Annotated in this window: 53 protein-coding genes and 1 rRNA gene (1 of these 54 only partly in view); 32 read left to right on the plus strand and 22 right to left on the minus strand. The window is 51.8% G+C overall.

Annotation, left to right across the window (positions count from 1 at the left end; genetic code table 11):
• Positions 1-2,904, plus strand: a 23S ribosomal RNA gene (locus ACFOLF_RS24840); it begins 26 nt to the left of the window's first position.
• Between the two features lie 300 nt (positions 2,905-3,204).
• On the opposite strand, the gene ACFOLF_RS24845 is transcribed toward ACFOLF_RS24840, so the two are convergent.
• Positions 3,205-3,372 (minus strand): hypothetical protein, encoded by a 168-nt coding sequence (locus ACFOLF_RS24845; RefSeq protein ID WP_210047116.1) that lies wholly within the window; start codon positions 3,370-3,372, stop codon positions 3,205-3,207.
• Positions 3,373-3,408: 36 nt separating this feature from the next.
• A complete protein-coding gene (locus ACFOLF_RS24850) occupies positions 3,409-3,606 on the minus strand; it encodes a DUF6199 family natural product biosynthesis protein (protein WP_210047117.1) in 198 nt (65 codons plus the stop codon).
• Between the two features lie 195 nt (positions 3,607-3,801).
• Here ACFOLF_RS24850 and ACFOLF_RS24855 point away from each other — a divergent pair, with 195 nt between their 5' ends.
• Positions 3,802-4,149 carry a YojF family protein gene (locus ACFOLF_RS24855; protein ID WP_210047118.1) on the plus strand — a complete coding sequence of 116 codons (348 nt, stop codon included), beginning with the start codon at positions 3,802-3,804 and terminating at the stop codon, positions 4,147-4,149.
• A gap of 23 nt (positions 4,150-4,172) precedes the next feature.
• Positions 4,173-4,829, plus strand: coding sequence for a bacillithiol biosynthesis deacetylase BshB2 (gene bshB2, locus ACFOLF_RS24860; RefSeq protein WP_210047119.1), 657 nt, complete (start codon positions 4,173-4,175; stop codon positions 4,827-4,829).
• Positions 4,830-5,028: 199 nt separating this feature from the next.
• Here bshB2 and ACFOLF_RS24865 read toward each other — a convergent pair whose 3' ends face one another.
• A complete protein-coding gene (locus ACFOLF_RS24865) occupies positions 5,029-5,763 on the minus strand; it encodes a hypothetical protein (RefSeq protein WP_210047120.1) in 735 nt (244 codons plus the stop codon).
• 281 nt (positions 5,764-6,044) lie between these two features.
• Here ACFOLF_RS24865 and ACFOLF_RS24870 point away from each other — a divergent pair, with 281 nt between their 5' ends.
• The 8 genes from ACFOLF_RS24870 (at position 6,045) to nrdF (ending at position 16,908) form a co-directional block, all read left to right on the plus strand.
• Entirely contained in the window at positions 6,045-7,856 is a 1,812-nt protein-coding gene (locus ACFOLF_RS24870) for a sensor histidine kinase (RefSeq protein ID WP_379112734.1), read from the plus strand.
• Between the two features lie 30 nt (positions 7,857-7,886).
• Positions 7,887-9,218, plus strand: coding sequence for a response regulator transcription factor (locus ACFOLF_RS24875; RefSeq protein WP_210047134.1), 1,332 nt, complete (start codon positions 7,887-7,889; stop codon positions 9,216-9,218).
• A 99-nt stretch (positions 9,219-9,317) separates the two neighbouring features.
• Complete coding sequence (locus ACFOLF_RS24880) at positions 9,318-10,244, plus strand: carbohydrate ABC transporter permease (RefSeq protein ID WP_210047121.1); 927 nt, start codon at positions 9,318-9,320, stop codon at positions 10,242-10,244.
• 2 nt (positions 10,245-10,246) lie between these two features.
• A complete protein-coding gene (locus ACFOLF_RS24885) occupies positions 10,247-11,119 on the plus strand; it encodes a carbohydrate ABC transporter permease (protein WP_210047122.1) in 873 nt (290 codons plus the stop codon).
• Positions 11,120-11,436: 317 nt separating this feature from the next.
• The gene (locus tag ACFOLF_RS24890; protein ID WP_210047123.1) at positions 11,437-12,918 is read left to right on the plus strand and encodes an ABC transporter substrate-binding protein; all 1,482 of its coding nucleotides are present in this window, start codon (positions 11,437-11,439) and stop codon (positions 12,916-12,918) included.
• Positions 12,919-13,315: 397 nt separating this feature from the next.
• Positions 13,316-13,675, plus strand: a complete 360-nt coding sequence (gene nrdI / locus ACFOLF_RS24895) for a class Ib ribonucleoside-diphosphate reductase assembly flavoprotein NrdI (protein ID WP_210047124.1) — start codon at positions 13,316-13,318, stop codon at positions 13,673-13,675.
• Positions 13,662-15,746 carry a class 1b ribonucleoside-diphosphate reductase subunit alpha gene (gene nrdE, locus ACFOLF_RS24900; protein ID WP_210047125.1) on the plus strand — a complete coding sequence of 695 codons (2,085 nt, stop codon included), beginning with the start codon at positions 13,662-13,664 and terminating at the stop codon, positions 15,744-15,746. Before nrdI ends, nrdE begins: the two co-directional genes overlap by 14 nt.
• Before the next feature lie 160 nt (positions 15,747-15,906).
• On the plus strand, positions 15,907-16,908 hold the full coding sequence (nrdF, locus tag ACFOLF_RS24905) for a class 1b ribonucleoside-diphosphate reductase subunit beta (RefSeq protein ID WP_210047126.1): 1,002 nt from the start codon (positions 15,907-15,909) through the stop codon (positions 16,906-16,908).
• Between the two features lie 276 nt (positions 16,909-17,184).
• Here nrdF and ACFOLF_RS24910 read toward each other — a convergent pair whose 3' ends face one another.
• On the minus strand, positions 17,185-18,066 hold the full coding sequence (locus ACFOLF_RS24910) for a helix-turn-helix domain-containing protein (RefSeq protein WP_210047127.1): 882 nt from the start codon (positions 18,064-18,066) through the stop codon (positions 17,185-17,187).
• Between the two features lie 141 nt (positions 18,067-18,207).
• Here ACFOLF_RS24910 and ACFOLF_RS24915 point away from each other — a divergent pair, with 141 nt between their 5' ends.
• Positions 18,208-19,290, plus strand: coding sequence for a glycoside hydrolase family 172 protein (locus ACFOLF_RS24915; RefSeq protein WP_210047128.1), 1,083 nt, complete (start codon positions 18,208-18,210; stop codon positions 19,288-19,290).
• Positions 19,291-19,349: 59 nt separating this feature from the next.
• On the opposite strand, the gene ACFOLF_RS24920 is transcribed toward ACFOLF_RS24915, so the two are convergent.
• The gene (locus tag ACFOLF_RS24920) at positions 19,350-20,321 is read right to left on the minus strand and encodes an aldo/keto reductase (protein ID WP_210047129.1); all 972 of its coding nucleotides are present in this window, start codon (positions 20,319-20,321) and stop codon (positions 19,350-19,352) included.
• Between the two features lie 350 nt (positions 20,322-20,671).
• On the opposite strand from ACFOLF_RS24920, the gene ACFOLF_RS24925 reads away from it, so the two are divergent.
• The 4 genes from ACFOLF_RS24925 (at position 20,672) to ACFOLF_RS24940 (ending at position 25,552) form a co-directional block, all read left to right on the plus strand.
• Positions 20,672-21,277 carry a sigma-70 family RNA polymerase sigma factor gene (locus tag ACFOLF_RS24925; protein ID WP_210047130.1) on the plus strand — a complete coding sequence of 202 codons (606 nt, stop codon included), beginning with the start codon at positions 20,672-20,674 and terminating at the stop codon, positions 21,275-21,277.
• 225 nt (positions 21,278-21,502) lie between these two features.
• Positions 21,503-22,249 carry a type I methionyl aminopeptidase gene (gene map, locus ACFOLF_RS24930; RefSeq protein WP_210047131.1) on the plus strand — a complete coding sequence of 249 codons (747 nt, stop codon included), beginning with the start codon at positions 21,503-21,505 and terminating at the stop codon, positions 22,247-22,249.
• Positions 22,250-22,353: 104 nt separating this feature from the next.
• Positions 22,354-24,246 (plus strand): sensor histidine kinase, encoded by a 1,893-nt coding sequence (locus ACFOLF_RS24935; RefSeq protein WP_210047132.1) that lies wholly within the window; start codon positions 22,354-22,356, stop codon positions 24,244-24,246.
• Between the two features lies 1 nt (position 24,247).
• A complete protein-coding gene (locus tag ACFOLF_RS24940; RefSeq protein ID WP_379112730.1) occupies positions 24,248-25,552 on the plus strand; it encodes an ABC transporter substrate-binding protein in 1,305 nt (434 codons plus the stop codon).
• 69 nt (positions 25,553-25,621) lie between these two features.
• Here ACFOLF_RS24940 and ACFOLF_RS24945 read toward each other — a convergent pair.
• The 3 genes from ACFOLF_RS24945 to ACFOLF_RS24955 form a co-directional block, all read right to left on the minus strand.
• A protein-coding gene (locus tag ACFOLF_RS24945; protein WP_210047218.1) for an IS3 family transposase occupies positions 25,622-26,742 on the minus strand; the annotation gives its coding sequence in 2 pieces (ribosomal slippage) (positions 25,622-26,493 and positions 26,493-26,742; 1,122 coding nt in all).
• 285 nt (positions 26,743-27,027) lie between these two features.
• Positions 27,028-27,273, minus strand: coding sequence for an SDR family oxidoreductase (locus tag ACFOLF_RS24950; RefSeq protein WP_210046789.1), 246 nt, complete (start codon positions 27,271-27,273; stop codon positions 27,028-27,030).
• 175 nt (positions 27,274-27,448) lie between these two features.
• Positions 27,449-28,318 carry a helix-turn-helix domain-containing protein gene (locus ACFOLF_RS24955; RefSeq protein WP_210046790.1) on the minus strand — a complete coding sequence of 290 codons (870 nt, stop codon included), beginning with the start codon at positions 28,316-28,318 and terminating at the stop codon, positions 27,449-27,451.
• A gap of 156 nt (positions 28,319-28,474) precedes the next feature.
• Between ACFOLF_RS24955 and ACFOLF_RS24960 the strand changes: the two genes are divergently transcribed.
• Complete coding sequence (locus tag ACFOLF_RS24960) at positions 28,475-29,824, plus strand: sulfatase-like hydrolase/transferase (RefSeq protein WP_210046791.1); 1,350 nt, start codon at positions 28,475-28,477, stop codon at positions 29,822-29,824.
• A 475-nt stretch (positions 29,825-30,299) separates the two neighbouring features.
• Here ACFOLF_RS24960 and ACFOLF_RS24965 read toward each other — a convergent pair whose 3' ends face one another.
• Positions 30,300-31,196 (minus strand): AraC family transcriptional regulator, encoded by an 897-nt coding sequence (locus ACFOLF_RS24965; RefSeq protein WP_210046792.1) that lies wholly within the window; start codon positions 31,194-31,196, stop codon positions 30,300-30,302.
• A 129-nt stretch (positions 31,197-31,325) separates the two neighbouring features.
• Here ACFOLF_RS24965 and ACFOLF_RS24970 point away from each other — a divergent pair, with 129 nt between their 5' ends.
• From ACFOLF_RS24970 to ACFOLF_RS25000, 7 genes are all read left to right on the plus strand, one after another.
• Complete coding sequence (locus tag ACFOLF_RS24970; RefSeq protein WP_210046793.1) at positions 31,326-32,102, plus strand: phytanoyl-CoA dioxygenase family protein; 777 nt, start codon at positions 31,326-31,328, stop codon at positions 32,100-32,102.
• Between the two features lie 301 nt (positions 32,103-32,403).
• Positions 32,404-33,129 (plus strand): hypothetical protein, encoded by a 726-nt coding sequence (locus ACFOLF_RS24975; protein WP_210046794.1) that lies wholly within the window; start codon positions 32,404-32,406, stop codon positions 33,127-33,129.
• Positions 33,126-34,763, plus strand: a complete 1,638-nt coding sequence (locus ACFOLF_RS24980) for an efflux RND transporter periplasmic adaptor subunit (RefSeq protein WP_210046795.1) — start codon at positions 33,126-33,128, stop codon at positions 34,761-34,763. The genes ACFOLF_RS24975 and ACFOLF_RS24980 overlap by 4 nt, the downstream gene beginning before the upstream one ends.
• Entirely contained in the window at positions 34,763-35,497 is a 735-nt protein-coding gene (locus tag ACFOLF_RS24985; RefSeq protein ID WP_210046796.1) for an ABC transporter ATP-binding protein, read from the plus strand. The genes ACFOLF_RS24980 and ACFOLF_RS24985 overlap by 1 nt, the downstream gene beginning before the upstream one ends.
• Positions 35,463-36,635, plus strand: a complete 1,173-nt coding sequence (locus tag ACFOLF_RS24990; protein WP_210046797.1) for an ABC transporter permease — start codon at positions 35,463-35,465, stop codon at positions 36,633-36,635. Before ACFOLF_RS24985 ends, ACFOLF_RS24990 begins: the two co-directional genes overlap by 35 nt.
• A 156-nt stretch (positions 36,636-36,791) precedes the next feature.
• Positions 36,792-39,905 (plus strand): glycoside hydrolase family 2 TIM barrel-domain containing protein, encoded by a 3,114-nt coding sequence (locus tag ACFOLF_RS24995; RefSeq protein WP_210046798.1) that lies wholly within the window; start codon positions 36,792-36,794, stop codon positions 39,903-39,905.
• A 165-nt stretch (positions 39,906-40,070) separates the two neighbouring features.
• The gene (locus ACFOLF_RS25000) at positions 40,071-40,373 is read left to right on the plus strand and encodes a Dabb family protein (RefSeq protein ID WP_210046799.1); all 303 of its coding nucleotides are present in this window, start codon (positions 40,071-40,073) and stop codon (positions 40,371-40,373) included.
• A 32-nt stretch (positions 40,374-40,405) separates the two neighbouring features.
• Here ACFOLF_RS25000 and ACFOLF_RS25005 read toward each other — a convergent pair whose 3' ends face one another.
• Positions 40,406-41,455, minus strand: a complete 1,050-nt coding sequence (locus tag ACFOLF_RS25005; protein WP_210046800.1) for an efflux RND transporter periplasmic adaptor subunit — start codon at positions 41,453-41,455, stop codon at positions 40,406-40,408.
• A 292-nt stretch (positions 41,456-41,747) separates the two neighbouring features.
• Here ACFOLF_RS25005 and ACFOLF_RS25010 point away from each other — a divergent pair, with 292 nt between their 5' ends.
• Both ACFOLF_RS25010 and ACFOLF_RS25015 read left to right on the plus strand, forming a co-directional pair.
• On the plus strand, positions 41,748-42,947 hold the full coding sequence (locus tag ACFOLF_RS25010; RefSeq protein WP_210046832.1) for an MFS transporter: 1,200 nt from the start codon (positions 41,748-41,750) through the stop codon (positions 42,945-42,947).
• A 345-nt stretch (positions 42,948-43,292) separates the two neighbouring features.
• Entirely contained in the window at positions 43,293-44,471 is a 1,179-nt protein-coding gene (locus ACFOLF_RS25015; RefSeq protein ID WP_210046801.1) for a glycerate kinase, read from the plus strand.
• 430 nt (positions 44,472-44,901) lie between these two features.
• On the opposite strand, the gene ACFOLF_RS25020 is transcribed toward ACFOLF_RS25015, so the two are convergent.
• The 4 genes from ACFOLF_RS25020 to ACFOLF_RS25035 all read right to left on the minus strand — a co-directional run bounded on the left by ACFOLF_RS25020 (position 44,902) and on the right by ACFOLF_RS25035 (position 46,263).
• On the minus strand, positions 44,902-45,372 hold the full coding sequence (locus ACFOLF_RS25020) for a MarR family winged helix-turn-helix transcriptional regulator (RefSeq protein WP_210046802.1): 471 nt from the start codon (positions 45,370-45,372) through the stop codon (positions 44,902-44,904).
• Between the two features lie 82 nt (positions 45,373-45,454).
• Complete coding sequence (locus ACFOLF_RS25025) at positions 45,455-45,865, minus strand: hypothetical protein (RefSeq protein WP_379114334.1); 411 nt, start codon at positions 45,863-45,865, stop codon at positions 45,455-45,457.
• Positions 45,866-45,881: 16 nt separating this feature from the next.
• Positions 45,882-45,986, minus strand: a complete 105-nt coding sequence (locus tag ACFOLF_RS25030) for an MBL fold metallo-hydrolase (protein ID WP_379114332.1) — start codon at positions 45,984-45,986, stop codon at positions 45,882-45,884.
• Between the two features lie 10 nt (positions 45,987-45,996).
• Positions 45,997-46,263: a hypothetical protein gene (locus ACFOLF_RS25035; protein WP_379114330.1), complete on the minus strand. Its 267-nt coding sequence runs from the start codon at positions 46,261-46,263 to the stop codon at positions 45,997-45,999.
• 271 nt (positions 46,264-46,534) lie between these two features.
• On the opposite strand from ACFOLF_RS25035, the gene ACFOLF_RS25040 reads away from it, so the two are divergent.
• Positions 46,535-46,711, plus strand: coding sequence for a hypothetical protein (locus ACFOLF_RS25040; protein WP_210046803.1), 177 nt, complete (start codon positions 46,535-46,537; stop codon positions 46,709-46,711).
• A gap of 61 nt (positions 46,712-46,772) precedes the next feature.
• Complete coding sequence (locus ACFOLF_RS25045) at positions 46,773-47,777, plus strand: hypothetical protein (RefSeq protein WP_210046804.1); 1,005 nt, start codon at positions 46,773-46,775, stop codon at positions 47,775-47,777.
• A 112-nt stretch (positions 47,778-47,889) separates the two neighbouring features.
• On the opposite strand, the gene ACFOLF_RS25050 is transcribed toward ACFOLF_RS25045, so the two are convergent.
• Positions 47,890-48,963, minus strand: coding sequence for a lactonase family protein (locus tag ACFOLF_RS25050; protein WP_210046805.1), 1,074 nt, complete (start codon positions 48,961-48,963; stop codon positions 47,890-47,892).
• Between the two features lie 225 nt (positions 48,964-49,188).
• Here ACFOLF_RS25050 and ACFOLF_RS25055 point away from each other — a divergent pair, with 225 nt between their 5' ends.
• The 3 genes from ACFOLF_RS25055 to ACFOLF_RS25065 are packed head-to-tail and all read left to right on the plus strand — an operon-like array spanning position 49,189 to position 51,004.
• Complete coding sequence (locus tag ACFOLF_RS25055; RefSeq protein ID WP_210046806.1) at positions 49,189-49,953, plus strand: DUF2087 domain-containing protein; 765 nt, start codon at positions 49,189-49,191, stop codon at positions 49,951-49,953.
• Positions 49,954-49,982: 29 nt separating this feature from the next.
• Positions 49,983-50,402: a GIY-YIG nuclease family protein gene (locus tag ACFOLF_RS25060; RefSeq protein WP_210046807.1), complete on the plus strand. Its 420-nt coding sequence runs from the start codon at positions 49,983-49,985 to the stop codon at positions 50,400-50,402.
• On the plus strand, positions 50,399-51,004 hold the full coding sequence (locus tag ACFOLF_RS25065; RefSeq protein WP_379114328.1) for a hypothetical protein: 606 nt from the start codon (positions 50,399-50,401) through the stop codon (positions 51,002-51,004). The genes ACFOLF_RS25060 and ACFOLF_RS25065 overlap by 4 nt, the downstream gene beginning before the upstream one ends.
• A gap of 121 nt (positions 51,005-51,125) precedes the next feature.
• Here ACFOLF_RS25065 and ACFOLF_RS25070 read toward each other — a convergent pair whose 3' ends face one another.
• The 7 genes from ACFOLF_RS25070 to sigY form a co-directional block, all read right to left on the minus strand.
• Positions 51,126-51,818, minus strand: a complete 693-nt coding sequence (locus tag ACFOLF_RS25070) for a DinB/UmuC family translesion DNA polymerase (protein ID WP_379114326.1) — start codon at positions 51,816-51,818, stop codon at positions 51,126-51,128.
• Positions 51,819-52,210: 392 nt separating this feature from the next.
• Positions 52,211-52,990 carry an ABC transporter permease gene (locus ACFOLF_RS25075; RefSeq protein ID WP_210046808.1) on the minus strand — a complete coding sequence of 260 codons (780 nt, stop codon included), beginning with the start codon at positions 52,988-52,990 and terminating at the stop codon, positions 52,211-52,213.
• On the minus strand, positions 52,987-53,910 hold the full coding sequence (locus tag ACFOLF_RS25080; protein ID WP_210046809.1) for an ABC transporter ATP-binding protein: 924 nt from the start codon (positions 53,908-53,910) through the stop codon (positions 52,987-52,989). The genes ACFOLF_RS25075 and ACFOLF_RS25080 overlap by 4 nt, the downstream gene beginning before the upstream one ends.
• Positions 53,907-54,104, minus strand: a complete 198-nt coding sequence (locus ACFOLF_RS25085; protein WP_210046834.1) for a PLD nuclease N-terminal domain-containing protein — start codon at positions 54,102-54,104, stop codon at positions 53,907-53,909. Before ACFOLF_RS25085 ends, ACFOLF_RS25080 begins: the two co-directional genes overlap by 4 nt.
• 24 nt (positions 54,105-54,128) lie before the next feature.
• Complete coding sequence (locus ACFOLF_RS25090) at positions 54,129-54,380, minus strand: transcriptional regulator (protein WP_210046810.1); 252 nt, start codon at positions 54,378-54,380, stop codon at positions 54,129-54,131.
• Complete coding sequence (locus ACFOLF_RS25095; RefSeq protein ID WP_210046811.1) at positions 54,373-54,789, minus strand: YxlC family protein; 417 nt, start codon at positions 54,787-54,789, stop codon at positions 54,373-54,375. The genes ACFOLF_RS25090 and ACFOLF_RS25095 overlap by 8 nt, the downstream gene beginning before the upstream one ends.
• Positions 54,776-55,306 (minus strand): RNA polymerase sigma factor SigY, encoded by a 531-nt coding sequence (gene sigY, locus ACFOLF_RS25100; protein WP_210046812.1) that lies wholly within the window; start codon positions 55,304-55,306, stop codon positions 54,776-54,778. Before sigY ends, ACFOLF_RS25095 begins: the two co-directional genes overlap by 14 nt.
• A gap of 447 nt (positions 55,307-55,753) precedes the next feature.
• On the opposite strand from sigY, the gene ACFOLF_RS25105 reads away from it, so the two are divergent.
• Positions 55,754-56,818, plus strand: coding sequence for a right-handed parallel beta-helix repeat-containing protein (locus ACFOLF_RS25105; protein ID WP_210046813.1), 1,065 nt, complete (start codon positions 55,754-55,756; stop codon positions 56,816-56,818).
• The last annotated feature ends 581 nt before the right edge of the window (positions 56,819-57,399 follow it).

Raw genomic sequence — 57,399 nt, forward strand, 5'->3', positions numbered from 1 at the left:
GATGCCTAGGCGCTAGGAGCCGATGAAGGACGTGGCTAACGACGAAATGCCTCGGGGAGCCGTAAGCAGGCTTTGATCCGGGGATGTCCGAATGGGGAAACCCGGCTGTCGTAATGGACAGCTACCCTGCAGCGAATACATAGCTGCAGCGGAGGCAGACCAGGGGAACTGAAACATCTAAGTACCCTGAGGAAGAGAAAACAATAGTGATTCCGTCAGTAGCGGCGAGCGAACGCGGATTAGCCCAAACCAGGAAGCTTGCTTCCTGGGGTTGTGGGACGTCTCACATGGAGTTACAAAGGTGTTGATTAAGCGAAGAGGTCTGGAAAGGCCCGCCATAGAAGGTAACAGCCCTGTAGGTGAAAGTCAGCACTCTCCGAGACGGATCCCGAGTACCGCGAGACACGTGAAACCTCGTGGGAATCCGGCAGGACCATCTGCCAAGGCTAAATACTCCCTAGCGACCGATAGTGAAGCAGTACCGTGAGGGAAAGGTGAAAAGCACCGCGGAAGCGGAGTGAAAAAGAACCTGAAACCGTGCGCTTACAAAAAGTCAGAGCCCAATTTAGGGGTGATGGCGTGCCTTTTGTAGAATGAACCGGCGAGTTACGTTCCCGTGCAAGGTTAAGGTGAGAAGCCGGAGCCGCAGCGAAAGCGAGTCTGAATAGGGCGATTAAGTACGTGGACGTAGACCCGAAACCGTGTGATCTACCCCTGTCCAGGGTGAAGGTGCGGTAACACGCACTGGAGGCCCGAACCCACGCATGTTGAAAAATGCGGGGATGAGGTGGGGGTAGCGGAGAAATTCCAATCGAACTCGGAGATAGCTGGTTCTCCCCGAAATAGCTTTAGGGCTAGCCTCGGATTAAAAGCGTCGTGGAGGTAGAGCACTGATTGGATGCGGGGCCCGCGAGGGTTACCAAGTCCAGTCAAACTCCGAATGCCATGCACGTAGATCCGGGAGTCAGACAGTGAGTGCTAAGATCCATTGTCAAGAGGGAAACAGCCCAGACCATCAGCTAAGGTCCCCAAGTGTGTGTTAAGTGGGAAAGGATGTGGAGTTGCCCAGACAACCAGGATGTTGGCTTAGAAGCAGCCACCATTTAAAGAGTGCGTAATAGCTCACTGGTCGAGTGACTCTGCGCCGAAAATGTAACGGGGCTAAACACGCCACCGAAGCTATGGCTCGATACGTAAGTATCAGGGGTAGGGGAGCGTTGAATACGGATTGAAGTCAGACCGTGAGGACTGGTGGACTGTATTCAAGTGAGAATGCCGGTATGAGTAACGAAAAGACAAGTGAGAATCTTGTCCGCCGAAAGCCTAAGGGTTCCTGAGGAAGGCTCGTCCGCTCAGGGTAAGTCGGGACCTAAGGCGAGGCCGAAAGGCGTAGTCGAAGGACAACAGGTTGATATTCCTGTACCACCGTAAGCCGTTACGAGCAATGGGGTGACGCAGAAGGGCAGTGACGCGAGCTGATGGAGTAGCTCGTCCAAGCAGTAAGGCTGGTGGGTAGGCAAATCCGCCCACTATAAGGCTGAGCTGTGATGGGGAGGGAAAATTGCAGTACCGAAGGTCATGTGCTCCCGCTGCCAAGAAAAGCCTCTAGCCAGGCGAAGGTGCCCGTACCGCAAACCGACACAGGTAGGCGAGCAGAGTATGCTAAGGCGCTCGGAAGAACTCTCGTTAAGGAACTCGGCAAAATGACCCCGTAACTTCGGGAGAAGGGGTGCCTCGGTAGGGTGAATAGCCCGAGGGGGCCGCAGTGAAAAGGCCCAAGCGACTGTTTAGCAAAAACACAGGTCTGTGCGAAGCCGTAAGGCGAAGTATACGGGCTGACGCCTGCCCGGTGCTGGAAGGTTAAGGGGAGTGGTAAGCCGCAAGGCGAAGCTATGAACCGAAGCCCCAGTAAACGGCGGCCGTAACTATAACGGTCCTAAGGTAGCGAAATTCCTTGTCAGGTAAATTCTGACCCGCACGAATGGCGTAACGACTTGGGCGCTGTCTCAACGAGAGATCCGGTGAAATTTTAATACCTGTGAAGATGCAGGTTACCCGCGACAAGACGGAAAGACCCCATGGAGCTTTACTGCAGCTTGATATTGGACTTTGGTACGATCTGTACAGGATAGGTGGGAGCCTGGGAAGCCGGAGCGCCAGCTTCGGTGGAGGCACCGTTGGGATACCACCCTGATCGTATCGGAGTTCTAACCCACTACCGTGAAGCCGGTAGGGGGACCGTGTCAGGCGGGCAGTTTGACTGGGGCGGTCGCCTCCTAAAATGTAACGGAGGCGCCCAAAGGTTCCCTCAGAATGGTTGGAAATCATTCGAAGCGTGCAAAGGCATAAGGGAGCTTGACTGCGAGACCTACAAGTCGAGCAGGGACGAAAGTCGGGCTTAGTGATCCGGTGGTACCGAATGGAAGGGCCATCGCTCAACGGATAAAAGCTACCCTGGGGATAACAGGCTTATCTCCCCCAAGAGTCCACATCGACGGGGAGGTTTGGCACCTCGATGTCGGCTCATCGCATCCTGGGGCTGAAGTAGGTCCCAAGGGTTGGGCTGTTCGCCCATTAAAGCGGTACGCGAGCTGGGTTCAGAACGTCGTGAGACAGTTCGGTCCCTATCTGTCGTGGGCGCAGGAAATTTGAGAGGAGCTGTCCTTAGTACGAGAGGACCGGGATGGACGTACCGCTGGTGTACCAGTTGTTCCGCCAGGAGCACCGCTGGGTAGCTACGTACGGACGGGATAAGCGCTGAAAGCATCTAAGCGCGAAGCCCCCCTCAAGATGAGATTTCCCAATTCGTAAGACCCCTGGTAGACGACCAGGTTGATAGGTTCGAGGTGGAAGCATCGCAAGATGTGCAGCTGACGAATACTAATCGGTCGAGGGCTTATCCTAACATGATTTATCCAACAACAGCTAAAGAATATACTTGTCCATTTCTTATCCAGTTTTCAGGGTGTAATGCTTATACGGAGTTAACTGAACTCACTTTTGTGGGTTTTTTTGTTTTCATTGATAACAAATACAAAGACACCTCGGATGAAGGAGTTTCATCCGAGGTGGGATCTTAGTGTCTTAATAGATGGCGGTATATGGTTTCGTTGTTGCAGCATCATCACCTCTTGGTGAAGGAGGTCTGGTGATATTCGCGGACTTGGATATATAACCTGCTGCTAGGCTGTAAAAAAAGGTTGGTTATCCGCCTTTTGCTCTCCGATTTCGTATAATCATTCCGACAACATTAAAACAAATGCCTACAATCATTAAAACTGCGCCTATTGATTTATAATCCTGAAGCATGAACAGGATTCCGGCGATAACAAACACCATTGCAATCATTGGAAACATGAACTGTTTAATCATATGTATCTCCTCACTGCCTGAATTAGGAATACTGTTTTAGAACAAAAAAGGGATTCCGACAATAAGAAATACAATCAGAACGATAACGCTGCTATTTCTGCTCATTATTAGATAGGCATCGCTCGGCTCGGAATCACCCTTGACCATCCAGCCATATCTTAAATGCCAACCAAAGCTGGGATAAATAATATTCACGATGGCAACCGCAATAATGATAAACGCAAAAAAGATCATCGTATCAACCCCTGGTTCATATATACGCATGATCTCAGTATATGTTTCATGGGAATAGCTCGGGGAACTGTGGAATGCGGCTTCAAAGTTTTTCTAACTTATTGATGCCAGGAAGATTGTCCATTTTATTTTTATATGTAGAAGGCGTATGATAGTGGAACAACACAACAACTATGGTGGCAGATGGAGGGTAAGATGCAGCTCATTAATCAGATCAACGTCCAACAGAGGATAGATATTTTGAAGGATCAGGCGCTTTATGTCCATCTTGAAATGACATCGGGAGCGTATGCTGCTCATTTGGACAGCAACAAGCATCCGGCAGCCACCTTTATTTCGAACGCCAGCATTCAATATTCACAAGGCTCAATCGCCGGAGAAGGGCCTTATTACCGGGTAGGCTTGAAAACGGCGAACGGTTGGATCTATTCAGAAGGGCTCACGCATTGGGACGAGACAGATACAGAGAGGTTAATTCTTGCCGGGCATGATGGTCAAGGCAAGCTGATTGTGGCTCTGCAGCTCAGCAGAACGCCTTTCTAAGGAGAGAAAAGGAGGGGAATGGAATGGGACAGCATATTTTAATTATATTGCCGCATCCGGATGATGAGGCTTTCGGGGTTGCAGGCACCGCTGCCAAGTATTTGCAAGGCGGAGACAAGGTTACTTACGCTTGTTTGACCCTAGGAGAAATGGGCAGAAATATGGGGATCCCGCCATTTGCTAACCGGGTGACACTGCCGGTTATCCGTAAGAAGGAGCTAGCGGCATCTTGTGCGGCAATCGGGATACAGGATCTGAGGATGCTGGGCTTTCATGATAAAATGATTGAGTTCGAGGATCAGGAGGAGCTGGACGGAAGTATCGGCAGTCTCCTGAAGGAGCTCCGCCCCTCGCTGGTTATTACCTTTTATCCGGGCTACAGCGTTCATCCGGATCATGACGCATGCGGAGCGGCTGTGGTTCGTACGATTGCCAAGCTGCCCCCAAGTGAGCGTCCCGTTGTCCATGCCATGGCCTTTTCCAAAAATACCATAGAAGTACTGGGGCAGCCGGATGTTGTCCATAACGTTAAACCGTTTTTGAAGCAAAAGATGGCATCCATTGAGGCTCATCGCTCACAGTTTCAAGCCGCGGAATTAGTGGGCAGCAAGAAATTGGGGGAAAAAGAAATAGAAGAGCGTTTTGGCATTGAACGCTTCTGGACCTATTCTTTTGAGTGATATTAATGCCTGTCCGCTTCAAAAGTGGACAGGCATTTGATGTGGATTAAATAAAAGGGTGCATTAGAAGGCTGCCGGGAAGTCGGGCAGCCTTTTTGAACCTTAAAGGATGTATAAAGGTTCACTGCTAAAGTTCCGGGTAAAGAAACATGCTCCAGGCTGCAAAGGGTACCAATCCGAAGCTGCCCGCCAGTCAGTTTTATGCTTTCTGTATTTTAGCCGGATTGTTGATTTTATAGGGTACGGGGTGTTTCGTAAGCTTCTTCGCAACTATTTTTCCTTCAAAGGTGATTGTTTCTCCGACCTTCAAATCGTTTTTTTTCAACGTAGCGCTGTGGCTTGACCAAGCCATGCCGACTTCCTCCCCGGATTCGGCAAAGGATACAGCCTCATAGATGACAACCTCATCCTCGGTATCGGAGAAATGGTTCGGTACTGTAGTAAATTCCTGTACAGTCGCGACCATTTTGATCTTTTCTTCCGGGAGCTGAAGTTTAGGGGCTTTTTCTTTTTTGCTCTTCTCTTTAGGAGCTTTCTTGACCTCCGGCTCCGCCAGTATGTTTTCCACCGGCAGCGGGTCCGGAACAGGTCCAGCCTCATCCTGCGGGACTTCCAGCTCCGCAATCAAAGGATCCGGCGACTCCTCCACTGCGCCGGAAGGCTTCTGACCGTAGTTCGACGCCTGCATCTCCTTCAGGTACGCGGGATGGATGCAATGCTGCTGATCATTCTCGAATGCTATAACCGCGGTCATTTTATCGACATAGCCGATAATGCTGCAGGCCAGATTCATGCCATTGCTTTTATAGAAAAACACTTTTGATTTGGTGGCTTTCTCGGATAACAAGCCCCATTCTTTACACTTCTCAATTTGCTCGGCCTCGTCTTCGAAGGCGTTATACATATCGGGCTTGATGGTGAATGCATGTACCATTTGTTCTCCGCCTTTCTTTTCATTCATAAACATTTTAGCATTTTTTGCGCGTATGATGAAATTCAAACTTTCTGAATTCTTGAATGAAGGTTGGATTCCGTCAAGATTTACTTTTGCAACAGGAGAAGAATCTCGCCTTTGCCGCACAAATAAAAGACGTCAGCCGCTTTGATCGAAGGCCCGTAAAGTCCATAGATCTGCTCCCTAATATGGATAAAAATAGCCATACTGAAGCTGGGCAATTCTGATATAGTTACAAGTAACAGGGTCTCTTGGGAGGTGTGCAGCTCATCCGGAACAGCATGACAAATCCGCTCACGAAAATAAGTGTCAAACAGCAGCTGCTCCTGTTATTGCTGGTTATGGTCAGTCCCGTCCTGCTTCTGCACTGGTACGGGAATGTGCGGGCGGAGCAAATTTTGAAGCGTCACGTTACAAACGCTTACACTGAACTGAATAAGCAAAATTTTGCCCTCATTAACCGGGACATCGACTCGGTGAAAAATACGACCTATTCGATCATTCAAAACTCCATTACCCAAAAGTTTGCGCAAAAGCAGAACGAGTCCAGTTATGACCGGCTCAATAAATATACCGAAATGGAAAAGCTGCTCGCCGGCTATTCAACGGGTGTGAACGGCGGGGAAGCGATCTATTACAACTTTTATGTGTATGACCCCAATAATGATTTCTCTTTCGCAGCGCAGCTGCCTCTGGCGCAAAGCGGTGTTTATTTCCTGTCCGCATCAAACAAGCCCAACTGGTATGAAGAGGCCGTGCTGAACAAAGGAAGCGGCTCCCTGCAGGTCATCGACGCCTATGTGGGAATCAACAAGCAGAAGACGCTGGCTTATGTGAGGGCGGTCAACAGTATTTATCAGAGAAATGATCTGCTCGGCGTATTGGTGGTAACCAAGATGGATAAGAAGATCGGCGAATCGCTGAACTCGGTATCCCTGCCGGACGGGAAGATTTATTTTACCGATGACCATAATCAGGTGCTGACCTCAACGGAAAAAGGCCTGATCAACGAGGAAATCCTGCTGCCCCCCGAATATGCGAAATTAACGGATACGAGCGGAGTCACCAACTTCATTGATTCCGATCTGATCTATGTGGTCAATACGAATGAATCGCTTAAGCAGAAGCTGATTTATAAAATTCCGGTCCGCTCCCTGCTGCAGCAGCAAAGCGAGCTCAAGCATGTCATCTTGTATATAACGGTTGTTTACACCGTTTTCGTATTGATGGGCATGGTTTATTTTTGGCGTTCCTTCATGACACCGCTTCAGAAACTCGCTACATTCGTCCGTTCCTACGAACCGGGGAAGCTGGTGCCGATGACGCCTGGCAAGGGTAGAAACGATGAGGTGGGCGTGCTTATTTCCTCCATGTACGACATGGCGCGCCGCTTGAATACGTTCATCCATTACAAATACAAGATGGAGCTGAAGCAAAAGGAGACACAGCTGCAAATTCTCTATCAGCAGATCGATCCGCATCTGCTTTACAATACGCTGGAGAGCATTTACTGGAAGATATCGCTCGAGGGCAGCACCGAGTCGGCGGAGATGGTCAAGGAGCTCGCCAAGCTGATGAAAATCGGGCTCAGCCGCGGCAGGGAGCTTATCCGGCTGGAAGAGGAGCTGGAGCATGCGGCCGCCTATATTAAACTGCAGCAGCCGAGATATGAATATGAATTCCAGGTCATCTGGAACCTGGATGAGCGGATTCATGATGTACTCATTCCCAAGATTACGCTTCAGCCTTTGATTGAGAACGCCATTATTCACGGCATCAAGAATATGGGAGAGGACGGGGAAATTATGATTTCAACATTCGACCGGGGAAACACAGTCATGATCCGGATTGAGGATAATGGCTACAAGGAAGTGAACTATGAGGCGATTGACCGGCTGCTCAATGAGGAAGAGGCACAGCCGTCCTTGGGATATGGCATACGCAATATTCACCAGCGCATTCAGCTTCATTTTGGGAGGCCTTATGGACTGCACTATCAGCGAAGGGAGATTGAGGGAACAGCGGTAACCATCGTGTTTCCCAAAACTTACGAAGAAGGACAGCGGAACTAAGCGGCAGTGCAACAAATAAGGGGGCAAATGATGTACAACATATTAATCGTCGATGATGAACCATTGATCTGCAAGGGATTGACCAGCTTGTTAGCCGCATCAGGCCTTAGCATCGACCACATCTATAATGCTTACAACGCATATGAAGCGCTTGACTATTTGCGGATGGAAGAGATTGATCTGCTGGTTACGGATATCCAGATGGGCGCGATGAACGGAATCGAGCTGATGCACGAGGCCAAGCTGATCAAGCCATGGGTGCAGACGATTATTGTATCCGCCCATGAAACGTTCCAATATGCCCAAATGGCCATTAAGCTGGGGGCAAAGGACTATCTGATCAAGCCGCTGAACAGCGAGCAGTTTCTGGACTCCGTCCGCAATGTGCTGCTGAAGATGAACAAGCCCGCTGCAGCCTCGGAAGCCGTCATGTCCGAGCTTCGCGAGCAGTTCCGCATGGAGGAGCCGGCACCGGAGAAAGATGGACTGCTGGGGCAGCTGCTGGGGGGAGCCGGCGATCAGCAGGCGATCCTTGATGCGCTTGCGCAGCGTTACGGCATCTCCCTGTACGGGCCTCATTATTCAATCATTATCGTTAGCCTGAATCTACCCTCCGGGATTAGAAAGCAGCAATTATTGCCCAAGGACAGCGAGCTGCTTCAGTATGCCGCGCTTAACATCATCAATGAGCTGATGGGAGAGGAATGGAATCATGTGATCTTCTCTTCGGACGATCAGGAAGTTACGGTGATGATTCAATGGGACGGGAAGAAAGCAGAAGAAATTAATGTCGATAAAATCAATCAGCTCGATATGATCGGACGAAGCCTGCATTTCAATCTTCACAAGTATTTGCGTCTTTCCTGTGTGGTCGGAATCAGTCAGATTCTCAAGGGAACGGAATTTTTGACTACGCTTAAGGAGCAGGCCCGCAGGGCGCTGCTGCGGCATGCGGATCATCCGGATCATTATGTGTTTTATTATGGGGATTTCGATTGGAGCCGGTATGCCGCGCAGGAACCGACAGCGGATGAGCTTAATGCCCAGAATAATGTCATCGTGGACCGTGCCAAGAGCTATATTGACCATAACTATGCACAGAAGGGGCTCACGCTGCATGAGGTGGCCCAGAGGAATCACGTCAGCCCCAATTATTTGAGCTATTTGTTCAAGAAGAAAACCGGATTCAATCTCTGGGAATATGTAATCAAGCTCCGGATGGAAGAAAGCCGCAGGCTGCTGACCACAACGGATTTGCGCCGCTATGAAATATCCGAGCAGGTGGGCTACGAATCGCCGGAGCATTTCAGCAAAATATTCAAGAAATATTTTGGCATGAGCCCAAGTGAGCTGAAGAAGTAAAATCGCCTATCATTCAGATAGAACTGCACATGTTCAGTCCTGCTCTCCTTCATTACAATTTAAATTATCACGCATAGAGAAGGAATGAGGGAGACTAGGATGAATCAAACAACGGTGCCCATACAGGCGGACGGCCCACAGGGTGTCCATAAATCCGGGATCTACAAGTTGCTGCGCAAAAATATGTGGGGCTACCTTTTTATTTTACCGGCGGCGCTTATATTCATCGCTTTTCTGTGGATGCCGATTATAAAAGGGTTCGTTTACAGCTTTCAGCATGTTGATTTTGTGAATGGCACGGAGTTTATCGGACTTGCAAACTATAAGACCGTCTTTCAAAATCCGGATGTAGGGAAGGCCGTCAAAAATACGCTTTACTATATGCTCCTGGGGCTTCTGATCGGCTACTGGATTCCGATCCTGTTTGCCATCGCGATATCGGAGCTGAAGAAGTTTCAGGGGTTTGCGCGCGTTGCGGCCTATCTGCCCAACGTTCTTCCTGTTGTCGTGCTCTATGGATTATGGCGCTGGTTCTATGATCCGGTTGGGCCGATCAATGCGACGCTTTCCCAGGCGGGGGCGGACCAGATCGCCTTCCTGACCGATACCAGATGGTCGATGATCTCTCTCGTTATTATGGAGTCGTGGCAGCAGTTCGGCTCAGCCATGCTGATCTATCTGGCGGCGGTGCTCAGCATTCCGCGAGACTGGTACGAAGCGGCTGAAATTGACGGAGCCGGGGTATGGAACCGGATCCGCTACATCACGCTGCCCTCCATCCGCAACCTGATCGTCCTGATGCTGATTCTGCAGCTGATTGCGACCTCGCAGGGGCTGCAATCCCAGCTTGCCATGCTGGACGGCGGACCTAACAACGCAACGCTCACCTATGCGCTGCTTATTGTAAAGTATGCCACAACCAGGCTGGATTACGGGGTGGCTGCTGCATTGGGCGTGCTCATGTTCCTTGCTCTGGGCGGCCTTGCGGTCGTTCAATACCGATTTCAGCGCAGGGAGGGCAACTAGCCATGAAAAGCTATGACCGCGGCATTCTATCCGTCTATGACTTGAAGAAGACTTCGAACAAAATTTATTACGGACTGATGATTCTCATCATTCTCGTTATGGTGTTCAGTATGCTGTACCCGATCGCCGTAACTTTCTTTAATGCGCTCAAGAGCAATGAAGAGGTCTATGCCTTTCCCCCGCATTTCCTGCCTGAGAAGTACAGCTGGGGCAATTTCCAGAAAGCCTGGGATTTTATCGATCTGCCGATATTCCTGCGGAATACAATGGCGATTTTCGCCGGAAATATGGTCGTTACCGTGCTGGTTCTCGGCTTGGCGTCATTCAGCCTGTCGAGGCTGAACGTGCCCTATCAGCGCGGGATTACATTTTTCTTCCTGATTACCTTGTTCATTCCGCCGACGACTTATATCATCCCGAATTTTCTGAATCTGAAGGATTTGGGGCTGATTAATACCTTCTTCGCTTTCTGGCTGCCAGCGGGGGCCAATGCCTTCTATCTGCTGCTGCTCAAGAGCTTCTTCGACAGCATCTCAATGGAAATGTTCGAAGCGGCAAGGATAGACGGCGCATCGGAGGTCAAATGCTTCCTGCGGATCGCGCTGCCGCTGTCGGTTCCGATCTTCTCGACACTGGCGATCTTCGTGTTCTCCAATGCCTGGAACGACTGGTTCTGGCCTTCGCTTGTCATGCACAGTGATCAGACGCGCCCGCTGGCGACGGCCATATACAAATATGTCATTAATGCGAAGAGACTGGATTTGAATATCAAATTCGCGATACTGGCGATGATTATGCTGCCGCCGATGGTTGTATTTCTCACTTTCCAGCGTTTTATAATGCGCGGCCTGCAGCTGGGCGGCATCAAGGGATAGGATGGCGAGAGCGTAAAGCTGCACACGATGAGAATAGGAATACACATCGTCAGTATGAAGCCGCCTCCATTAAGATTAAGAGGTAAGAAGAAACTAACTTCGCCATCGTTTGGCGGCAAAGTCAGTTTCTTCCCTCAAGCCTTATAGGAAATTATAGGCGTGAAGCTTATAAATTCTATAAGGTCAAGGTGAAACGGATGACGCCGTCCTTATGAAGGCGGGGCTCGTTTCATTCCGGTGAAATAGAAGCAGAGTATAGGCCACGGTATACTTTCTTCTATTTCAAATAAAATTTATGCGGAAGAAGGGGAGCTTCAATGCGCAAGTTAAGTCTTATCCTTGTATGTATGATGGTTTTCAGTGCGCTGCTGGCTGCCTGCGGCGGCACGGACAACAGCAAGAACAACGACACGGCCGCCAATGCGCCGGCTAACACACCGGCTGAGGACCCGCCGGCAGCTGCCAATGACAACGGCGCAGCAGCCAATAATACGCCGCCGGCGGAAGAGGACATCTCGACGAAGAAAATCACGATCAGCGTCTACTACCCGCTGCCTGACCAGGTGGAGAACCGGAAGCTTGAAGACGACAAGATCAAGCGTTTCACCGAGAAATATCCGAATGTAACCGTTGAGAAAAGCGACTGGCATTACAGCACCGATGAGATCGGCATCAAAATGGCGGCCAACGAAGCGCCTACCTTCTTCAATACCTTCGCGACGGAAGCCAAATTCCTCGTCGAGCGCGGCTGGGCTGCTGATATTACGGAGCTGTGGAATAATTATGAATTCAAGGATCAAATCAATCCGATCCTGCAAAATCAATTCCTGATTGACGGCAAAGTGTACGGCGTTACTCAAAAAGGGTATGTGACCAGCACCGTTATTAACAAAAAGCTGCTGGATGACAAGGGCGTGGCCGTTCCTTCCTATGACTGGACATGGGACGATATGCTCAGCACGGCCAAGGCGGCCTCCGATACGAAGAAAGGCATCTCCGGCATCGCGCCGATGGGCAAAGGCAATGAGGCCGGCTGGAACTGGACGAATTTCCTGTTCGAGGCGGGCGGCGAGATCCAGACGATTGCAGACGGCAAAGTAACAGCGGCGTTTAACTCCGAAGCGGGCTTAAAAGCGCTGGAGTTCTATAACAAGCTCCGCTGGGAAGCCAATGCCATTCCGCAGGACTGGGCACTGGGCTGGGGCGATGCTGTAGGGGCTTTTGCACAAGGGCGCACGGCAATGGTTATTGCAGGAGCAGAAGGACCGATTGAGCAGGCCTTGAATCAAGGGAACATGAAGCAGGAGGATGTGCTCACTTATCCGATGCCGGCAGCAGAAGCGGGCGGCAAGCATTACGGGATTCTGGGCGGCGACTATCTGGTCATCAACCCGAATGCGACCAAAGATGAGCAGGAGATGGCGTTCCGTTATATTACCTTTGATTATTTCTCCGATGACTGGCTCAAATCGGTTGAAACCGACATTCAGGCGCGTAAAACAGAAGGCAAGTTCTTCATCCCGCCGCAAATGAACTATTTTGGCGCCGACTCGGACTATGGCAAGAAGGTGCAAGCAATTTTCGACAAATACGACAATGTGTACAAATATAATGAGGAGTCGAATAAATTGCTTGATGGTCTGCCGGAAGCGCAGTACAATACGCAGGAATATTACGGAACGATGACCAATGTCATTCAAGAGGTATTCTCCAAGAAGGGCACAGACTTGAAGGCGCAGCTCGATGCCGCCGCCAAGGATGCGCAGACCAAATATTTTGATAAAATCAAAGCGCAATAAACGCCATACACAGCCTCCAGATCCATTTCTCATGTGGGTTTGGAGGTTTTTAACTGGAACAGAGCTGGAAAAAGGACTCATGAATGGCAAACCGCCGACACAATTTTGAAGCTGCCGATTACGCAGGCCTGGCAGAGGCGGCAATACTCATCATGAAGAAGCTGCCCGCCATGAAATAATTTTATTTAGTAGAAGCGGAAAATCCCCCCCCAGCCCCCTGAACGTAACGGTTCAGGGGGTTTTTGTCTTATGAAAGCCTGGATGAATCCATTGAATATTACCTGGAGACTCATTGACATACACAATATATTGATATATATTCAATCTTACCAACTATATATAGATGAAGTTGCTTAAAAGAAAAATTGGAAATTCCTCAGGTCAGGAGTTGGCGCATTTGTTGATTGCTTATGATTCACGCACGGGCAATGTCGGCAGATTCATAGACAAGTTAGCGATGAGGGCGGTACGAATCGAAGGAAGCTCAGCGATACGGGAGCCGTTCGTGCTCGTAACCTATACAACAGGATTTGGTCAGGTACCGGACAGGGTACTGGAATTTTTGCAAAATAATTACAGTTATTTGAAGGGTGTTTCTGCGAGCGGCAACCGGAATTGGGGAGAAGGATTCGCCAAAAGCGCAGACCGGATCGCCCAGTTATTCGCTGTCCCGGTCATCAGCAAATTTGAGCTGTCAGGTACGTCAACGGATGTTGAATATTTTCGGAGAGCGGTGAGCATGTTTGCGGTACATTGAACTGAATAATCAATTGATGCAAAGAAATGAAGACGGCTTTTTCAAGCTGGAAAAGGATCATGAGGCCGTTGCGGAGTTTATGGAGGATGTTCACAGCAGGAGCGAGACGTTCTCCGGCACGAAGCAAAAAATCGATTATATGATCGCCAACGATTATTACGAGAATGTCTATGACCGCTACACCTTGGAAGAAATCGAGTCTGTCTATGAGACGGCGCAGCAGTACGGCTTTGAATTTCAATCCTATATGGCGGCGTCCAAATTCTATACGGATTATGCGCTCAAGACCAATGATCAATCCAAATATCTGGAGCATTACCCGGACCGGGTCAGTATTACGGCGCTCCATCTTGCGCAGGGAAATGCGGAAGTCGCCAGAATGCTCACCCGCTCCATGATGGAGCAGCGCCTTCAACCGGCTACGCCAACTTTCCTTAATGCGGGCAAAAGCCGCCGGGGCGAGCTGGTGTCCTGCTTCTTAATGGAGGTTGACGATTCTCTTAATTCGATCAACTATGGTCTTGGAACCTGCATGCAGCTGTCCAAAATCGGCGGCGGCGTTGCGGTCAACTTGTCCAAGCTTCGGGGACGCGGGGAGTCAATCAAAGGGGTTGAAGGCGCCGCCAAAGGGATTATGCCGATCCTGAAGCTGATGGAGGATGCATTCTCCTATGCGGACCAGATGGGTCAGCGCAAGGGCTCGGGAGCGGCCTATTATAATATTTTCGGCTGGGACGTGCTGGAGTTTCTGGATTGCAAGAAAATCAACGCCGATGAGAAGAACCGGATCAAGACCCTTTCCATTGGACTGATTGTACCGAACCGCTTCTACACGCTGGCTGAGCAAAACCAGCCTCTTCATGTGTTCGCTCCCCACACCGTCTATCAGGCCTATGGCCAGCATCTGGACGATATCGATCTGGATGAGATGTACGATCAGCTGCTTGCGGACGACCGTGTGAAGAAAAAAGTGGTCATGAGCGCGCGCGACATGCTTGTCAAAATTGCGACAATCCAGCTGGAATCCGGCTATCCGTATATAATGAACAAATCCAATGCCAACAAGAATCATGCGCTGAAGGATATCGGCACTGTGAAAATGTCCAACCTGTGCACGGAGATTTTTCAGCTCCAGGAGGTATCGGAGATCGGCGACTACGGCCAGCCGGATCTGATCCGCCGCGATATCTGCTGCAATCTGGCTTCCCTTAACATCGTCAATGTGATGGAGCAGAAGAAAATCAAGGAATCCGTGTATGAAGGCATGACCGCCTTGACAGCAGTCAGCGATATGTCGCGTGTACCCAATGCGCCCGGCGTTGCCAAAGCCAATAACGAGCTTCATGCCGTCGGGCTCGGAGCGATGAATCTTCACGGCTATTTGGCCAAGAACCGGATCGCTTACGACAGCGGCGAAGCGAAGGATTTTGCCCGGACCTTCTTTATGATGCTGAACTATTATTCCATCGAGAAGAGCATGCAGATCGCTCGAGACACGGGGACGGTCTTCCAGGACTTTGAACGCTCTGAGTATGCCAAGGGCACTTATTTCGCCAAATATGAAGATACCGATTACAGTCCGGCGACGGACAAGGTGAAAGGGCTGTTCGAGGGAGTTGCGATTCCAACGCCTGCAGATTGGAGCAGCCTCAAGCAGCTGGTGAAGCAGCACGGTTTATATCATGCCTACAGGCTGGCCATCGCGCCTACGCAGAGCATTTCCTACATCCAGAACGCCACTTCAAGCGTTATGCCGATCGTGGAGCAAATTGAAACGCGCACCTATGCGAATTCGACGACCTATTACCCGATGCCTTACATGGCGGCGGATAATTACTTTTACTATAAATCAGCCTATCAAATGGATCAGTTCAAGGTGATGGACCTTATTGCCGAAATCAGCGAGCATGTGGATCAAGGCATTTCAACCATTCTTCATGTCAACAGCGATGTGAGCACAAGAGAACTCGCCAGGTATTATTTGTACGCGGCCAAGAAGGGCTTGAAGTCGCTGTATTACACCCGGACGAACCATCTTTCCGTGGAGGAATGCATTAGCTGCGCCGTTTAAACGGGGAAATCCGGTTGAACAACTGCTTCCTCGACAAGCGGCAAGCGGCAAACTCATTTGCAGCACCTACGAATATCAGAGGAGGCTTTCCTCATGAACGCCAGTTTTTTTGCCTCACTTCCGGTACCGCCTGAAATCATCATGGAAGGGAAATGAAGTTATGAATGTAAAATTAGCGGAGCAGCCGGTCAAGAAGCCGGCGGTGACCTTTAAGGCTGTGAACTGGAACCGGCCTGATGACGATTATACAAGCACGTTCTGGAACCAGAACATCATGCAGTTCTGGACGGATGAAGAGATTCCGCTTTCCGATGACAAAATGTCCTGGATGAGATTAAGCAGCCCGGAACGGGATTTATATATGAAGGTGCTTGGCGGTTTGACTTTGCTGGACACGATTCAGGGCGGAGTCGGCATGCCGAAGCTGCTGGAGCATATCGACGGCCTGCAGCGCAAGGCGGTGCTTGGCTTCATGGGGATGATGGAGCAGATTCACGCCAAATCGTACAGCAGTATTTTTACAACGCTGGCGACTACCGAGGAAATAGACAAGCTGTTCAAATGGGTAGAGCAAAATCCGCTGCTGCAGTCGAAAGCGGAGTGGATCTCGGAATGCTACCAGAATATCGATTCGGCGAAAAGCTTGTATCTGGCGATGGCAGCCTCCGTGCTGCTGGAAAGTTACCTGTTCTACAGCGGCTTTTTCTACCCCTTATACCTTGCCGGACAAGGGAAAATGACCAGCAGCGGCGAGGTTATCGACCTCATTCTGCGCGATGAGAGCATTCACGGCCTCTATGTCGGGGTGCTGGCGCAGGAGGTGTTCCGCGAGCTGGATGCGGCTGAGCAGTCCGAAGTCACGGCAGAGCTCTATGATCTCTTAAACCGTCTGCACGCCAATGAGGAAGCCTATACCGACGAGCTGTACAGCGTGCTTGGCTTGCAGGAGGAAGTGAAGCGATTCGTGCGGTACAATGCGAATAAGGCGCTGATGAATTTGGCGCTGGAGCCGGTTTTTCCCGAAGAAGAGGTGAATCCAATCGTGTTCAACGGGATCAGCACCCGGACGAAGCAGCATGATTTCTTCTCGAAAAAAGGCAACGGCTATGTACGGACAGTCCATGTAGAGACATTAAAGGATGAGGATTTTCTGTTCGATTAACGGCCGCTATCCGGTTGTTCACAAAGGAATGGCCATTGTTCTCATAAAAACCGCTGAACGTTTGGTAGCCAAGCGTTCAGCGGTTTTTTTAGCTGTGCCACCAAAAGGACGGCGACAGCCGTTTCTTCTTGATTCATGTGATTAAATGGTGAAGCGAGTGGGAAAAGTCTGGAGAAACGGCAACAGGGACCAAAGAGACGTTTCTCCATGGCAGCCTAACTTATTTACCGAATTTCTAACTGATATCAGTAAGGTTCGGGCTCTGACTGCTGTCCTTTATTTTCTGCCTTCCGCAAGAATGGCCCGGTAGGCGCTGGGGCTTACGCCTTCCTTGTTTTTGAAGGCTCTGCTGAAGCCGTGAATACTCGGGTAGCCAAGCGAATCCGCAATCTGCTGCATCGTCATCCTGGTGTGGCGCAGCAGGTTTTTGGCCCGGTCCAGACGCATCTGCTGATGGTATTGCATCGGTGTGATCTGGAAAGCCTGCTTGAACAACCCGATCAAATAATGCTTGTTCATATGAAACTGCCCGGAGAGCTCCATCAGCGTTAGCTCACGACCTGCGTGAAGGTTCAGGTAATGCTGGATCTCCAGCAGGAGCGGGAGATGGCCGGGCTCTCGCAGCTTCTCCTCGAGCTGTGTCTCGCGAAGCAGGCACGCGAGCAGCTCAAGCATAAGCCCCTTCAGGCGGAATTGATGGAATGGCATCTTCATTTCAAACTCCCGGATGATCGCGAACAGCAGCTCTTCGAACTTCAGCAAATCCGGCATACGGATGCGGCTTGGCAGCTTCCAGTCCGGTCCGGAGAGCAGATCCGGGCGGAACCAGCTATTCTCCGTACGGCTCATATGCCGCAGGGGCTTGAAGGACACCCATACATCGGGGCTGTCGGCGGTTTCGGATAAATCAAAATGGACATGAGGCTGCCTCGCCGCCTGCCCTCCCATGACCCGAATGGAGTGAGGCTGCTTCGGCTTGAAGAGAAACACGTCTCCGGCTTCCCCGGCGTATACGGCACCGTCAACTGTTATCTCCAGGCGTCCTTCTTTGAGAAGCAGCAGCTCATAATCCCAGATTACCCGTTCCTCGATGAAAGCATCGGAATCTAACCAGGAATCCATAGCGACCCGTATATAAGGCGATAATTGCTCCAGCACGAGAAACCCTCATTTTCAGTAGAGTATGAATGTTCTGAATGATTGATAAAAAGAACTAACCAATTGCTAAATCCAGTTGCGTAATGCCCGGCTTATAATGTCCTTGAACGCCATTATTCAGACGCACAGGAGGCTTATATAATGACAGCAGCATTCAATGGAATCGGCATGGGGCTCGGCAATTTGTCACGTTTGTCAAACGCGGTTACCCGATCGGTCAGTCCGGAGAACTTTACCGGCGGGAAAGGCAAGGGAGCCATGGCCACGGAAGGCACCGGGGCGGCTTGCGCCCGCGATTTGGGACAAGGCTGGAAAATATCGCCCTCTGTCATGGTGCCGGCAAATTCCTCGTTCACCATGGCCGACATTCAGGGGCCGGGCGTGATTCAGAATTTCTGGCTCACCTGTCCGGTAGAATCATGGCGGCATTTGATCCTGAACATATATTGGGATGACGAAGCGGAGCCCTCGGTGCGCGTTCCGGTCGGCGATTTTTTCTGCAACGGCTGGTGCGAGCGCAGTCTTGTGAATTCGCTTCCAATTGCCGTTAACCCGGCAAACGGCTTCAACAGCTATTGGGAAATGCCGTTTCGGGGCAAAGCCCGCTTCGTCATGGAGAATCTGGAAGACAAGGACACGGTGCTGTATTACCAAATTAATTATACGCTAACCGACGTACCGGCCGATATGGCTTATTTTCATGCCCAGTGGCGCCGCAGCAATCCCCTTGCCTACAAGGATGTGCATACGATTGTCGATGGCATCAAGGGCAAAGGGCATTTTGTCGGAACCTATCTGGCGTGGCAGGTGAACAGCAACAACTGGTGGGGCGAAGGCGAAGTGAAATTTTACATGGACGGGGACCGCGAGTTCCCGACAATTTGCTCGACAGGGCTGGAGGATTATTTTGGCGGAGCCTGGAACTGGGATATGGAGGGCAAGTACGTCCCTTACAGCACGCCTTATCTGGGCATGCACCAGGCGATCAAGCCGGACGGACTGTACAAGGCCAACCAGCGCTTCGGAATGTACCGCTGGCATATCATGGACCCTATCCGCTTCGAGGATGATCTTCATGTGACGGTGCAGGCGTTGGGGTGGCGGTCGAAAGGCAGATACCTGCCCTTGCAGGACGATATCTCCTCCGTCGCATTCTGGTATCAGACAGAGCCGCATGCCGCGTACCCGCAGCTGCCGGACAAGGATGGCCTGGAGGTCATTTAACCGAATTTCATATAAAAAAGAAGCGCCCCCGTCATTCTTGGCGGGGGCGCTTCCGATATTTAAGGCATTTTCTTGCCGCGCGTGCTTTCATAAAGCGTATACCATTCCTCGCGGGTCAGGCGAAGTGTGGCGGCATCCCTGCAAGCCAGGATGCGCTTCGGATTCACGGTGCCGATTACAGGCTGAATGGCAGCAGGGTGCGTCATCAGCCACGCCAGAACAATCGCTTCCGGCGTCGTGTTCTTCTCTTCTGCCAGCCGGCTGACAAGCTTGGCGGTTTGGACTACCGAATCCGGCTTGCCGTCGAGCGATGCGCCGGAGTATAGCCCCTGCGCCAGCGGTCCCCAGGATTGCAGCTGGATGTTCTCCATACGGCAAAATTCCATCGTTCCTTCCGGGAAAATGCTGTCCTTCGCCGCATCCTGGTTAATGTGGATGCCGGTTTCTACGAAGCCTGTCCGCAGAAGGCTCATCTCCAGCTGGTTGGCGACGAAAGGTTCATCGCAATACGCCTGGAGCATTTTGATTTGTCCCTGACTCATGTTGGAAACGCCGAAATGGCGGACCTTGCCGGAGGCGGTGAGCTTGCGGAATGCGCTTGCCACCTCTTCCGGATCAATGAGCGGGTCCGGACGATGAAGCAGCAAGATATCGAGGTATTCGGTTCCAAGCCGTTGAAGAATCCCGTCTACGCTTTTGAGAATATGAGCCTCGGTGAAGTCAAAGCGCTGTGGACCAACCCCGTCAGGAAAGCGGATGCCGCATTTGGATTGGATAATAATTTCCTTGCGGAGGCCCGGCATTTCCTTCAATACATGGGCAAATACCCGCTCCGCCTTGCCGAAGGCATAGACATCGGCATGGTCAAACATGTTGATGCCGATTTCCAGAGCGGCATTGACAGCTTCCATGCCCTGATTGTAATGCTCGCTTGTGATCGGATTATCGTTCCAGCCGCCTCCAAGCCTCATACATCCGAGGACGAGCTGGCTTGCCTCTATTCCGCGCTGCTTTAAGGGAATGGGTTTCATTCATTTACCTCCATCATCATGATTGTCACACGGTACAATACCTATTATATAGGTCAAGCTATCGATAAAGAAAGTAGTGAATTGTGCGTTATGTAATGCTAAACGGTATATCTAGTGATGCAAAGTATAGTGCCGCAAACAGGAAACTCCATGACGCATGGATGCCGAATTCATGCTTCAGGGCATGGATGATTCTGGGAAGGAGGAGGGGGAACGTCAACATTTTGCCATAAACCAAAAAGAATATGACCGGAATTTATTAAACGGTGCCATTTACAGATGCGTTTCTTTTTTTTCCTGTTATAATGGTAGGTAAAGGTGTTCACGACGGATGGCAAAGGAGAATTGCGATGAATGAGTCTCAGCTGGTAATGGCTTCCAGACAGGGCGATCAGCTTGCCTTCAACAAGCTTGTGGAATTGTACACAGACAAGATTTACAACATGGCGCATCGGATCCTCCGCAGCAAGACAGAGTGCGAGGATGTGGTTCAGGAAACCTTTCTCAAGGTATACCTCAATTTGAACCGCTTTGATGAGAACAAACGATTTTCCACCTGGATCTTTCACATCGGCAAGAACATTTGCCTGGATTTGCTTCGTCGTCGCAAGGCACCGTCACTTCCTCTGGATCAACCGGTTATGGCCCATTCCGATCAGCCTCTCTCGCTTCATGATGTCATTGCAAATACAGAACCGACACCTGAAGGCGAGGTTATCGAACGCGAGCTGTCCGACAAGATGGCGGAGCTCATCGACAAGCTTCCGGTCAAGTACAAAAGCGTCGTTTATCAGCGCTATGTATTGGAAATGTCGCTGGAGGCGATCAGTCAGGCCAATAATATACCGGTTAATACCGTGAAGTCACGGATTCACCGCGGCAAGGATTTTATGAAAAAAAGATGGGGCAAGGCGCTCTTGATATATTCTCTGCTCATGCTGATTTTAAGTCCTTAAGCTGTACGGACAACGGCATGAATCCTGCATCCACTCTCACTCCCATAAGCGGATATCGCTCAGGGGCGGGAGTGGTTTTTTTGTAATGGCGGCAGCAGAACTAATTTTGCAGCAAAGGTAAAGGACGATGCCGGCTCTTCCTTCATACAATATTAATGCCATCGTTTGAAAAAGCGGGCAGAGAGCTTTACAATGAACATAATCATGATCATAAAGGAGATTGACATGCTCACTATAAAAACAAAAGATCAAATTCATAAAATGAAACAGGCCGGAGAGGTGCTGGCCGCCTGTCATAGAGAAATCAGAAAGCTGATCAGCCCTGGCATCACAACGATCGAAATTGACGGATTTGCCGAGAAGTTTATGAGAGATCATGGGGCAACGCCGGAGCAAAAAGGGTATAAAGGTTATCCATTCGCCACCTGCGCTTCCGTCAATGACGTGATTTGTCATGGCTTCCCGGGCCAATACCGTCTGAAGGACGGAGATATTGTGACCATCGATATGGTTGTCAATCTGGAGGGATGGCTTGCGGATTCGGCCTGGTCCTATGCGGTCGGCAGTATTTCGGAAGAAGCCGCCCGTCTGCTGGATGTAACGGAGCAATCGCTCTACAAGGGGATCGAAATGGCGGTTCCGGGCAATCGGATCGGAGATGTGTCCCATGCGATCCAGGTATTCGCGGAAGCGCAAAATTTCTCGGTCGTACGGCAGTTTATCGGCCACGGAATCGGGCAAATTATGCATGAGGAGCCTCAGGTTCCCCATTACGGGCCTGCAGGCCGCGGCACGCGCATCAAGGAAGGCATGGTATTCACCATTGAGCCGATGCTGAATGTGGGCGGGCCGAACTGCAAGATCGATGAAGACGGATGGACGGCAAGGACATTTGACGGCAGCCTGTCTGCCCAATACGAGCACACGATCGCGATAACAGAGGACGGTCCGATTATTCTGACTCAGCAGTAAAAGCTTAAACAAAGCAGTCCGGCACCTGCAAGCGAGGGGTTCGGGCTGTTTTGTTGAAGCTACTTAAGAATGCGCTAATGATCACAGCTAAGGAGATATCCAGCATGAATTCCGGCAACCGATTGCGTCAGGCTTGGTCGAAAGTAAGCGATATGCGGATGGAGCGCAAGCTGCTGCTGGTGTTTCTGCTGCTCGTCATACTGCCGCTTACGTTTATTGGCTTTGTTTCCTACCGGAACTATTCCCATTCCATCGAGCATAATACGATCGTATACTCCACGAACATGCTCAGCAACATGATGGACCGGGTTGACGATTATATTGAAGATATGGTCCGGATCTCTTCCATTCCGGCTTATCAGGATGATATCAGGCAGAACTTGATCCGCTCCAACCGTTATTATGAGCAGCGCGCACAATCCTCCGGGGGCGGCGAAGGCAATTCGGTCCCGACCGATTTTGATCTGCTCCTGTCGATCCAGCGGGGAATTGAGGGCAATATTTCATATATCAATAACATCAAGCGGGGCGCGAATTCGGTCTATATTTTCGATCAATATGGAAACGGTTACTATTCGGCCAAATCCGGCATCCGCACCAATATAAAGGAAAGCTATGAGCTGTGGGAGCAAAGGATGCGGGATACGGCAGGCGAGGCTGTCCTGTTCAGCACGCAAAAATACACCAGCAATCTCAAAAGCGTGAAATATGCGTTTACCGTCGTCCGGAAAATCATTGATAAGTCCTTGAAGGATGTCGGGATGATTGCCGTTGACGCCAATATCAGCGTTATTGAGGATCAGGTGGTCAAGCTGGATCGGGTGACTCACGGTAAATCGCTTATTGTCGATGCGGATGGCAATGTCGTTTACGATTCCGGGAGGAAGCTGCTGACCGCCAATATTGCGGATCAGCCGATGCTGAAGCAGGCGACCGGGCAGAATGGAAGCTTTTATCTGAACGAGGGCGGAGAACGCCATCTGTACATCTATGCCACCTCTTCCCATAATGCCTGGAAAATGATTATTTCCATTCCCGCCAAGGAGCTGACCCGGGATTCGGTGGTGATCCGCAACGTGACGTGGATTGCGACTTTTCTGACCATCGGCATCGCGCTGCTTATCTCGATCTTCTTCTCCTTCGCATTGACCAGGCCGCTGCGCACGATGATTCGCCTGATGCGGCGTGTGCAGGGCGGGGACTTCAATGTCCAGTTCCAGGTCAGGCGCCGCGATGAAATCGGGCAGCTTGGCAGTCAGTTCAACCAGATGATTCTGCAGATCGATCAGCTGATTGCAGATATTTATGTGATGGAGACGAAGAAGAAGGAAGCGGAGCTGCATGCGCTGCAAAGCCAGATTAATCCGCATTTCATGTATAATACGCTGGAATCGATCCGCATGGCGGCCGAGCTCAATGACGACCGCGATGCGGCCAATATGCTGGCAATCCTCGGCAGGCTGCTGCGCTACAGCATCAGCGATTTGCATGAGGAAGTGACGCTGGCAAGCGAGCTGGATCATGTACGCCACTATGTGGAGCTGCTGAATTACCGCTATCCCGGCCGTTTTGAGCTGAGGATTGACGCTCCGCAGCAGCTGACCGGCTATTCCATCATCAAGCTTGTGCTCCAGCCGATAGTGGAGAATGCGATCTATCACGGCATGGACGACGATAAGCCGCTCATGCATATTAATGTAGCAGCGGAGATAGCCAAGGAGCATGTTATTCTGCGGATAAGCGATGACGGGCTGGGGATGACCGGGGAGACGCTGGAGCGGTTGAACCGTAATTTGTCGGGACAAGCCGTGGCGCTCGCGCGGGCTGGCGGGAATCCGGCGGGCTCAAGCGGAAGCGGGATAGGGCTTGCGAATGTGAATGAAAGAATCAGGCTTCACTATGGAAGCAGGTTTGGCGTGAAAGTGTTCAGTGAATCCGGAAGAGGCACAGTGGTGGAGCTGCTGCTGCCGTTTGCCGGTGAAGGGGGAGGGGGATAGGATGAGCAGGCTCAGATGGAAACTCGTAATCACGGCCATGACGATTCTGATTCTGTGTACCGGTCTGGCTGCGGGGTGCAAGCCGGAGGAAGGCGCGGTATCTGAACCCTCTCCCTCAAATCCGGATCAACCGCAGGCTGAGGGCAAGCAGACGCTTGTCGTTCTGACGAATCGGGTCGATCTGGTGGAGAATGGCGTCTTTCAGAAATACGCCGATCAGTTTCAGAAGTCCCATCCGGAAGCGGTTGTGGAATTTGATGCTCCTGCCAATTATACAAGCGATGTTCTCGTTCGCCTGTCCACCCGGACGATGGGAGATGTGCTGCTGCTGCCCAATAATATAACCAATGAAGAGCTCGCCAATTACTTTGAGCCGCTTGATGCGGAGATGTTCGAGGGAATGCGGTTCGCCGATTACAAGGCCTATAATGGCGTTCGTTACGGTTTGACGACAGGGATTTCCACAGAAGGCATCGTCTATAACAAGAAGGCATTTGAGAAGGCGGGCATAACGGATATTCCCACGACGCTGGACGAGTTCTATATGGCTTGTCAGCAGCTGAAGCAGGCGGGAATCCTTCCGATTTATTTGAATTACGGCGCCCAGTGGCCAATGCTGGAGTGGGGGGAGAATCTGGTTGGCAGTATGGCCGGCGATGCGGGCTATTTGAATAATATGGTTTATACCGATGCTCCGTGGCAGCTTGATAATCCCTGGGGCAAAGCGATCGGGATCGTCAAGACGCTGATTGGACATGGCTATACCGAGAAGGACCTGATCTCGAACAACTGGGAAATGTCCAAAAGCCAAATTGCGGGCGGTCAGGTAGCGATGTATTTTCTGGGGAACTGGGTCATCAAGCAGGTCATCGATGCAGGTGCGGATTCATCCGAGATCGGTTTCTTTCCGTTTCCTTACGACAATAAAGCGGATAAACGATATGTGGCGCTCAGTCCGGACTGGTTTGTCGGCGTCAGCAAGTTCAGCGAGAACAAGGAGCTGGCCAAGGAATGGATTGAATTCTTCGTCAAGGAATCCGGCTACGTGAATGATTCCGGATTTCTGCCGGTCGAGCAGACCAAGACCTCGGAGCTTCCTCAGCTCAAGCAGTTTCAGACCTTCAATCCTATCTATCTCGAGCGGCAGTCGCCGAGCGACAATTTCCTGAAGCTTGGCGATAAAGCGCAGATCGCTTTCTGGTCAGGCGATTACATTCAGGAGTTTATCGCGGCAGCCGATTTGAAGCAGGCTTTTCGGAGCTACAACGAGAAATGGGCCGAAGCGAGAAAACTTATTGCCCCCTAAATCCCCCGGAGGGGGACCCCAGAGGTTTCCGACCCTCTGGACACCCGGATGTGGATTGTCAACAGTAAATCAGACAACCTTTTTAAGGGCTTCTTGGCGATACTGAATAGGCGTCATATAGCCTAATGTTCCATGAATGCGATGCTTGTTGAACCAATTAACATAATCGTTTAATTCCAGTTCCAAGTGACGAAGGCTCTGGAAGTTCATCTGGTTTACGAACTCTGTTTTCATGATTTTGTAGGTGGCTTCGGCTACAGCATTGTCGTATGGACAGCCTTTCGCACTTAGAGATCGGCCGATTTCAAAGGTACCTAGAAGCTCGTCTATCTTTTGATTTTTAAACTCGCTGCCACGGTCCGTATGAAACCATTGAATATAACGCAAATCACCCTGGACGCTCGCAAAGGCGCGGGAAATCAGAGCAGCGTCTTTATTCGGACCTGCACTGTGGCCAATGATCTCTCGATTGAACAAGTCGAGCAGCACACAGATGTAATGCCACCTGTTCTGAACCTTCACATAAGTCAGATCACTGACAACGAAGCGCTTTGCTTCCTCCTGCTCGAATTCGCGGCCCAAAACATTCTCTGTTGTTGCTTCATTAGGAGTGGTTTTATGGGGCTTATATTGAGCCACTGTGTAGGTCGAGACTAGCCCTTGCTCTTTCATAATCCTTCCAATTCTACGTCTGGAAACGACGATTCCGCGTTCCTGGAGCTTAACCTTAATCTTTCGTGTACCGTAAGCTTTTCGGTTATTGTGGAATATCTCTACAATCGCTTCGGTTATATCGTCTTCGTTCAATTGTTCTTTCGCGTCGTAGTAATACGTACTTCTTGCAATTTGCAGGACGTCGCACATTGCTGATACCGAGTATTTATCACGGTTATTCCGGATGATAGCTACTTTCGTCCCATGATCAGCGCTGCTTGCTTTAAAATATCCACTTCCATTTTCAGACGCTGGTTCTCTTTTCGTAAAGCGATCAATTCGTTCTCGTCTGACGAGCGATTGTCCTTCTCCTTGAAGGAACCGCTTGTCTCATCTTGTTTGATCCAGCGGTCTAAAGCAGAGGCTGTGAGGTCATATTCCTCCACAATCGCCGCTCTGGACTTCCCATTTTTATAGAGCTCCACCAGTTGTTTTTTGAATGCTGGAGTAAAGGTACGTCGTTCTTGTTTTGGCATTGTAGAGATCCGCTCCTTCATAATGATAGGTTCATTCTACAAGCCCTTATTTTTTCTGTCCAACTAAGTGTAGACGATCCAAGCTTAATATAGTCCCTCATCATGGCATCAAAGAGTGTGACTCTGACAGGGTGGATAAGTACATCACCGATTTATTAGAGTCAGTAAGCATTAAGCCTTTTTAAGGTCAGTATTAAATAGTCAAGATAGCAATAATCGGAGGAGTCTGCCAAAGTAGACTCCTTTTTGTCAGCTATGGATATAGTCAGGGGGACGGCTAGATACTCAAAACATGTGGCGGCTTAGGAGGTCGCTGGAACTACCCGTTGCAAGAAAAATAATTGCAGCCGTGATCTCTTCAGGTGAAGCGACACGTCCAGCGGGGGCCTGAGCTGCCAATTGGTCAAGAAAATCACCCATTCGAGATGCACCCTCGGTACGCGCTGGTCCCGGACTGATTGTATTGACTCGAACCCCATGAGGGCCGAATTCTGCAGTCCATGATAGAAAACCTACGAACTTATTGGTCATCAAGCGGTCGCAATATTAAATATTCCAGTTAGGAGAATTGCTGGTTTTGAATCTGAGGTGTTGGTAATTGGAGGAATTCCAGAAGCTGGAAGGGCTGTACGAACAGCTTCACGCGCCGGTTGGAGATTCTGACGTCTCCAAGACACGGCGACTCGCTGCGTTGCAGCCGAAGGCATTACAGCTTTAGCGAATTATCATGACCGCCGCGCTGCGAACGGCTGCGCTGCCGGAAGGCGCTCGGCGTGATTCCGTAATGTCGGGTAAACGAGCGCGAGAACGTAAACAGATCTGAATAACCCAGCGTCAAAGCGGCTTGTGTGATGTTGATTCCGTCTTCGGACAAAAGGCGAGCCGCTTTTTCCATGACCCATCGACGTTTGTATTCGGAGGGGGACACGCCGTATCGGCGGGTGAACATGCGCGTGAAGTGGCTGCGGTGAACGCCCGCCCAAGCGGATAAATCGTCTACTGTCAGATTCTCCGTGCAGTGAAGACGAATGTACTCCTGTACAGAGTCCAGCCAATAAGGGGATGGAGCGAGCGTATCCTGATCCTGAGGATCAATGCTCTGCAGCAGCCGATAGGCGAGAGACATCAGCGGGAAGCTGCGGTCGATTCGAGACGGCCTCAGCTTGTCCAGCGCCTCCTGTACAATATCGAGTGAAGAACGGCTGAACGCTCCGCAGCGATAGGGGCGATAGGGGGCGAGGCTGACGCGCGCCAAGACGTCTGGCATCTGATCGCCCTTGAAGGCCATCCACATGAGCTTGACGGGCGGGCTATCACCCTCTTCGACATACGTATAGACGGATCCGGGAAAGAGGCAGAAGAGATCGCCTTCCGATAGGATGGCGGAGTTGCCGTCCCAACCGAATCTCACTTTGCCGCACGCAACGAAATGAATACTGTAGAATTCGACGGAACGGGGTCCGACCTGCTGGGAAAAATCGCATTGATAACCGGCTTTGAGCATCCACAAGCCCATCTTCTTCTCGAACGGTGCAGGATAGTTATAATATTCCTCTCTGTACTGATGTCGGTTCATGGCCGCGGATTCGCCCCTTTCACTTCGTAATATCCTCCGATTATACGTCATTCGCGCAACAAATTGTATAAAAATTGCAAGATGAGGGCATTCCCGATCGCTCCTGCGCAAGGTAACCTAAGAACGGGTGAATCGAAACCGAGAGGGGAATGGAAGATGCAAGAGAACAATCGGCAAAAGCCGAACATCCTGATCATTTACTGCGACGATTTGGGCTACGGGGATCTGGGCTGCTATGGTTCGGAGACAGCCAAGACGCCCCATCTGGATCGTTTGGCATCTGAAGGAATCCGATTTACGAATTGGTATTCCAATTCACCGGTCTGCTCGCCGTCCCGTGCCGCCTTGTTGACGGGCCGTCATCCGGCGCGGGCCGGGGTGGATGAGATTCTGGGGGCAAAACGAGGGCTGCACGGGCTGCCGGCGACAGAGGTGACGCTGGCGAAGGCGCTTCAGACCGAAGGCTACCGCACCGCCGTGCACGGGAAGTGGCACTTGGGCGTATCCGAGGAGACCGGACCCAACGCGCACGGGTTCGACGAATTTTTCGGCTTCAAGGCCGGCTGCATCGATTTTTACTCGCATATTTTCTACTGGGGTCAAGGAGCGGGATTGAATCCGCTTCACGACCTGTGGGAGGACGAGACGGAGGTCTGGGAGAACGGTCGCTACATGACCGAGCTCATCACGGAGCGCTCCATCGAATTCATCCGGCGTCAAGCGGAACGGGAGGAGTCTTTTTTCCTGTATGCCGCCTACAATGCCCCTCATTATCCGATGCATGCGCCGAAGGAATATATGGATCGGTTCGCATACCTCCCATGGGACCGTCAGGTCATGAACGCGATGATCGCCGCCGTGGACGACGGAGTGGGAGCTATAGTAAAGGAATTGAAACGAACGGGCAGCTACGAAAACACGATCATCTTCTTCTCCAGCGATAACGGACCGTCTCCCGAGAGCCGGAATTGGCTGGACGGCACGGAGGACGCATACTACGGCGGCAGCGCGGGCATCTTCCGCGGTCACAAGTTCAGCCTGTTCGACGGCGGCATTCGCGAACCCGCCATACTCAGTTGGCCGGCAGGACTGACGGGCGGACGGGTGAGCGACGAGATGACGGCGATGATCGACATTTTGCCGACGTTCCTCGACCTGTCCGGAGTCGACGCCGCGGCCGGACCGCTGAAGGATGTCCGCATCGACGGCCGCAGCCTGAAGTCGATGCTGCTGGAAGGCGAGCCGTCACCGCACCGGCAGTTATTCTGGGAATATCAGGGGCAACTGGCCGTGAGGGAAGGAGGCTGGAAGCTCGTACTGGACGGAAAGCTGGACGGCAGCCTTCCTCCGCCGGATCGTGTGCATCTGTCGGACCTGTCGAAGGATCCGGGGGAGCGGGTCAATGAGGCCGGCAGGCTCCCAGAGCTGACGGAACGATTGACACGGGCGGCGCAGGATTGGCTCGCCTCCTTGCGGGCGGATTCGCAAGGCCGTTCCCGCGACTAGAGGGAATCGGCTAGTTCGTCGATCGGTAGAACCTTATATTCCGCCTCTATCTCAGAAAATTAAAGATTCTCGCCGTCCATTCTGCCTTTTTGGCCTGGTGAACGACGTGGCTAGCCGCCCTTTCACCAGGCTGGGCTTGCAAAAATGCAAGCTTTTCATTCGGCTAGCGGTCTCCCGGAATGAACGCCTCGCCGAGCCGCACGATATTCAGATTATCATAATATTCGGCGATCGCCGGAATCAACAAGAGTCACAGGGGGTTTGATTATCTTGTCACCACTATAATATAGTTACAAGCTATATTTTTCTATTAAAGGATATTGGTTACAAACTTTAATTAATTCTCTTCGTTAATAAACTCAGATGAAACAACGACCTCCAGTTACAAGGTTTATATAGCGTAATCAACAACAGCTTTTTGATCAGGTCTTTTTTGTAATTGGCTTTTTTATGAACGATCGCACGCTGCATCCGGTTATGAATGAAGGGGATTTTGCTGTCCTGCGTAGGAATCCTCGCGATATTTGGCCGGTGTTGTGTTCATTAGCGCACGGAAGGTTCGTGTATAGTAATGGACAGAACCGAAGCCGGTCATTTCTGCTATCACTTTGATGGACAGATCGGAATGAAGCAATAAATCAGCCGATTGCCGGACGCGCTGCAGACGGACGTATTGTGAATAGGATTCACGAATATTGGAAGAAAATATACGGGACAAATGGCGCGGTGACACATTCAGATGCGCAGCGACCTTCCCCAGGGAAAGGTCATCATCGGACAGGTTGTCGCGGATGTACAGCTTGGCCTGCTTCAGAAGCAGCGCGGAGCTTCGATGGAGCGGGGTCCGCTCTCCAGAAGCTTTTAACACGAACAGCGGAACAAAGGAAAACAGCAGCGCGCGGGCCAGATCCGGCAGGGAGGATTCCGGAATGGCGGGCTGTTGGTCCTCTCTTGTCAGAAGTGACCGCCAAAGCAGCGCGGAGGGCAGATTGTCCCCGTTATGTTTGCAGACGTCGGTGGTTTCGGCAAGCGTCTGAAACGCCGCACGAACTTCCTCCGAGCATTCACTTTCATTCAGCTCGAAGGCAATAAAGATCAGCTGCATGCCTGCAGAAGACATAATTTGGTGATTAATTTCCGGCCGGGAACAGAACAAGCTTCCCTTGCTCAGCGGATAAAGAGTGCCATCATCCAAATAAGCGCCTTCGCCGCCCAGGACATAGCAGATTTCAAAATAGGAATGCTTGTGAAGAGAGTTGCTGAAATGCCGGGGCTCAAGCCCCCAGTAGTGGACGGTAAAGGAGGCGTCGGGCGACTTAATGCGGACTGCCTGCCGGTTCAGTCTGGTTTCGCTTTCAATCCAATGATACAAGGAGCTTCCTCCTAATCCAAGTTGGCGTAAAAAGACAAAAATATGACCCCATCGGCTAAAGATGCTAACCCGCTTGTAAGGCATAATGAGGGTAAGAAAACGAGTTCATAGCAAACAGGAGGATCTAACATGATTAAAGCACAGGATGTCGATTTTTACAACGAACAGGGCTACTTGCTGGTCAAAGGCGTATTCAATAAAACCGAGGTAGAAGAGATGCGTGCGGCCGTCGGTAAAATCATCGATCGCGCGGCTCATGCCCGCAAAGACGTGAACCATGCCTGGCAGGGGGACTATTTGCCCCCGGACGAGCTGAAGAAGCTTGTGCTTAAGGGCTTCCATGACGTGCAGTATCACGATGCTTCGTTCATGCGCGCTATTGTACATCCCAACATGACATCGGTTCTGTCCCAGATTATCGGCCCCAATGTCCAGCTTCATCATTCCAAAATGCTGGTCAAGCCGCCCGAGAACGGCGCCGCATTCCCGATGCATCAGGATCATCCATATTTTCCGCATGAGCAGCATACGATGCTGGCGGCGAGCGTCCATCTGGACGATGCCAATGTTGAGAACGGCTGTCTGCATGTTATACCGGGCTCGCATAAAGAAGGCACTCTGCCGCATGTGGGCAAGCATTACCTGAATGCCAAGGAATATCCGATTTCCATGGGAACGCCATGCCCGGCGGAGGCAGGGGATGTATTGTTCTTCAATTATCTGACCATTCATGGATCTCCAGCGAATCTTAGCGAACGGACACGCCGGAACGTGCTGTTCCAATACCGCAGCGCGACGGATTTCCCGGTAGAGAATACGCACATCAATTGGGGCCAAGGCTTGATGGTCTGCGGAGAAAACCCGAACTTCGACCGGGTGAGCCCGAAATTCAAGGTCGAAGAATAAGCGGTTGGTTCAGAAATAAGCACAATATGGTTTGTTCAAAGAAGAGGGCGATGTCTGCTCTCTTCTTTTTTTTGACCATATAAACATTTGTAGGTGTCACTCTTACAAATGTCTGCAAGGTCTGGAGGGAAGAAATGAACTTGGCCGCAAGAGGACGTGGGAGCGGTTTTGCCTGTGTCTGGACCAGCCGAAATTTGCCGGATAGCAAAATGTTCCTGCTTCATTTTAAATTCATCTAGGAATGCTATTCTACCCGTGGAAGATTGAGAGAATGTTCATGGAGAGATGGGAGCAACGCCTTATGGAAAATTGGAAAATAAAGCTTGCTGTTGGAACGCTGCTGCTAACTTTGCTGGTGACAGGCTGCGGCGCGGCAAACAATACGGCTGCCGGAGAAAATGCGTTGACCGGCAATGCGGCAGGTGTGCAGTCAACCGGTACGGCATCCGCTCCGAACGGCCAGCAAGGAGAGGATGCGGCGAACATGCCGGATATGATTGCGAAGGTGGCTGCGGCCAGTGCCGATTCCATTGTTGTCTTGAAATCGACTGCACAGCCTTCGCAAATGCCGGGCGGCGGCGTGCGCGGCAGACAGGGAGCGGGTGGACGAGCTCCCGCAGGTGATGGTCAATCTGCTCCCGGTGGTGGAACGTCCGGAAGCGAGCAAACTCCTTCTGAGGGAGCAACGCCTGAAAATGGTCAAGCTGCATCTGGCGGTGCTCAGCGAGGTGACACCACAGGAGCCCAAGGGGACAGGCTTGGCGGCGGCAAGGGAGTCAGGCCCGCCGGCGGCTTTCAGATGGAATTTGCCGCAGACCAAACAACGATACCGTTAAATGCCGACACAACAATAAATGAAATGACAAGGGGAGAGGGCGGCCCAAGTGAAAGTCAGCTGCAGGCTTCCGATTTGAAGGAAGGCGATATCGTCATGATTTGGCTCGCAGACGACGGCAAGACGGCCCTGACAATCCGAAAGCAGCAGTTTGGTCAGGGGAATAGGGGAAAGGCGGGTAGCGATCAATGAGAAAGTGGTGGATATTAGGTATCGGAGTGCTGTTAGTTGCAGCGGCGGGTGTCGCTTATTTCAAGTGGGACAAGAAAGAAGTGGTCGTAGCTGCTCCAGTTGCGACTGCACAGGTTGTTAAAGGCACAATCGAAGTGAATGTCAGCGGGACAGGAAGCATTGCTCCTGCCGAGAAGGAGACCGTGAAGTCCGGCAAGCAGGGCATCATTGGCGAAGTGAAGGTGAAACAGGGCGACAAGGTGAAGAAAGGCGACGTGCTGGCAACGCTGGAAGGCGAAGACAACACGGATAAAATCAAGACCGAGGAGGTCAATCTGGAGAAGAAGCTGCTTCAGCTGGAAAGTACGCAGGACCAGTACAAGATGGAGACGGATGATAAAAACATCAGCAGCCTGAAGCTAAGCATGAAGCAGCAGCAGCTGGATATCGATCAATCCAGAGAGACGATAGCCGATCTGAAGGATGCAGTGGCGGAAGAGACGATTGTTGCGCCGGTGAGCGGGACGGTCACGACATTGTCCGTGGCTGACGGGGATACGCTTAACGGCTCTACAGAACTGATGGAGATTGCAGATTATGATCATTATGAAATTATTGTAGGCATCGATGAGCTTGATATTTCCAAGGTGAAGGTCGGTCAAAGCGCGAAAGTGACGGTAGAAGCGCTGGCTGACCAAACGTTCACAGGCAAGGTTTCAGAAATAGCTAATGAGGGAACGGCAAACAATGGCGTGGCCTCGTTCGACGTAACAGTGGCGCTGGATACGGCTGCAGGTCTGAAATCCGGCATGTCCGCGGAAGCGAGCATCCAGGTAGAGAAGAAGGAAAATACGTTGATGCTGCCTATCGATGCCGTCCAATCGCTTGGCGGAAGGTATATGGTTATTCTTCCTGCCTCGGCGCAAGCTGCGGGTGCTCAAGGAGCAGCAGGCGGCAGAGGAGGAGCTGCTGAAGGCGGAAGATATTCAGGCGGCAAAGCTGGATCCGGAACAGGTGGAACGGCTGGCGGCCAGGCTGGTACCGGAACGAGTGGAGCGGCAGGAGGCCAGGCTGGTACCGGAGAGAGTGGAGCGACAGGAGGCCAAGACGGTGCTGGAGCAAGTGGAGCGGCAGGCGGTCAAGCTGGCGAAGGAGCGAGTGGAGGCCAAGGCGGTGCTGGAGCGAGTGGAGCGGCAGGAGGCCAGGCTGGCGCCGGAGAGAGTGGGGCGGCAGGCGGTCAAGCTGGCGAAGGAGCGAGTGGAGGCCAAGCCGGAGGATATGGCGGTCAGTTCCGGGGCGCGGGAGGCGGTCAAGCCGGCAGAGGGCAGGCTGCTGCCGGAAGAAACGGTCAGAACGGCGCAGCCAGCCGATTGGGAGGAACCCCGCAGATGATCGAGGTGGGGATTCATAATGAAGATTATATTGAAGTTCTTTCCGGATTGACGGAAGGGGAGCGGGTCGTGTTACCGACAGTCATTACCCCATCGACTGGAGCTAACCAGCAGCAGGCGGCAATAGGCGCCTTGGGCGGTTTAGGCGGACTCGGCGGGGGAGGAGGCGCCACCCGATTCGGAGCAGGCGGAGGCGGTGGATTCCAGGGCGGAGGACAGCGTAGTGCCGGCGCTTCGGCCGCCCGCGGCGGAGGGGCTGGATAATGGAAGCGAAACGTGAACCGCTCATTCGCATCGAGACCTTATCCAAACAGTATAAAATGGGCGGAGAAACCGTTCATGCACTCAGCGATATTTCGCTTCGCGTCGATTATGGTGATTTTATTGCCATTATCGGTCCGTCCGGCTCCGGCAAATCGACGCTGATGAATGTGATCGGCTGTCTGGATGCCCCCACCTCCGGAGCCTATTGGCTGGACGGGGAGGAAGTGAGCCGGCTTCGCGAAAGCCGGCTTGCGGAAATCCGCAATAAGAAAATCGGTTTTATTTTTCAGGGCTTCAACCTGCTTAACAAGCTGTCCGCGCTCGAGAATGTCGAGCTTCCGCTGATCTATAGGGGAGTTCCCGGCAAGCAGCGCAAGGAGCAGGCGATCGAAGCGCTGCGCAAGGTGGGTCTCGAGGGGCGCGTCGGGCACCGGCCAAGCGAGTTGTCGGGCGGTCAGCAGCAAAGGGTGGCGATCGCGAGGGCGCTTGCAGGCAACCCTCCTATCCTGCTTGCCGACGAGCCGACCGGCGCGTTGGATACGCGCACGGGCGTTGAGGTCATGTCGCTGATGAAGGAGCTTAATAAGGAAGGTCATACGATTGTCCTGATCACGCATGACCTGAAAATCTCCGAACAGGCAAGACGGGTGGTCCGCATACAGGACGGCCAAATCAGCGAGGAAGGCGGTGATTCGAGAAGTGAACGTCAGCCAAGCCTTCAAAATGGCAATTAAAAGTATACTATCCAACAAAATGCGATCGCTGCTTACCATGCTCGGCATTATTATCGGGGTTGCAGCCGTTATTGCGCTTGTCGGAGTCGGCCAGGGTACGACCAAATCGGTTACCGACCAGGTGGAGAGCCTGGGAACCAACCTTCTGACTGTTAATATAACGGGCCGCGGCTCACAAACCACAATAGATTATAAAGAAGCGGAAGAAATAACCGATCAGGATAACATCGAATTTGCCGCACCCCTTAATCAGTCCACGGGGAACGGCAAGAACGGGTCGGAGTCCGTCTCTGTCAGCGTGGTGGGGACGACGGCGGATTATCTGGATTTGAAGGATTACGGACTGGCGGCGGGGAGGTTCGTATCCCAAATCGATCTCGATTACTACCAGAAGATCGCGATTCTCGGGGCAACGACGGCAACGGACCTGTTTGGTTCGGACAATGCGGTCGGGCAGTCCTTTCTCCTCAATGGCGTGCGCTATAAAGTCGTCGGCGTGCTGGCTGCCAAGGGAAGCTCGCTCACCGGCTCCAATGACGAGGTGATCATCATTCCGATTACAACCTCCGAGCGCCTGTTCAAATCCAAGGGCGTGAAAACCATTAACGTCCAGGTCGCAGCCTCGGCCCAGATGGATGCCGTTACGGCTGAGCTTGAGGCGGCGCTGACGAAGAAATTCCGCGGCGATACGAACAGCTTCCGTGTCTTCAATCAGCAGGATCTGCTGGACTCGTTCAGCAGCATCTCGGGTACGCTCTCGCTCGCGCTGGGCGGGGTGGCGGCCATCTCACTCTTGGTCGGCGGGATCGGAATCATGAATATTATGCTCGTGTCGGTGACGGAGAGGACCCGGGAAATCGGCATCCGCAAAGCGATCGGCGCCAAGAAGAAGGATATTCTGATCCAGTTTCTGATCGAAGCCATCGCGCTCAGCGGCTTGGGCGGACTGCTCGGGGTGGGAATCGGTGTCGGCGTTGCCCAGATTTTGTCCAGGACGATGAGCATGACGGTGGTGATCTCCATGCCTGTGATCGGACTGGCGTTCGGCTTCTCGGTCTTCATCGGAGTCCTGTTCGGGCTGTTTCCGGCGAATAAGGCTTCCGGTCTGCGTCCGATCGAGGCGCTGCGTTTTGAATAAGGCGGATTCTTCCAGGGGAGCATACCCATATCCGGTATGCTCTCTTTTTTCTATTCCTTTTTTCGATATTCCCTGCCTGATTATTGCATTTACTTGTACCGTCAAGATTCGCTAAAGTGAGGTTAAGCGTTTAATCTGCACAGAAGAGGTGTAAAGGTGAAAAAGAAATACGTATACAGCCCTCCTGCCAACGGTTACCCGGAGTGGAACAACAATCCCGAAATCTTTCAATTAAACCGGATGAAGGCGCACACGGCGCTTATTCCTTTCGAAACGGTAGAAGATGCGCTTAAAGGCGACAGCCTGTCATCGCCAAATGTGAAGCTTCTAAGCGGACAATGGAAGTTTGCCTGGGCGCCAACGCCTGATAAACGGATCGCAAATTTCTACGAACAAGGCTTCGACAGCAGCGCATGGGATGAAATTACGGTTCCCGCCCATTGGCAGCTGCAGGGCTATGATTATCCGCAGTATACGAATATCCGCTATCCATGGGAGGAAACAGAGGAGCTGATACCTCCTTTTGCCCCGACAAAATATAATCCGGTAGGCTCGTATGTGCGAACCTTTACGGTTCCGGGCGACTGGCAGGGCCAGCCCGTTTACATCAGCTTTCAAGGGGTGGAATCGGCTTTTTATGTATGGGTGAACGGCGATCTTGTCGGTTACAGCGAGGATACGTTTACTCCGGCCGAATTTGATCTGACGCCTTATCTGATTGAAGGAGAGAACAAGCTGGCGGTTGAAGTGTATCGCTGGTGCGATGCAAGCTGGCTGGAGGATCAGGATTTCTGGCGGATGAGCGGCATCTTCCGCGATGTGTATTTGTACACCACGCCTAAAGCGCATCTGTATGATTGCTATGTTACGACAGAGCTGGACGGGAATTACAAGGACGCCAAGCTTAACATCAGGGCGACCATAGGGAATGCCTTTGAGGAGAATCTGGGTGTGCTGACTGTCGAAGCGCAGCTGTATGATTCCAAGGGACAAACGGTTCTGGCCCAGCCGCTGACCCTATCCGCCGCGCTTAACGCAGCGCCGTCCATCGATATTGAGGCGGCTCAGGATATTATCGATCCGCTCAAATGGAGCGCCGAGCATCCTAATCTGTATTCGCTTGTGCTCAGCTTGAAGAACGAGGCGGGCCATCTGCTGGAGGCTGTAAGCTTCCGTATCGGCTTCCGCATGTTCGAGCTGAAGGATGGTTTGATGCTCATTAACGGCAAAAGGATCGTATTCAAGGGCGTCAACCGCCATGAATTCTCCTGTCTTACGGGCAGAGCGATCAGCTATGAAGAAATGGTCACGGATGTGAAGCTGATGAAGGCTTATAATATTAATGCCGTCCGGACTTCTCATTATCCGAATCATCCAAAGTGGTATGATCTGTGCGATGAATACGGCTTGTACGTCATAGACGAAACCAATCTGGAGACGCATGGCAGCTGGACCTACCTGCAGGATGAATTCAGCGCTTCAACCGTTCCTGCGAGCCGTCCGGAATGGACAGCCAATGTGCTTGACCGTGCCAATTCCATGCTGCAGCGCGACAAGAATCACCCTTCGATCATCATCTGGTCCCTGGGAAATGAATCGCATGGCGGCGATAATTTTGTGAAAATGCATGATTTCCTGCGTGAGGCGGATCCTACACGACTGGTTCATTATGAAGGCGTCTTTCAGTGGCGCGCGTCGGAGGCGGCCTCCGACATGGAGAGCCAGATGTACACAAGACCAGCCAAAATCGAGGAATATGCGCTGAACAAACCCAAGAAGCCTTTTATTCTCTGCGAGTACAGCCATGCGATGGGCAATTCATGCGGAGGCCTGCATCACTATACGGAGCTGTTCGACCGCTATCCTGTGCTGCAGGGCGGATTTATCTGGGATTGGGTCGATCAGGCAATATGGACCAGGAATGCGGATGGCGTCGAATTTATGGCGTACGGCGGGGACTTCGGCGAGAATCCGCATGACGGCAACTTCTGCGGCAACGGAATTATTTTCGCGGACCGTACGGTCTCTCCCAAGCTTTATGAGGTCAAGAAGTGCTATGAGAACATCCGCATAACCGCGGTTGATATGGAAAAAGGCGTTCTCAAGGTCGAGAATAAATTTCTCTTCACCAATCTGGGCGACTACACGCTGCAGTGGGTTGTGACGGTGGACGGACATACTGAGAACCAAGGTACCGGACATGCTGCGATAGCGCCGGGCGAGACTCAGGAAATAACAATCCCTCTGGAGGGGATTGCCTTCAAGAATGGCGAAGCGGTATTGACCGTAAGCTTCCTGACGAGGCAGGCTGCGGAATGGGCTGAGGCCGGACATGAAGTTGCCTTCCAGCAGTTCGTCCTTCCTGCACCGCGCATAGCTTCTGTGACTGGCGCCAAGAATCCGGGCTTATCGGCTGAGCTCTCGACTGAGGAAAGTGCAGCTTCCCTGACCGTTGCCGGTCAAGGCTTCTCTGCCAGCTTCGATAAAGCGACAGGAAGTCTCTCTTCCTTCATTGTGAAGGGCAATGAGCTGCTGAGCAGCGCCTTGATACCGAATTTCTGGCGTGCTTACACAGACAATGACCGCGGCAACAAGCAGCATGAACGCAGCGCTACCTGGCGTTCTGCGGGAGAAGAGCGGATTTTGCGCGAGCTGACCTGGGAGGTGCTGCAGGACCGGGTTATCGTGCGCGGAAGCTACTTCCTGCCGACCACAACAGCATCGGAATGCGAGCTGGTCTATACCGTGAAGGCAGCAGGTGAGATTGAAGTGTATGAACAGCTCACTCCAGGAGAAAATCTTCCGGAAATTCCGGAGATTGGCGTTATGCTCGTCATGGATGGCTCATACGATAATCTCGAATGGTACGGCAAGGGACCGCATGAATCGTATTGGGACCGCCAATCGGGAGCGAAGCTTGGCCTATACAGGGGCAAAGTGGCTGATCAATTCGTACCTTATCTCCGTCCGCAGGAATGCGGGAATAAAATGGGCGTGAGGCATGCTTCCGTCACGAATGGTCAAGGATCGGGGCTTGCAGTCATTGGATCGCCGGCAATCGAGCTGAACGTGCTGCCGTATACGCCATCGGAGCTGGAGAATCACGATCATGTCTATAAGCTGCCGCGCAGCAACAAGACGGTTGTACGCATCAATCACAAGCAGATGGGTGTCGGCGGAGATGACAGCTGGGGCGCTCAGGCACATCCCGAATATGTGCTGCATGCCAATAAAGCCTATGCTTTCTCCTTTACCTTAAAAGGAATTTAAACACACGGATCGGGCCTGTCCAGCAGCCGGTGGATAAGATTAATCATATAAATGAACAGCCCCCGGACAAAGTTTCATGTGCGGGGGCTGCTCATTTTCAGGAAGATTGATATATAATAGGGACAGAAGTCTTCATCCAATACATATAATGGAGGTTTACCAAGCATGTATGAGCATCTGGTTTCATTTAAATTCAAGGACTCCATCTCCGGAGAACAGGAGAAGCTGCTGCTGGACACCCTATACGCCTTCAAAGGGCAAATACCGGGACTTATTGAACTGACGGCCGGCTTGAATGTGACGGAGGAGACGGGGAATATTCACGGATATACGCTGGGTCTCCGCGTGACCTTTGACAGCCGCGAGGCGCTGCAGCAGTATGGTCCCCACCCGCTTCATCAACAGTTTGTAAAGCTGCTTGACGGTATATTGGACAATGTGGTTGTAATCGATTATCCGATACGATAGCGCCATAATGAACCCGGCAGGCGTCCGGTTAATTAATTGATAATGACTTTCTGTCCTTCTTCAAGACCTTTGACGATTTCCACCTCGGCAGAGGTCATAAGTCCGGTCTGGACGTCCAGCTCCTTGACGCGCTCGCCATCGATCACCTGCACAGTCGAACGGCCCAGGAAGGTCCGCAGACCTGAACGCGGAATGATAAGGACATTATCCTTCTTCTCAATAAACAGCTTGATACCGACATATTCGCCAATTTTTATTACGGGCTTGGGCGCGTTGAAGGCGATGATCAGAGCCTTGGCATTGCGTTTCTGAATATTGGGGTCACTGGACTTGGGTGCAGTGGATGGGATTTGTGCGACTTTTCCCTGATAGGTCTTCCCGCTGTAGGTAATCGCAACCGGCGTATCCTTTTTGATTCCGGTAATGCTTTTGATGTCGGTGGCTTCGTAAATCAGATCGATGGAATCCGGATTGGAAATGGTGGCGACGGTCTGGAAGGCCGTCACTCCCTCGCCTGGATCGGGAACCGACAGATACGTGATTTTACCGCTTACGGGAGCAAGCAGCAAAGATTTTTGATATTCGCTCTCAAGCGATTCCAGAATCAGCTTCTCCCGGTCAAGATCAATCTGGGTGAGGCGGGAATCCTTCTTGTCAGCTTCAGACTTTACCGTTGTGGAGAATACGATCTGCTTCTGCTCCACGCTCAGCTTCTGCAGCTTGATGCGCGTCTGCAAATCTCCAGTGTCCAGCTCCGCGATCGGTGAGCCGGCCGAGATGAGGTCGCCTGACTGAACAAACATCTGTTTGATCCGTCCGCCGGATTCGGGGAAGGAAACGGAAGTATTGCTGCTGGACAACGCCGTTGCGGTAGAATCCAGATACCGCTCGATACTCCCTTTTTTCACAAGGGCAGTTTCCTGATCGGTCTGTCTTTTCTGCTGAATCGGAGGCTGCAGCGCCTCTTCTTCCTCAGGCAGCAGAGAGCAGCCGGAGAGCAATGCGGCGATGAGACATGCAGCTGCAGCGAGGCGAAGCCTGCCAAAAATCTTATATTTATGAGATTGAATGCTCGGCATCATATTTCCCCCTTTGATATGGGCTCATCCTAATCAAAGTGTAACGACCATGTGGATTAGTGTCAACGTTTTCATTTCCAGAAATTAGCGGGATTGTTCCTGCGATTACCCGGGAAATATGTCAAGACTGTTCCAGGAATGGGCAGCAGCAGGTGCAGAAGAAGATAATCGTTTGGAAAAATAACAATAAAAAGATCCGGGAACGGCGGCAGCTGTTTCTTCTTAAGTTGCCAGCAGAAATGGGAATTTCTGTGCAACTGTGAAAGGCGGTAATGAATTGTCCACAGCAACGCAAATGCGCTCGACCACGGTTCAAACGGGAACCCTGTACGCCATTTTATTTGCCATCAGCTCTGTTCACATGCTTAATGATACGATGCAAGCCGTCGTGTCCGCCCTGTTTCCGATTTTGCAAAAATCGCTTCTGCTGTCATATGGCCAAATCGGCTGGATTGCTTTCACGCTTAACATGACCTCATCGGTGATGCAGCCGCTCGTCGGCTTCTTCTCGGATAAGCGTCCTTCTCCCTGGATGCTCCCGGTTGGGATGGGCATGAGTCTGCTGGGGATGGCTGGTCTGGCATATGCGCCGAGCTTCTGGCTCGTGCTGCTTGCCGTTGTTTTTGTCGGGATAGGCTCCGCCGTTTTTCATCCCGAGGGTTCGAGGGTAGTGTTCTTCGCTGCCGGCGGCCGCCGCGCTCTGGCGCAATCGATCTATCAGGTTGGGGGGAACACAGGCAGCTCGCTGGCTCCGCTGATGACGATCTTCATATTCGTGCCGCTTGGCCAGAAGGGCGCTGTATGGGGAACGCTGCTTGCGGCAGCGGCAATTCTCGTTCTGCTGCGTGTTGTGCCATGGTACAAACAGCAGCTTGCGCTGTACGGCAAACCGGTCAAACGGGCGGTAAGCAAGGTCATGAACGAGGATGCCAAACGGGAGCGGTCAGTCATTGTTATGGCGCTTTCGATTCTGGTTCTGCTGGTGTTTGCAAGGTCCTGGTATGTCAGCGGCATTTCGACATTTTATCAGTTTTATGTAGAAACAAGTTACGGGCTTTCCGTTAAAGCCGCGCAGGTGCCGATTTTTCTGTTCATGGCTGCAGGTGTTATCGGAACCTTCTTTGGTGGCGTAATGGCGGACAAAATCGGCCGCAAGAAAATGATTTTATTTTCCATAGGCGGCTCTGCCCCGTTTGCTCTATTGCTCCCGCATATGCCGCTAGGCTGGGTGTATCCCATTATATTTATATTGGGTTTTATTATTATGTCCGGCTTCTCGGTAAGCGTCGTCTATGCGCAGGAGCTGCTGCCGGGGAAGGTCGGCATGGCGTCGGGCCTGATTACCGGCTTTGCTTTTGGCATGGGCGCTCTTGGAGCGGTGGTGCTCGGCAAACTGGCTGAAGTATGGGGACTGGCGGATGTTATGACATACTCCAGCATCCTGCCCTTGATCGGCCTTCTGTCCATTCTGCTGCCGCCGGACCGGCGGGAGTGATGGACGAAATAGGGCGTCCGTAGTGACTGGTGCTGTGCAGAGAAGAGACCGGTGCTGTCAGACGGCGCACCGGCGGGAGTGATGGACGAAATAGGCGTCCGTAATGACTGGTGCTGTGCAGAGCTGAGACCGGTGCTGCCAGACGGTGCACCGGCGGGAGTGATGGACGAAACAGGCGTCCGGGATGATTGTCGCTGTGAGCAGAGCTGAGACCGGTGCTGCCAGACGGCGCACCGGCGGGAGTGATGAGTGAAACAGACGCACCGGCCATTGTTGAGGATTGGTAGATGGATCGGGTTGGGAGAAAAAGCAAATAACCAAGCAGATCAATAAGGGGGAAGTACGATGAGCGATTCGGAACAACTGGACGGGAGTCGTCCATTCAAGGTTGTCATTGCTCCTGATTCATTCAAGGGAAGTCTGAGCAGCGCCGAGGTTGCCGAAGCAATGGGCGAGGGGGTTAAACGCGCCGCTCCTCATGCCGAGATAGTCTCTATTCCTGTAGCTGATGGAGGGGAAGGAACCATTGATGCTCTGCTGGCTTCCATAGAAGGAGAACGGTATAACGTAACCGTTACCGGTCCGCTGGGCAAACCTGTGGATGCCGCGTATGCGCTGCTGGCAAACGGCATAGCCGTCATCGAGATGGCAGCTGCGTCGGGACTGCCGCTCATCACCTCTGATGAGCGGGACTCGCTTGGGGCTACGACCTACGGAACAGGTGAGCTGGTCCGCCACGCTCTTGATCAGGGCAGCCGGAAGATGATGATCACGCTTGGCGGCAGCGCCACGACCGATGGCGGCATGGGAATGGGACAAGCGCTTGGATTCCGCTTTCTGGATGACGAAGGCCGCGAGCTCGGCTTCGGCGGGGGAGAGCTGGAGCGGCTGGCCGCCATTGACGCATCTGCAGCGGATCCCCGGCTGGCGGAAACGGAGGTAACGGTATGCTGCGACGTTACCAATCCTCTTTATGGTAAGCAGGGCGCGGCCTTTATATTCGCGCCGCAGAAAGGTGCCGACGAGGCCGCGGTTCTTCGTCTCGACCGCGGCCTGCGGCGTTATGCCGCCGTGCTGCACAGCTCGCTCGGCGTGCAGGTGGACAGCCTGCCGGGAGCCGGCGCGGCAGGCGGGATGGGCGCGGGCAGCGCGGCCTTGCTGCGCGCTGCGCTGCGCCCGGGTTTCACCCTCATTGCCGGGATTACCCGGCTGGAGGATGTGATTGCGGGAGCGGCCCTCGTCCTGACAGGCGAGGGCCGGACCGACGGGCAAACCGCCGGCGGCAAAGCGCCCGCCGGCGTTGCGGGCCTTGCCCGCAAGCATGGCGTGCCCGCCGTCTGCATCTCCGGCGGGCTTGGCCCCGGGGTTGACGCCTTGTATGCGCAAGGCGTCACAGCCCTGATGAGCATCGTCGATGGCCCGATGGGCCTGGACGATGCAATAACCGGCGCCCGGCCGCTGCTGGCGCGGGCCGCCGAGAATGCGGCGCGGATCTTTCTGGCCGGCGCCCGATCGCGCGGCTAGCGCGGCTTAGACGCGGGATGCCATGGTTAACAGGCATCCTGCGGACGATTACTATAACCAGAAAGCCCCTTCCGCAATCCGAAGGGGCTTTCTGGTTTTTATCTGTAATCCCTAACAGCCTGCTGCAAGGTTGCTTTTTATTTGTAGACCGATTATGTCGAGGCAATTATAAGTGAGCTGTAAGACGCCATTTCCTCGCTGCATGTGCACAAATGGTGCGGCGAGACGCCGCAGTAAGGTTTTTCCTTATAAGAAGCTGTTTTAACCGTTGAAACACCAACACGAGAGGCTGTAAGACGTTTTATCCTTGCTGCATGCGTGCAAGTGGTGCGGCGAGAAGCTGCAGTAAGGTTTTTCCTTACTGGAAGCTGTATTAGCTGTCGTAATTCCAACAAAACATTCCCAAAGCAAGGCGCGGCTTCGCGGATAGTTAATCCGAAATAAGGCCGCGCTTGACCAGTGCCTGCTCAATCGGCATATGGCGTATGAGCTTCTCCATGGCATCCCCGGTCGCGATCAACTCCTCTTCCGTATAAAGCTGCCGGAACTGCTCATACATTCCGATTTCAATATGCCGGACAGACCCGGCAAGGGTCGTGCCTTTGGCTGTCAGTCTCAATAATACGTATCTCGAATCATTGGGATCGCTCATTTTATCGATCAGTCCGTCTGTGACCATCCGGTCGATTAGTCTCGAGGGGCTGCCCGTTTCACAAACTAACAAGCTTCCCAGCTCCTTGAGCGAGATGGGCTGACGATCTTCGAGAACACGTATGACCTCCGCCTGTGAAGCCGTCAGATCATGCGCTTTGAGCTGATCATTCAGCATGCGGACGCCTTGACGCTGTGCGGCAAGAATCAAATAACGAAACCGTTCCGCTTCATAATAAAGATTGGACATAGACTCCTCCTGAATTTGTAGGCTGAAGCTTGCGCTCCCTAACGGGGGAGTGCAGCTGAGGTAGGCCAAGCAGATGCCTATTCTAACCGATAATACGGGATATAACATTTCCTTCATGATTGGCGAGAACCGCGCAGCAGTCCGCTATTTGCGCGAATTCAGCTATCCAGCGCAGGGATTGTGCCGCTTCATTCTTGCTTGTTGTCAGGCCTGGCAGGATGTGCTGCTTCCAGGACTTCTCGGCATAGCCGGTATCGCTTGCCAAGAGAACCCAGCCTTCCCCGGTACGGATAAGAACGGAAATATGGCCTTTGGAATGCCCGGGTGTATGGACTAAGTATAAGGAACCGTCATGGAATAGATCAAGTCCAAGCTTGAAGAGTCCATAAGGAATATCCTCCAACGCAAATGTCTGGAGATTAACGCCTTTCCATATAGAGCGGATATATTCCGCATCCTTTACAGCTGCACGCAGCTCAATTTCGCTGGTCATAATGCGCCCGGCACCGCTAAGGCTGCTTCAGGCCGCTCACATGATCGGAATGAAGATGGGTCAGAATCACATAATCCAGATCCTTATCTCCCAGCCGCACACTTGCGAGCCTTTCGCGCATGGAATGAGCTTCAGGCAGTCTGCCTTGATAAATACTGAGGGCAAGATGCCCCAAATGCTTCTTTTGATTCAAATATCCTCATGCAGCCGGTGTCCCCCAGTATCCGGCCTTTCAGGCGCTCGATCAGATAGGCGGAAACCGGGACCCACATCTTCCTGGAGTACGGGCGCAGCCAGCCGGTGAAGGGTGCGGGATGCCAAGTTTTTTCTTTAAAAGCAAGCGCCTGATCGATGAGGACCTCGCCGGTATGCCAAACATGAAGATTAACAGCCTTCATTCCTCTCACTCCATTACGCTTTATGGATGATATATCATCTAATTACATGATAGATGATATGTCACTTATCTGCAACAACTATCGGAAGGAAAGCTGCGTGAAGATGATGCGTCAATTGTTTATCAACCGGTTTGCGTAAAAATAGAAATCCTCCAATCGATCCTGTTATGAAAATAATCTCTTCATGGTATATCCGCTTGAACAAAAGCGAGGAATAATCGTATACTACTCATAGCAACATACAATCAAATAACAGGAGTTGGGAAAAATTATGGCTAAAAGCGCTGCGCGAAAGAAAAGGGAGAAGCGGCTGCGGCAGGGTGAGATGGATCCGAGATTGCTGCGGGGGAATTGGAACGGAGTCATGCCGGTGACGAAGGTTAAACCGGACAAACGGAAATATGCATATGCGAAAAGTGACGATGATCGAGTCTTTAAGATTGCTTAAAGAATGGATCATCGTCACTTTTTTCTTTAATGGCCATTTTCCACAGAGAGGATGAGTTGAATTGAAAAAGAATGTCTGTGCGAAACAGAATCCTGCGAGGAGGTATGAGCCCGACTACATCCATCCCGTACCTGTGCTTGAACATGGGGACCAAATGGATATGAACGGTGCGCGCGAGGCTTTTCTCTTTCAGCATGACGGTCTCTTCTATCTGCATTATGACGGCAATGGTGAGAACGGCTGGAGCTGCTGTCAGGCTGTTTCCAGGGATTTGCTCCATTGGGACAAGCGCGGCGAGCAGCTGCAGGCCGGACTGGCCGGAGAACTGGACCATGGAGGAGCATGTTATGGACCGACGTTCTTCTTTGAAGGCAAATGGCATCTCTATTATGTATCGGTCGAAAATACTTCCGGCGCTCCTTTCTACATACCGGCCCTTCCTTATCGTACAGGTCTGGCCACAGCGGATCATCCGGATGGGCCCTGGACCAAGGTGTCGACCAGTTTGCTTGCCCTCGGAGAGAAGGGCAGCTGGAACGAAGGCTGTATCTGTGCGCCTTATGTCCTTCAACTGGACGGCAGATATTTTGCTTTTTACAGCGCCAGCACGACAGGACCTGACTATTACCGGACAATCGGGCTGGCAGTATCGGATTCGCCGGGCGGACCATGGGAGCTGTCTCCTGAGCCCTTGCTGCCTCCCGGGGAGCAGCTGGAGAATGCGAGTTTGTATTATGAGCCCGCATGCAGCCTCTGGTTCATGTTTGTCAATCATGTGGGACGCGATGAAGCCGGCAATGAATTTACCGAGGCGGTATGGGTCTATTGGAGCCGCAGCGTAACGGAGTGGGATCCGGAGGATAAAGCCATCGTTCTGGATGCGTCCAATATACCCTGGGTCAAACAGGCGGTTGGACTTCCGGCATGCTTGGTCGTGGGCAGTAAGCTGTGGATTGGCTTTGACGCCTGCAAGGAATCTGTGAATTCGGCTAATATCGGCAACGCGCACCGGGATATCGGGATGTGCAGCTTTGATCTGCCTCTGCGTGCGCCTGTATTGGAGTGATTGTCCTCATCGGCATGCAAATTCAATTTCACGTCGAAACAAAGAAATAACCTTGCTGCGTCGTTTTGGACGCTTGGCAAGGTTATTTTTTGCAGCCATCAGACGTACTGTTCTACAAATAAAAAGGCTGGACGCACACAGGCTTGGACACCTCGATGCTGTTGCCTGTGTAATGCAATTTGCCCGACTCACGGTCGACCTGGAAGGTTACGATATTGTTCGTGTCCCGGTTGGCGGCAATGAGATAGCGCCCTCCAGGAATCAGGGCAAAATGCCGCGGGTGGGCGCCCTGCACATCGGCATGCTCCACAAGCGTCAGCCTGCCAGATTCTTCATCAATGGCATAAACAACGATGCTGTCATGCCCGCGGTTGGAGCCGTAAAGAAACCGTCCATCCTCCGAAACGGCGATTTCGGCGCATGTATTTTCTCCTTGAAAGCCATCCGGCAAAGTGGGGACCGTTTCAATGGAGGTTAACCGCCCTTTTTCCGCATCATAGGCAAAGCCAGTTATCGTTGAATCCACTTCATTGATGACATAGGCATATTTACCGTCAGGGCGGAAAGCAAAATGCCTCGGACCCGCGCCCGGATGGAGGCTAGTCTCCTCATGGAGCACCAGCCGGCCTGCGTCTTCCTCAAGGACATAGCTGCTGATGCGGTCAAGACCCAGATCCTGCACAAACAGGAACCTGCCGTCCGGGCTGAAGATGGCGGAGTGGGGATGGGGCTGATTCTGACGTTCCGGATGCAGCCCATGGCCTTCATACTGCTTGACATCGGCAAGCTTTCCGACGTGCCCTTCAGCTGTTAATTCGACCAAACCAATCATGCCTCCATGATAGCTCGCCACGATCAGGTATTTACCGCTGGGATCTCTCTGGATATGGCAGGTTGGCGCTTCGACGGTAGCCGCTTTGTTCAATAAGTTCAAAGCTCCGGTCGCGGCATCGATGGCAAAAGCGGCCGCTTCCCCGATTTTTTTGCCCGCGGCATCGGTACCCTCCGAGATTGCGTACAATCTGTGTTTGGCAGCATCGACATTCAGAAAAGTCGGATTCTTAAGTCCCTGGTATTCATAGGCAAGCGTCAGCGATCCCGTATTTTCCGCAAAGCGGTAAACATAGACCCCGCTGTTCTCCGGTTCCGCATAGGAACCTGCAAATATGTACAATGATTGACTCATCCGATAAATTCCTCCTCTTGCTCGATATTCACTTCCACGCTTCCATTATAAAGTGTGATGGGGATACAAACAATTCTCTTTCCCCTGCACCGCTTCATCCGGGAGGCCCAGCCGTCTGGATCCCAAGACGCGTGAAGGAGAGGCATATCTGTTTACATATTGATATAAACCAAACATAATGATAATATATCTATATAAGACAAACAACATGTGGAGATGTTTAATATGAATGTGTCGGAGTATTTTTACAGCGCATCACTGCAGGATTTGAAGAACGGTTATGTGTTCGATCCGGCTGCGGCAAGCTATTATTGCTTGATCTGCGGCGAGGGGTTCGAAGACGGCGATGTATACCCTGCCGGGAACCGCTTCATGGAAGCGCGCAAATATGTCCTTTACCATATCGGGCAGGCGCATGGTTCCATGCTGGAATATTTGCTCGGACTGGATAAGAAAGCAACGGGCCTGACCGATTTGCAAAAGCAGCTGATCGGCGCCTTCGCTTCAGGTCAGACGGACGCGGAGACGGTCAAGATGACAGGAGCAGGCAGCGCTTCGACGATCCGGAATCACCGATTCGCCCTTAAGGAGAAGGCCAGGCAGGCCAAATTATTTCTGGCCACGATGGAGCTGATGGAAGCTGCGCTCCCGAGCGGAGCGAAGTTCATGCCGGTTCACCGCGCTGCGCCGCAGGTCGATGAGCGGTATGCCTTGACCCAGGAGGAATATGCGAAGCTTTTGGCCAAGTATTTGCCGGATGGACTGAATGGGCCGCTCACGGGGATGCCGCGCAAAGAGAAGCAAAGAGCCGCACTGCTGCGTCATATTTCCACAATATTCCAGAAAGACGGCACGTATTCGGAGGCGGAGGTTAATGACATTTTACGGCGCTTTCTAAGCAAAGACTACGCCACGCTCCGCAGGCAGCTCATCGATTATCGTTTTCTGAGCCGTGAGAGCGATGGCAGCGCATATTGGCTGACGGTTTAATATAGGAATCATTCAGGAGGATTTCAGACATGGATCGAAGAAAAGAATTGCAAAATGAATTTGCTATGAAAAAGAGAACGATGGGTGTTTTTCAAATCAGGAATCTCGGCAGTGGAAAACGTTATATCGCCTCGACATCGACGCTCGATTCGGCCTGGCATCGTGAACGCTTTATGCTGAACATGGGCTCCCATATCAATTCCCTGCTGCAGGCGGACTGGAAGCAAGACGGAGAAAAACAGTTTGAGTTCGAGGTTCTGGAGTCGCTCAAGCTGGGCGATGAGGTCAGAAACGATTATAAGGATATCAAAGTTCCCGGCGGGGGCGTACAGCGGAATGTCGTCATGGCTTACAGGGATGAACTGAAGAAGTTGGAGAAGAAATGGATGGATCAGCTTATCCCCTACGATCCGCAGGGCTATCACAAACCGCCTAAAGGAGGATCATGATGAAACGGATGCCACTTGAACGTCCAACCGAGCATTATGATGAACGAATTGTTAATATCGATGAGCAAATTTGCGCACTGCTAAAGCAGCGAAAGGAATCTTCGGACCATAATCCAGGTTTTCCGCCATTAGAGCACATCTCTGGATGGGCAAATTCTTTTGAACTTTACGAAGATTTCTTGAAAGCGGTATTTGGCGTTTTGAGAAATGAAGAACATTTTAGACCTATAGCAGATCCATCTGGATTCAGAAAGCATATCCCGATCCTGAAATCGATTGAACAGGGGGAGCTTTTTTATTCGGTAAATTCAGTACGGCAATATAACAATGCTAGTGTAATAACGTTTAGTATAGATTGGGACATTACAACCGACCTTCCGGAAAACCCGCATAATCACAGTTATTTTGAGCTCTATTTAGGAGAAGAATACGACAGTCGAATGACCAATGGTGGACGTTCGTCAGGACATTCTTCGTATTGCTATGTAATATCTCCGCCTTTGCCGGACGATCTTTCAGGATTTGAATTCAAGTTCAGGGAATATGGCGCCCCTTTTAACAACAAACCGACAGGTATTGAGGTAGTCTTTCAGATAGAATAAGCTTTTTTTACGAAAGTGATGATCCTTCATTACCTGAACGACCTCTTTAATAAAATCTGTATTATTACCTGAATATGTATGATAGTTGAAGCGATAATCGCGAAAAATGGAAACCCGCGCCTCACGCTTTCGCCTTCAGCCGCGCTATCAGCTCCGTCCGTCGAGTTTGATCATTTAAAGTGACCTCCGATCTGCTCCTCTCTCCCGCGGGCGACTCAGATTCAAGAAGCGAAGAAGCGTGTATGATGGCGTCGCTCCCGAAACGGTTTTTGATTTCGTCGATCGCACGTTCCTTACGGTAAGCGCGAGAACGGTCCTCAAACAGGGTCAGTTGGATTACGCTGTCTACGGATAACTGTCCTAATGATATGCTGAGATGGCTAATGGGCATTCCACTCCAATGCTTTATAAACAGCGCATGCGCGGCAGCCGCGACCTCATGCGTTAACGATGTCGGCTGCGATAACGTCATTTGACGGCCGAATCCCGCCGACTTTTCCCCATCCGTCTCTCCCGAGCCTACCGATACAACCGGTGATGGATCGATTCCTCGTGCAGTCTGCCAGTAGTAACCCGCCTGAATATCGCTTTGGCGGCCCATTCGACGCCGCATTCGCGCCTTAAAATCGCCGAAGTCCAGCCGCGCTATGTCTCCAATTGTGTTTAGTCCCATCCGGACAAAATGCTGAGTCATCCGGTTCGCGACCATAAACATTTGATGGACCGGAAGCGGCCACAATTCCGCTTCGATATTATCCTGGTTCAATTCGAAAATACCGTCTGGACGCTTCTTGGCGAAGTTGTCCGTCACCATTTAGCGAGAATTTTCGTCCCCATAAAGGTTTGCGATTTCTCTCAATCCGTCGAGTGTCTCCACAAAAAAGCTTTGGTGACTTTCTATTTCGAATTTGTATTCATTGTCCAGGTCTACAAATTCCTTGAAATACCCAAAGGTGCATCCTACGCTGGCCGATGAAATGGGTCGTTACCTTCAGAGATAGCATTGATGATCGGTGAAAAAAGTTTAGTTCAAACCCGCTTGGTAGATAGGTTAGTGACGACATTGCTGGCTTCGCAGCTCGTCGAAACGGTCATTTGGTGGCTGGAACAAAAGGAACCCCTACCCTCCTGAGCAGATACCTACCCAATATTACCGACTGAGGACTTCGCTTCTTAAAGAGGTCGGGGCATTGGGTCGGGGATTTGTCATATTTTAGATTTCCTTAGTTTCACTTGATAAACCGTGCATGTGAAAAAAACGACAATACATGCCAGGCAGAGGATTGCCACCCCTGCAGCGTCAGATGATTCACCCGCGGCCTGCAGCCATTGCGCCGAGATTTCTGGCAGGGAACCCGGGCTGTAGGCCATATAACGCGGCAGCCACCCCGAAGCCATGGATAGCAGCACCGCCGCCCCCAGGCTGACAAAAGCAATGCCTGCCGCAGGATTTACGAGCGAGCTCAAAAACAGCGTTAGCGAGCCTACAAACCAGAGCCACAGCAAATAGAAGAGTCCCGCTTTCATGGCTGCTCCGGCCTCGACGCTTCCGATCATCTGCGCGGTATAGTACCAGGCGCCCACGTAGCCGAGCACGAAGGAGGCCGTGACGAGGGACAGCATGCTTGCCCACTTTGCCGCTGCATAAGAGACGTACGATACCTGCCTGGTAAAAATCATCTGCGAAACGCCGCTTTGGCGCTCGCCGGAAATCAGGGTCATGACGGACAATACGAGGATCAGCATTCCGACCGAGCTGTATTGGCCCAGCGTCTGAGCCAGCACCTCCGCGCCTGACGGTGGCTCAATCGTAATCGTCATGCCCTTGGGCATGTTGCCTGCGGACTCCAAAATTTCCGGTAAAAAGCGAGTCAGCACCGGCTGCATCACCCCGAGCATCAAGAACACGAGCGGCACCCACAGCCATTTATAGCTGCGTCCCATCTCCAGCATTTCTTTGCGGAAAAACAATCGAAACTGCCTCATGACTGCACCACCTTCAAAAACAAGTCTTCGAGCGTGCTTTGACCGGCCTCGAACGAACGGATGATCACGCGATGAGACGCCGCATCAGACATAAGTGCAAGAGCTGCCTGCTCGACATCCGTTACCGTCAGTTTGGCCCGGCCTCCGGAATTCTCCGACTGAAGGACGAACTCCTTGCCGCCAGCCTTGGCCAACCAAGACCGCGAAGCCTTGTCTCCGCCCACCTCGAGCCGAATCACCGGCTCGCTGTATGTTCGCCGTATATGATCGAGGCTCCCCTGCAGGACGATTTCACCATCGCGAATCATGAGAATGTCATCACAGATTTCTTCCGCGTCATTCAGCACATGCGTGGAGAACAGGACAGTCGTCTCGCGGCGTATGCTCTGGAGCAGAGTCAGCACATCTTTGCGACCTGCGGGATCGAGAGCGGATACCGGCTCATCCAGAATGAGCAGCTTCGGGCGGTGGATGAGCGCCTGGGCCAGCCCCAGCCGCTGCTTCATGCCGCCGGAATAACCTCCGATCTTGCGCTTGCCCGCATCCCGAAGCCCCACCGCTTCCAGCCACTCGCCGGTCTGTCTCTTGGCTTCGCGGCTTTTCAGCCCGGCCAGCTCCCCGGCGTAGAGCAGGAATTCGGCCCCGGTCATCCATGGATAAAACACGGGCATTTGCGGCAAATAGCCGATGTATGGCCGGCGATCCGAAACCGGGCTTCCGCCCAACAGAAGCTCGATCGACCCGTCGGACGGTCGAAGCAATCCCGCCAGCATGCCGATTACCGTCGTTTTGCCGGCACCGTTCGGGCCAAGCAGGGCGGCGCAGCTGCCTTCGGCGAGGTTGAACGAAATCCCTTTAACGACCTCACGCTCCTTAAAGCGCTTGGATAGTCCTAACACCTGCAACAGCGTCCGGGTCATGCGGCATCCTTCCTGCCGATGACAAAGTAAGCGACCGAGCCCAGAACGTTGCCGCATAAAATAATGATGGCCCACAGCCATTTCGGTCCGCGCGTCGCTTCCGCTTTGAATAAGGAGATCAGGCCCACCACAGCCAAAATCAGCTGCAGGATGAGCAAAGGCATGATCAAGCTCCAAGGTATACTTGAATTCATCGTATTCATGGGTGTTTCCCCCTTTTATTCATTAGGTTTGTTTCGATGATTATTCCGGTTCTTCAGGCGCTCTTTTATCCGGGGCCAGTACATATGGACGAGCCAATAGGCAATGAGCGGTCCCGGGGACTGGATGAGCCCGACAACCCCCCAGACCCAGTAGTATTTCGTATGGCGGCGGGCATGGGTAAACAGGAAGAGGCTTTGGGTCAGTAAAATGCAGCCGGCCAATATGACGACCCAAACGGGAATCGATTCGGGAGCTGCTTTATGCATGGCCGGACTTCACCTTCTTCTTGGAACGATGAAAAAAACGAACGGCAAACGCGATCGCGCCAACGAAAACCACACTTTGGATGGCCGCAAAGACAACGATATTCATGGATGCCAGAAGCATATTGCCTCCGATCAAGGCCAGGGCAACGACCAAAAACAGCGCGACTTCCATTCCCGCACGCATGCGGAGCTTCCGCTGCTCGTCCGCAACAAGCCGTTCCAGCTCATGCAGCGGCGGCGGCTCAGGCTGGCCAATGGCCGTCTCCATCTGATCGAAGCCGTGCATCAGCTGCGCGATCAGAGCCTGATCTTCGGCGGATGGTGGTTCTTCATGGATGCTATCGGCCTTTTCATGCTGCCGCTTGTTCGGATCGGAAAGTTCTTTCCGCTTTCCATTATTCCTTTTCATCTGTCGTCAGCTCCTTTCTTAACTGTTGCAGTCCGTGATGGATTCTAGATTTCACCGTGCCCGGCGGAATGTCCATCATGTCGGCGATTTCGTCATAGGCATAGCCGTAATAATGCTTGAGCAAAATCGGCAGCCGCCATTCGTAGCCCAATCTGGACAGCGCCTGCATCGCATCGGTCCTTTCTTCCTGCCGCGCTTTCAGCTGCCACTCCGTCCGGCGAAGCGCCTGCTCCCGATCCCTCCACTGCCTCTCGACCTTGGTGCGACGCATCTGGTCAAAATAAATCCGCGTCGCCAGCGTAATAAGCCAGGATGAGAACTTCGATTTTCCGTTATATAAACAAATCTTCTCCACACATCTCAGCATCGTTTCTTGCGCCAAATCCTCGGCCAGCACCGGGTTCATCGTCATCTTGATGAGATATTTCATTAAAAACGAGTAGTGGGCTTTCAACAGCTGCGCCATCGCCTGACTATCCCCGCGCTGCGCGCGTTTAATTTGATCGAGTTCGTCCAACCGCAGTCCCTGCTCCCTTCCGCCGGTTTCATGTAGCTAGTTGACCATCTCAGCCCGTACGCGACTCATGCAATCACCCATAATACGAAGAGGTTAGCAAAATCGTTCATGGAAATCAAAAAAAGCTCTCCATAGCAGCCCTTTCGAGCGATTACAAAGGGAACTGTAGAAGCCGAGCAGGTAAACGCTGGATAGACTTTGGTTGGACAAATGCTGGACAATAATAGGAACATTAGCTCCTATTTCTGTGCTAATATCAAAGCATAAACCACAAGAGCAATTGAGCAGCTGGCCCTGCCGTATGGCATTAAACTAGGCAAAACATGTACCCGGAATGGACCGTGCAATCGGTCTGACGGAGGGGGAGGGGACGCCAAAAGTACTGTAAGCGGTACGAGAACACGCAATACCACCAAATACCGTTTTAGAGAGGAACGTGATATTAATATGCCAGCTGAAATTAATGTAAGGACAGATGCGGGTTACGGAGCTGCAGGAAACGGAATAGCAGACGATACGCCCGCCATTCAGAGAGCGCTGAATGACATCGATCTGGACGGGCGCATTATCATTCCTGCAGGTGTTTACAAGTTGCGGAAAGCGACTAGCCACTTCACCACCAATGACTTCACTGAAAGCACAACAGATAAATTGCCATGCTATTACTCACTCCAAATTATGCGGAGATGCACCATCCAAGCAACCGGAGCTGTCTTTATCATTAATACGTCCACAACAATTGAAGAATCATACGGTGCGATTCTCGGGATCGGGATTGAAGGTATTAATATTATCGGAGGGGCTGTATTCGGAACCGTGTTCCCGCTTAATGGATATCAAGTATACCGTAATGGAATTTTGCTTCAAAATTGCGATGACGCCATCATCGACGGATTTCAAGGCATGAACCTGACACAAGCTGTCCAAATCTACAGTTCGGTTAACTGTAAAGTGAAAAATGTAAGAGCACGGAATTGTTACGGATCAGGAATTATGGTGTATAAAGGATCAAACAACACTGTCGAAGACTGTTTTGCAACGAATTGCTGGGATGGGGTCATTTCGCTGTTCTTCACGTCTACCAGCACTATAAACAGATGCCATGTTTCGGAAACCCGCGCAACGGGATTCGCCGGTGGACAAGGGATCACCGTTGAGCATAATTCCGGATCAGCCGTCACCAACTGCATAGTCGAAGGCTTCTATTATGGCATCGACGTGAAGAACGGTTCGACGGGTTCGATAGTGAAAGGAAACACATTAACAAATAATTTGTGTCAGATCGCCATCCGTAAGGGTGATCCGCTCAACACGCAAGGGGTCTGCACGAACGTTGAAATTTCCGGGAACCTGATTTTCGATGGAAAGAAGGATTCAGGATACGCTCCAATTCTTATCAGCGATGGCGGCTCGGGACATGTCGTGAAGGACAACGTAGTAGATGAGATTCCCTATCTTGTCGCCCAGAATACAACTGTTACAGATACTAATAACTACAGTTTTACCATCTGAAACTAAAGAAGCAAGGAGATAGTGGACCGTCTTGAACGTTTCGAACAGTACACCAGACCAGTCAGAAAGACGGGATGCGGTTTTTACAGATCGTCCTCGGGGGGACGATTTTTTTTAATTGTGGCCTATTATCTTTTCAGTACAAATTTCCATGGATAGATAATCATATAAGAACTGGACAAAGGCGGCCTGCTAGGTGCTGGCTGGGATATGTGCTCAAACAAACCCCCAGATTGCCTAATTGGAGCATCATCTACATCGTGATTATCTTCGTGATCAGATTCACGATTGCTATTATTCGGCTATAGCCTGCATGCCCTGCTGCTGGGCAAAGCTCCTCAATATTCCAGTTTCCGCTCAGCCGCACGATTATCTTTGCCTTTCTCGCCGTAAGGAACGATAACGGAGGTCAGCAGCTCCGTTATATCCTTCCCAATGGCTTGATTTCTGGCATTCTGATTAAGTCAGCCACTATTTCTCTCCCTCATGCCGGCAATCGGTCCCGATTGCCGGTTCTTTCTGTTTTAATCCCCGCCGATATTTCTTTCATTGTATAATCGTGGAAATAGATAGGGAACCAT

Origin of the sequence: Paenibacillus sepulcri, from assembly GCF_042647105.1 — a bacterium.
Lineage (GTDB): Bacteria > Bacillota > Bacilli > Paenibacillales > Paenibacillaceae > Paenibacillus_Z > Paenibacillus_Z sepulcri.

Excerpts from the sequence above, each read along its gene's own strand:
- ACFOLF_RS24970 (WP_210046793.1), top strand. The coding sequence starts at position 31,326 with ATGATTAAAGCACAGGATGTCGATTTTTACAACGAACAGGGCTACTTG.
- ACFOLF_RS24980 (WP_210046795.1), top strand. The coding sequence starts at position 33,126 with ATGAGAAAGTGGTGGATATTAGGTATCGGAGTGCTGTTAGTTGCAGCG.
- ACFOLF_RS24915 (WP_210047128.1), top strand. The coding sequence starts at position 18,208 with ATGACAGCAGCATTCAATGGAATCGGCATGGGGCTCGGCAATTTGTCA.
- ACFOLF_RS25080 (WP_210046809.1), bottom strand. The coding sequence starts at position 53,910 with ATGACCCGGACGCTGTTGCAGGTGTTAGGACTATCCAAGCGCTTTAAG.
- ACFOLF_RS25065 (WP_379114328.1), top strand. The coding sequence starts at position 50,399 with ATGATGAAACGGATGCCACTTGAACGTCCAACCGAGCATTATGATGAA.
- nrdF (WP_210047126.1), top strand. The coding sequence starts at position 15,907 with ATGAATGTAAAATTAGCGGAGCAGCCGGTCAAGAAGCCGGCGGTGACC.
- ACFOLF_RS24845 (WP_210047116.1), bottom strand. The coding sequence starts at position 3,372 with ATGATTAAACAGTTCATGTTTCCAATGATTGCAATGGTGTTTGTTATC.
- ACFOLF_RS24885 (WP_210047122.1), top strand. The coding sequence starts at position 10,247 with ATGAAAAGCTATGACCGCGGCATTCTATCCGTCTATGACTTGAAGAAG.
- ACFOLF_RS25050 (WP_210046805.1), bottom strand. The coding sequence starts at position 48,963 with ATGAGTCAATCATTGTACATATTTGCAGGTTCCTATGCGGAACCGGAG.
- ACFOLF_RS24955 (WP_210046790.1), bottom strand. The coding sequence starts at position 28,318 with ATGAACCGACATCAGTACAGAGAGGAATATTATAACTATCCTGCACCG.
- ACFOLF_RS25035 (WP_379114330.1), bottom strand. The coding sequence starts at position 46,263 with ATGAAGGCTGTTAATCTTCATGTTTGGCATACCGGCGAGGTCCTCATC.
- ACFOLF_RS24865 (WP_210047120.1), bottom strand. The coding sequence starts at position 5,763 with ATGGTACATGCATTCACCATCAAGCCCGATATGTATAACGCCTTCGAA.
- ACFOLF_RS24975 (WP_210046794.1), top strand. The coding sequence starts at position 32,404 with ATGGAAAATTGGAAAATAAAGCTTGCTGTTGGAACGCTGCTGCTAACT.
- ACFOLF_RS25085 (WP_210046834.1), bottom strand. The coding sequence starts at position 54,104 with ATGAATTCAAGTATACCTTGGAGCTTGATCATGCCTTTGCTCATCCTG.
- ACFOLF_RS25060 (WP_210046807.1), top strand. The coding sequence starts at position 49,983 with ATGGATCGAAGAAAAGAATTGCAAAATGAATTTGCTATGAAAAAGAGA.
- ACFOLF_RS24950 (WP_210046789.1), bottom strand. The coding sequence starts at position 27,273 with ATGACCAATAAGTTCGTAGGTTTTCTATCATGGACTGCAGAATTCGGC.
- ACFOLF_RS25005 (WP_210046800.1), bottom strand. The coding sequence starts at position 41,455 with ATGATGCCGAGCATTCAATCTCATAAATATAAGATTTTTGGCAGGCTT.
- map (WP_210047131.1), top strand. The coding sequence starts at position 21,503 with ATGCTCACTATAAAAACAAAAGATCAAATTCATAAAATGAAACAGGCC.
- ACFOLF_RS24920 (WP_210047129.1), bottom strand. The coding sequence starts at position 20,321 with ATGAAACCCATTCCCTTAAAGCAGCGCGGAATAGAGGCAAGCCAGCTC.
- ACFOLF_RS25025 (WP_379114334.1), bottom strand. The coding sequence starts at position 45,865 with ATGACCAGCGAAATTGAGCTGCGTGCAGCTGTAAAGGATGCGGAATAT.
- ACFOLF_RS24940 (WP_379112730.1), top strand. The coding sequence starts at position 24,248 with ATGAGCAGGCTCAGATGGAAACTCGTAATCACGGCCATGACGATTCTG.
- ACFOLF_RS24855 (WP_210047118.1), top strand. The coding sequence starts at position 3,802 with ATGCAGCTCATTAATCAGATCAACGTCCAACAGAGGATAGATATTTTG.
- ACFOLF_RS25040 (WP_210046803.1), top strand. The coding sequence starts at position 46,535 with ATGGCTAAAAGCGCTGCGCGAAAGAAAAGGGAGAAGCGGCTGCGGCAG.
- ACFOLF_RS24925 (WP_210047130.1), top strand. The coding sequence starts at position 20,672 with ATGAATGAGTCTCAGCTGGTAATGGCTTCCAGACAGGGCGATCAGCTT.
- ACFOLF_RS24985 (WP_210046796.1), top strand. The coding sequence starts at position 34,763 with ATGGAAGCGAAACGTGAACCGCTCATTCGCATCGAGACCTTATCCAAA.
- ACFOLF_RS25030 (WP_379114332.1), bottom strand. The coding sequence starts at position 45,986 with ATGCGCGAAAGGCTCGCAAGTGTGCGGCTGGGAGATAAGGATCTGGAT.
- ACFOLF_RS25010 (WP_210046832.1), top strand. The coding sequence starts at position 41,748 with ATGCGCTCGACCACGGTTCAAACGGGAACCCTGTACGCCATTTTATTT.
- ACFOLF_RS25095 (WP_210046811.1), bottom strand. The coding sequence starts at position 54,789 with ATGAAAAGGAATAATGGAAAGCGGAAAGAACTTTCCGATCCGAACAAG.
- ACFOLF_RS24890 (WP_210047123.1), top strand. The coding sequence starts at position 11,437 with ATGCGCAAGTTAAGTCTTATCCTTGTATGTATGATGGTTTTCAGTGCG.
- ACFOLF_RS25075 (WP_210046808.1), bottom strand. The coding sequence starts at position 52,990 with ATGAGGCAGTTTCGATTGTTTTTCCGCAAAGAAATGCTGGAGATGGGA.
- ACFOLF_RS25000 (WP_210046799.1), top strand. The coding sequence starts at position 40,071 with ATGTATGAGCATCTGGTTTCATTTAAATTCAAGGACTCCATCTCCGGA.
- ACFOLF_RS24960 (WP_210046791.1), top strand. The coding sequence starts at position 28,475 with ATGCAAGAGAACAATCGGCAAAAGCCGAACATCCTGATCATTTACTGC.
- ACFOLF_RS25055 (WP_210046806.1), top strand. The coding sequence starts at position 49,189 with ATGAATGTGTCGGAGTATTTTTACAGCGCATCACTGCAGGATTTGAAG.
- ACFOLF_RS25090 (WP_210046810.1), bottom strand. The coding sequence starts at position 54,380 with ATGCATAAAGCAGCTCCCGAATCGATTCCCGTTTGGGTCGTCATATTG.
- ACFOLF_RS24880 (WP_210047121.1), top strand. The coding sequence starts at position 9,318 with ATGAATCAAACAACGGTGCCCATACAGGCGGACGGCCCACAGGGTGTC.
- ACFOLF_RS24875 (WP_210047134.1), top strand. The coding sequence starts at position 7,887 with ATGTACAACATATTAATCGTCGATGATGAACCATTGATCTGCAAGGGA.
- ACFOLF_RS25020 (WP_210046802.1), bottom strand. The coding sequence starts at position 45,372 with ATGTCCAATCTTTATTATGAAGCGGAACGGTTTCGTTATTTGATTCTT.
- ACFOLF_RS24935 (WP_210047132.1), top strand. The coding sequence starts at position 22,354 with ATGAATTCCGGCAACCGATTGCGTCAGGCTTGGTCGAAAGTAAGCGAT.
- ACFOLF_RS24850 (WP_210047117.1), bottom strand. The coding sequence starts at position 3,606 with ATGATCTTTTTTGCGTTTATCATTATTGCGGTTGCCATCGTGAATATT.
- ACFOLF_RS25105 (WP_210046813.1), top strand. The coding sequence starts at position 55,754 with ATGCCAGCTGAAATTAATGTAAGGACAGATGCGGGTTACGGAGCTGCA.
- bshB2 (WP_210047119.1), top strand. The coding sequence starts at position 4,173 with ATGGGACAGCATATTTTAATTATATTGCCGCATCCGGATGATGAGGCT.
- ACFOLF_RS25015 (WP_210046801.1), top strand. The coding sequence starts at position 43,293 with ATGAGCGATTCGGAACAACTGGACGGGAGTCGTCCATTCAAGGTTGTC.
- ACFOLF_RS25070 (WP_379114326.1), bottom strand. The coding sequence starts at position 51,818 with ATGGTGACGGACAACTTCGCCAAGAAGCGTCCAGACGGTATTTTCGAA.